At 76.7% G+C, this 54,466-nt stretch carries 61 protein-coding genes (1 of these 61 cut by a window edge); 26 read left to right on the top strand and 35 right to left on the bottom strand.

Translation table 11 applies throughout. The annotated features are described in order from the left end of the window. A protein-coding gene (locus Q0848_RS12075; RefSeq protein ID WP_299037863.1) for an HNH endonuclease signature motif containing protein crosses the window boundary here: on the bottom strand, positions 1-45 show its 5' end (the start). Its footprint begins 2,106 nt before the window's first position; the window shows 45 of its 2,151 coding nt (coding positions 1-45); the start codon lies at positions 43-45; the stop codon falls past the left edge of the window. Positions 46-524: 479 nt separating this feature from the next. Here Q0848_RS12075 and Q0848_RS12070 point away from each other — a divergent pair, with 479 nt between their 5' ends. The 5 genes from Q0848_RS12070 (at position 525) to Q0848_RS12050 (ending at position 4,521) form a co-directional block, all read left to right on the top strand. Next, complete coding sequence (locus tag Q0848_RS12070) at positions 525-1,118, top strand: DoxX family protein (RefSeq protein ID WP_299037861.1); 594 nt, start codon at positions 525-527, stop codon at positions 1,116-1,118. A gap of 196 nt (positions 1,119-1,314) precedes the next feature. After that, the gene (locus tag Q0848_RS12065; RefSeq protein WP_299037859.1) at positions 1,315-1,722 is read left to right on the top strand and encodes a molybdopterin-binding protein; all 408 of its coding nucleotides are present in this window, start codon (positions 1,315-1,317) and stop codon (positions 1,720-1,722) included. Positions 1,723-1,760: 38 nt separating this feature from the next. Then, complete coding sequence (gene modA / locus Q0848_RS12060; protein ID WP_299037857.1) at positions 1,761-2,609, top strand: molybdate ABC transporter substrate-binding protein; 849 nt, start codon at positions 1,761-1,763, stop codon at positions 2,607-2,609. Continuing rightward, positions 2,606-3,412 carry an ABC transporter permease gene (locus tag Q0848_RS12055; protein ID WP_299037855.1) on the top strand — a complete coding sequence of 269 codons (807 nt, stop codon included), beginning with the start codon at positions 2,606-2,608 and terminating at the stop codon, positions 3,410-3,412. Before modA ends, Q0848_RS12055 begins: the two co-directional genes overlap by 4 nt. Then, positions 3,409-4,521 (top strand): sulfate/molybdate ABC transporter ATP-binding protein, encoded by a 1,113-nt coding sequence (locus tag Q0848_RS12050; RefSeq protein ID WP_299037853.1) that lies wholly within the window; start codon positions 3,409-3,411, stop codon positions 4,519-4,521. The genes Q0848_RS12055 and Q0848_RS12050 overlap by 4 nt, the downstream gene beginning before the upstream one ends. Positions 4,522-4,593: 72 nt before the next feature. On the opposite strand, the gene Q0848_RS12045 is transcribed toward Q0848_RS12050, so the two are convergent. Then, positions 4,594-5,607, bottom strand: a complete 1,014-nt coding sequence (locus tag Q0848_RS12045; RefSeq protein ID WP_299037851.1) for a mechanosensitive ion channel family protein — start codon at positions 5,605-5,607, stop codon at positions 4,594-4,596. Between the two features lie 133 nt (positions 5,608-5,740). Beyond that, positions 5,741-6,595, bottom strand: a complete 855-nt coding sequence (locus Q0848_RS12040) for an alpha/beta fold hydrolase (protein ID WP_299037849.1) — start codon at positions 6,593-6,595, stop codon at positions 5,741-5,743. A gap of 170 nt (positions 6,596-6,765) precedes the next feature. Between Q0848_RS12040 and Q0848_RS12035 the strand changes: the two genes are divergently transcribed. Beyond that, the gene (locus tag Q0848_RS12035; protein ID WP_299037848.1) at positions 6,766-7,629 is read left to right on the top strand and encodes a TrmH family RNA methyltransferase; all 864 of its coding nucleotides are present in this window, start codon (positions 6,766-6,768) and stop codon (positions 7,627-7,629) included. Continuing rightward, on the top strand, positions 7,626-9,086 hold the full coding sequence (locus Q0848_RS12030; protein ID WP_299037846.1) for a phospholipase D-like domain-containing protein: 1,461 nt from the start codon (positions 7,626-7,628) through the stop codon (positions 9,084-9,086). The genes Q0848_RS12035 and Q0848_RS12030 overlap by 4 nt, the downstream gene beginning before the upstream one ends. 33 nt (positions 9,087-9,119) lie before the next feature. On the opposite strand, the gene Q0848_RS12025 is transcribed toward Q0848_RS12030, so the two are convergent. Beyond that, positions 9,120-10,049, bottom strand: coding sequence for an AEC family transporter (locus Q0848_RS12025; RefSeq protein ID WP_299037844.1), 930 nt, complete (start codon positions 10,047-10,049; stop codon positions 9,120-9,122). A gap of 151 nt (positions 10,050-10,200) precedes the next feature. Between Q0848_RS12025 and Q0848_RS12020 the strand changes: the two genes are divergently transcribed. Then, positions 10,201-11,109 (top strand): sugar phosphate isomerase/epimerase family protein, encoded by a 909-nt coding sequence (locus tag Q0848_RS12020; protein ID WP_366146578.1) that lies wholly within the window; start codon positions 10,201-10,203, stop codon positions 11,107-11,109. On the opposite strand, the gene Q0848_RS12015 is transcribed toward Q0848_RS12020, so the two are convergent. The 3 genes from Q0848_RS12015 to Q0848_RS12005 all read right to left on the bottom strand — a co-directional run bounded on the left by Q0848_RS12015 (position 11,036) and on the right by Q0848_RS12005 (position 16,950). Continuing rightward, positions 11,036-12,583, bottom strand: a complete 1,548-nt coding sequence (locus tag Q0848_RS12015; protein ID WP_299037840.1) for a GGDEF domain-containing protein — start codon at positions 12,581-12,583, stop codon at positions 11,036-11,038. The genes Q0848_RS12020 and Q0848_RS12015 overlap by 74 nt on opposite strands. Then, entirely contained in the window at positions 12,580-15,093 is a 2,514-nt protein-coding gene (locus tag Q0848_RS12010) for a bifunctional diguanylate cyclase/phosphodiesterase (RefSeq protein ID WP_299038048.1), read from the bottom strand. The genes Q0848_RS12015 and Q0848_RS12010 overlap by 4 nt, the downstream gene beginning before the upstream one ends. Positions 15,094-15,204: 111 nt before the next feature. After that, positions 15,205-16,950, bottom strand: coding sequence for a S8 family serine peptidase (locus Q0848_RS12005; protein ID WP_299037838.1), 1,746 nt, complete (start codon positions 16,948-16,950; stop codon positions 15,205-15,207). 274 nt (positions 16,951-17,224) lie between these two features. Here Q0848_RS12005 and Q0848_RS12000 point away from each other — a divergent pair, with 274 nt between their 5' ends. Further along, positions 17,225-17,668 (top strand): OsmC family protein, encoded by a 444-nt coding sequence (locus tag Q0848_RS12000; protein ID WP_299037836.1) that lies wholly within the window; start codon positions 17,225-17,227, stop codon positions 17,666-17,668. An 86-nt stretch (positions 17,669-17,754) separates the two neighbouring features. On the opposite strand, the gene Q0848_RS11995 is transcribed toward Q0848_RS12000, so the two are convergent. The 8 genes from Q0848_RS11995 to Q0848_RS11960 all read right to left on the bottom strand — a co-directional run bounded on the left by Q0848_RS11995 (position 17,755) and on the right by Q0848_RS11960 (position 22,836). Further along, a complete protein-coding gene (locus tag Q0848_RS11995; protein ID WP_366146577.1) occupies positions 17,755-19,143 on the bottom strand; it encodes a GntP family permease in 1,389 nt (462 codons plus the stop codon). Positions 19,144-19,297: 154 nt separating this feature from the next. Then, complete coding sequence (locus Q0848_RS11990) at positions 19,298-19,882, bottom strand: hypothetical protein (protein ID WP_299037835.1); 585 nt, start codon at positions 19,880-19,882, stop codon at positions 19,298-19,300. After that, positions 19,879-20,463 carry a DUF6286 domain-containing protein gene (locus Q0848_RS11985; RefSeq protein ID WP_299037834.1) on the bottom strand — a complete coding sequence of 195 codons (585 nt, stop codon included), beginning with the start codon at positions 20,461-20,463 and terminating at the stop codon, positions 19,879-19,881. Before Q0848_RS11985 ends, Q0848_RS11990 begins: the two co-directional genes overlap by 4 nt. Next, on the bottom strand, positions 20,460-20,861 hold the full coding sequence (locus Q0848_RS11980; RefSeq protein ID WP_299037833.1) for an Asp23/Gls24 family envelope stress response protein: 402 nt from the start codon (positions 20,859-20,861) through the stop codon (positions 20,460-20,462). The genes Q0848_RS11985 and Q0848_RS11980 overlap by 4 nt, the downstream gene beginning before the upstream one ends. Continuing rightward, positions 20,854-21,033 carry a DUF2273 domain-containing protein gene (locus Q0848_RS11975; RefSeq protein ID WP_299037832.1) on the bottom strand — a complete coding sequence of 60 codons (180 nt, stop codon included), beginning with the start codon at positions 21,031-21,033 and terminating at the stop codon, positions 20,854-20,856. The genes Q0848_RS11980 and Q0848_RS11975 overlap by 8 nt, the downstream gene beginning before the upstream one ends. Positions 21,034-21,138: 105 nt before the next feature. Then, positions 21,139-21,558, bottom strand: a complete 420-nt coding sequence (locus Q0848_RS11970; RefSeq protein WP_299037831.1) for a hypothetical protein — start codon at positions 21,556-21,558, stop codon at positions 21,139-21,141. Continuing rightward, entirely contained in the window at positions 21,555-22,028 is a 474-nt protein-coding gene (locus tag Q0848_RS11965) for an Asp23/Gls24 family envelope stress response protein (protein ID WP_299037830.1), read from the bottom strand. Before Q0848_RS11965 ends, Q0848_RS11970 begins: the two co-directional genes overlap by 4 nt. Before the next feature lie 73 nt (positions 22,029-22,101). Next, a complete protein-coding gene (locus Q0848_RS11960; protein ID WP_299037828.1) occupies positions 22,102-22,836 on the bottom strand; it encodes a TetR/AcrR family transcriptional regulator in 735 nt (244 codons plus the stop codon). Positions 22,837-23,060: 224 nt separating this feature from the next. Between Q0848_RS11960 and Q0848_RS11955 the strand changes: the two genes are divergently transcribed. After that, the gene (locus Q0848_RS11955; RefSeq protein ID WP_299037827.1) at positions 23,061-23,399 is read left to right on the top strand and encodes a hypothetical protein; all 339 of its coding nucleotides are present in this window, start codon (positions 23,061-23,063) and stop codon (positions 23,397-23,399) included. A gap of 101 nt (positions 23,400-23,500) precedes the next feature. Here the strand turns inward: Q0848_RS11955 and Q0848_RS11950 are convergent, their stop codons facing one another. The 3 genes from Q0848_RS11950 to Q0848_RS11940 form a co-directional block, all read right to left on the bottom strand. Beyond that, complete coding sequence (locus Q0848_RS11950) at positions 23,501-23,941, bottom strand: DUF2256 and DUF3253 domain-containing protein (protein ID WP_299037826.1); 441 nt, start codon at positions 23,939-23,941, stop codon at positions 23,501-23,503. A gap of 10 nt (positions 23,942-23,951) precedes the next feature. Next, entirely contained in the window at positions 23,952-25,175 is a 1,224-nt protein-coding gene (locus tag Q0848_RS11945; protein ID WP_299037825.1) for an FAD-binding domain-containing protein, read from the bottom strand. A 120-nt stretch (positions 25,176-25,295) separates the two neighbouring features. Next, entirely contained in the window at positions 25,296-26,249 is a 954-nt protein-coding gene (locus Q0848_RS11940; protein ID WP_299037824.1) for a hypothetical protein, read from the bottom strand. Between the two features lie 200 nt (positions 26,250-26,449). Here Q0848_RS11940 and Q0848_RS11935 point away from each other — a divergent pair, with 200 nt between their 5' ends. Further along, on the top strand, positions 26,450-28,126 hold the full coding sequence (locus Q0848_RS11935) for an alpha-amylase family glycosyl hydrolase (RefSeq protein ID WP_366146576.1): 1,677 nt from the start codon (positions 26,450-26,452) through the stop codon (positions 28,124-28,126). Here Q0848_RS11935 and Q0848_RS11930 read toward each other — a convergent pair. Then, positions 28,061-29,263 carry a diguanylate cyclase domain-containing protein gene (locus Q0848_RS11930; RefSeq protein WP_299037822.1) on the bottom strand — a complete coding sequence of 401 codons (1,203 nt, stop codon included), beginning with the start codon at positions 29,261-29,263 and terminating at the stop codon, positions 28,061-28,063. The genes Q0848_RS11935 and Q0848_RS11930 overlap by 66 nt on opposite strands. A gap of 203 nt (positions 29,264-29,466) precedes the next feature. Between Q0848_RS11930 and Q0848_RS11925 the strand changes: the two genes are divergently transcribed. The 4 genes from Q0848_RS11925 (at position 29,467) to Q0848_RS11910 (ending at position 34,521) form a co-directional block, all read left to right on the top strand. Then, positions 29,467-30,567 (top strand): acyl-CoA desaturase, encoded by a 1,101-nt coding sequence (locus tag Q0848_RS11925; protein ID WP_299037821.1) that lies wholly within the window; start codon positions 29,467-29,469, stop codon positions 30,565-30,567. Between the two features lie 67 nt (positions 30,568-30,634). Continuing rightward, positions 30,635-32,080, top strand: coding sequence for an NAD(P)/FAD-dependent oxidoreductase (locus Q0848_RS11920; RefSeq protein ID WP_299037819.1), 1,446 nt, complete (start codon positions 30,635-30,637; stop codon positions 32,078-32,080). Positions 32,081-32,147: 67 nt separating this feature from the next. Further along, positions 32,148-33,515 (top strand): alpha-amylase family glycosyl hydrolase, encoded by a 1,368-nt coding sequence (locus Q0848_RS11915; protein ID WP_299037817.1) that lies wholly within the window; start codon positions 32,148-32,150, stop codon positions 33,513-33,515. Positions 33,516-33,783: 268 nt separating this feature from the next. Continuing rightward, a complete protein-coding gene (locus tag Q0848_RS11910) occupies positions 33,784-34,521 on the top strand; it encodes a phosphatase PAP2 family protein (RefSeq protein ID WP_299037815.1) in 738 nt (245 codons plus the stop codon). Here the strand turns inward: Q0848_RS11910 and Q0848_RS11905 are convergent. The 4 genes from Q0848_RS11905 to arsB all read right to left on the bottom strand — a co-directional run bounded on the left by Q0848_RS11905 (position 34,518) and on the right by arsB (position 37,849). After that, positions 34,518-35,603, bottom strand: a complete 1,086-nt coding sequence (locus Q0848_RS11905; RefSeq protein WP_299037813.1) for an alpha/beta fold hydrolase — start codon at positions 35,601-35,603, stop codon at positions 34,518-34,520. The genes Q0848_RS11910 and Q0848_RS11905 overlap by 4 nt on opposite strands. Before the next feature lie 55 nt (positions 35,604-35,658). Further along, positions 35,659-36,132, bottom strand: coding sequence for a hypothetical protein (locus Q0848_RS11900; protein ID WP_299037811.1), 474 nt, complete (start codon positions 36,130-36,132; stop codon positions 35,659-35,661). 179 nt (positions 36,133-36,311) lie between these two features. Next, entirely contained in the window at positions 36,312-36,722 is a 411-nt protein-coding gene (locus tag Q0848_RS11895) for an arsenate reductase ArsC (RefSeq protein ID WP_299037810.1), read from the bottom strand. After that, positions 36,719-37,849 (bottom strand): ACR3 family arsenite efflux transporter, encoded by a 1,131-nt coding sequence (gene arsB, locus Q0848_RS11890; protein ID WP_299037808.1) that lies wholly within the window; start codon positions 37,847-37,849, stop codon positions 36,719-36,721. Before arsB ends, Q0848_RS11895 begins: the two co-directional genes overlap by 4 nt. 115 nt (positions 37,850-37,964) lie before the next feature. Between arsB and Q0848_RS11885 the strand changes: the two genes are divergently transcribed. Next, positions 37,965-38,342, top strand: coding sequence for a helix-turn-helix transcriptional regulator (locus Q0848_RS11885; RefSeq protein WP_299037806.1), 378 nt, complete (start codon positions 37,965-37,967; stop codon positions 38,340-38,342). A 54-nt stretch (positions 38,343-38,396) separates the two neighbouring features. Here Q0848_RS11885 and Q0848_RS11880 read toward each other — a convergent pair whose 3' ends face one another. Together Q0848_RS11880 and Q0848_RS11875 are read right to left on the bottom strand one after the other, a co-directional pair. Then, positions 38,397-38,927 carry a GNAT family N-acetyltransferase gene (locus tag Q0848_RS11880; protein WP_299037804.1) on the bottom strand — a complete coding sequence of 177 codons (531 nt, stop codon included), beginning with the start codon at positions 38,925-38,927 and terminating at the stop codon, positions 38,397-38,399. Between the two features lie 162 nt (positions 38,928-39,089). After that, positions 39,090-39,962, bottom strand: coding sequence for a GGDEF domain-containing protein (locus tag Q0848_RS11875; RefSeq protein WP_299037802.1), 873 nt, complete (start codon positions 39,960-39,962; stop codon positions 39,090-39,092). Positions 39,963-40,164: 202 nt separating this feature from the next. Here Q0848_RS11875 and Q0848_RS11870 point away from each other — a divergent pair, with 202 nt between their 5' ends. Then, positions 40,165-41,970: a GAF domain-containing SpoIIE family protein phosphatase gene (locus tag Q0848_RS11870; RefSeq protein WP_299037801.1), complete on the top strand. Its 1,806-nt coding sequence runs from the start codon at positions 40,165-40,167 to the stop codon at positions 41,968-41,970. Between the two features lie 52 nt (positions 41,971-42,022). On the opposite strand, the gene Q0848_RS11865 is transcribed toward Q0848_RS11870, so the two are convergent. Next, positions 42,023-43,330 carry an arabinan endo-1,5-alpha-L-arabinosidase gene (locus Q0848_RS11865; protein ID WP_299037799.1) on the bottom strand — a complete coding sequence of 436 codons (1,308 nt, stop codon included), beginning with the start codon at positions 43,328-43,330 and terminating at the stop codon, positions 42,023-42,025. Between the two features lie 207 nt (positions 43,331-43,537). Here Q0848_RS11865 and Q0848_RS11860 point away from each other — a divergent pair, with 207 nt between their 5' ends. The 4 genes from Q0848_RS11860 (at position 43,538) to Q0848_RS11845 (ending at position 47,236) form a co-directional block, all read left to right on the top strand. Further along, positions 43,538-44,725, top strand: coding sequence for a Gfo/Idh/MocA family protein (locus Q0848_RS11860; RefSeq protein ID WP_299037797.1), 1,188 nt, complete (start codon positions 43,538-43,540; stop codon positions 44,723-44,725). Then, a complete protein-coding gene (locus Q0848_RS11855; RefSeq protein ID WP_299037795.1) occupies positions 44,718-45,416 on the top strand; it encodes a ThuA domain-containing protein in 699 nt (232 codons plus the stop codon). The genes Q0848_RS11860 and Q0848_RS11855 overlap by 8 nt, the downstream gene beginning before the upstream one ends. Before the next feature lie 438 nt (positions 45,417-45,854). Then, on the top strand, positions 45,855-46,415 hold the full coding sequence (locus Q0848_RS11850; protein ID WP_299037793.1) for an RNA polymerase sigma factor: 561 nt from the start codon (positions 45,855-45,857) through the stop codon (positions 46,413-46,415). Beyond that, positions 46,412-47,236, top strand: coding sequence for a hypothetical protein (locus tag Q0848_RS11845; RefSeq protein WP_299037791.1), 825 nt, complete (start codon positions 46,412-46,414; stop codon positions 47,234-47,236). The genes Q0848_RS11850 and Q0848_RS11845 overlap by 4 nt, the downstream gene beginning before the upstream one ends. Before the next feature lie 149 nt (positions 47,237-47,385). Here Q0848_RS11845 and Q0848_RS11840 read toward each other — a convergent pair whose 3' ends face one another. After that, positions 47,386-47,979: a TetR/AcrR family transcriptional regulator gene (locus tag Q0848_RS11840; RefSeq protein WP_299037789.1), complete on the bottom strand. Its 594-nt coding sequence runs from the start codon at positions 47,977-47,979 to the stop codon at positions 47,386-47,388. Positions 47,980-48,079: 100 nt separating this feature from the next. On the opposite strand from Q0848_RS11840, the gene Q0848_RS11835 reads away from it, so the two are divergent. Continuing rightward, positions 48,080-48,829 carry an SDR family oxidoreductase gene (locus Q0848_RS11835; RefSeq protein WP_366146574.1) on the top strand — a complete coding sequence of 250 codons (750 nt, stop codon included), beginning with the start codon at positions 48,080-48,082 and terminating at the stop codon, positions 48,827-48,829. Positions 48,830-49,181: 352 nt separating this feature from the next. Here the strand turns inward: Q0848_RS11835 and Q0848_RS11830 are convergent, their stop codons facing one another. The 5 genes from Q0848_RS11830 to Q0848_RS11810 form a co-directional block, all read right to left on the bottom strand. Then, positions 49,182-49,493 carry a type II toxin-antitoxin system PemK/MazF family toxin gene (locus tag Q0848_RS11830; protein WP_299037785.1) on the bottom strand — a complete coding sequence of 104 codons (312 nt, stop codon included), beginning with the start codon at positions 49,491-49,493 and terminating at the stop codon, positions 49,182-49,184. Beyond that, positions 49,483-49,716, bottom strand: a complete 234-nt coding sequence (locus Q0848_RS11825) for a hypothetical protein (protein ID WP_299037783.1) — start codon at positions 49,714-49,716, stop codon at positions 49,483-49,485. Before Q0848_RS11825 ends, Q0848_RS11830 begins: the two co-directional genes overlap by 11 nt. A gap of 81 nt (positions 49,717-49,797) precedes the next feature. Next, positions 49,798-49,962 (bottom strand): hypothetical protein, encoded by a 165-nt coding sequence (locus Q0848_RS11820; protein WP_299037781.1) that lies wholly within the window; start codon positions 49,960-49,962, stop codon positions 49,798-49,800. Between the two features lie 69 nt (positions 49,963-50,031). Then, positions 50,032-50,643, bottom strand: coding sequence for a Clp protease N-terminal domain-containing protein (locus Q0848_RS11815; RefSeq protein WP_299037779.1), 612 nt, complete (start codon positions 50,641-50,643; stop codon positions 50,032-50,034). Beyond that, positions 50,630-50,872, bottom strand: coding sequence for a helix-turn-helix domain-containing protein (locus Q0848_RS11810; protein ID WP_299037777.1), 243 nt, complete (start codon positions 50,870-50,872; stop codon positions 50,630-50,632). The genes Q0848_RS11815 and Q0848_RS11810 overlap by 14 nt, the downstream gene beginning before the upstream one ends. A gap of 215 nt (positions 50,873-51,087) precedes the next feature. On the opposite strand from Q0848_RS11810, the gene Q0848_RS11805 reads away from it, so the two are divergent. Both Q0848_RS11805 and Q0848_RS11800 read left to right on the top strand, forming a co-directional pair. Beyond that, positions 51,088-51,318: a DUF433 domain-containing protein gene (locus Q0848_RS11805; protein WP_299037776.1), complete on the top strand. Its 231-nt coding sequence runs from the start codon at positions 51,088-51,090 to the stop codon at positions 51,316-51,318. Further along, positions 51,315-51,674 (top strand): DUF5615 family PIN-like protein, encoded by a 360-nt coding sequence (locus Q0848_RS11800; protein ID WP_299037774.1) that lies wholly within the window; start codon positions 51,315-51,317, stop codon positions 51,672-51,674. Before Q0848_RS11805 ends, Q0848_RS11800 begins: the two co-directional genes overlap by 4 nt. Before the next feature lie 137 nt (positions 51,675-51,811). Here Q0848_RS11800 and Q0848_RS11795 read toward each other — a convergent pair whose 3' ends face one another. Then, on the bottom strand, positions 51,812-52,222 hold the full coding sequence (locus Q0848_RS11795) for a RidA family protein (RefSeq protein WP_299037771.1): 411 nt from the start codon (positions 52,220-52,222) through the stop codon (positions 51,812-51,814). Positions 52,223-52,317: 95 nt separating this feature from the next. Between Q0848_RS11795 and Q0848_RS11790 the strand changes: the two genes are divergently transcribed. Further along, positions 52,318-52,698 carry a helix-turn-helix domain-containing protein gene (locus Q0848_RS11790; protein WP_299037769.1) on the top strand — a complete coding sequence of 127 codons (381 nt, stop codon included), beginning with the start codon at positions 52,318-52,320 and terminating at the stop codon, positions 52,696-52,698. Positions 52,699-52,911: 213 nt separating this feature from the next. Beyond that, a complete protein-coding gene (locus tag Q0848_RS11785; protein ID WP_299037768.1) occupies positions 52,912-53,376 on the top strand; it encodes an SRPBCC domain-containing protein in 465 nt (154 codons plus the stop codon). Between the two features lie 136 nt (positions 53,377-53,512). Here Q0848_RS11785 and Q0848_RS11780 read toward each other — a convergent pair whose 3' ends face one another. Further along, positions 53,513-53,785 (bottom strand): ribbon-helix-helix domain-containing protein, encoded by a 273-nt coding sequence (locus tag Q0848_RS11780; RefSeq protein ID WP_299037766.1) that lies wholly within the window; start codon positions 53,783-53,785, stop codon positions 53,513-53,515. Then, positions 53,782-54,084, bottom strand: a complete 303-nt coding sequence (locus Q0848_RS11775) for a hypothetical protein (RefSeq protein ID WP_299037764.1) — start codon at positions 54,082-54,084, stop codon at positions 53,782-53,784. The genes Q0848_RS11780 and Q0848_RS11775 overlap by 4 nt, the downstream gene beginning before the upstream one ends. Positions 54,085-54,466: the final 382 nt, after the last annotated feature.

Below are 54,466 nucleotides of genomic sequence, written 5' to 3'. Positions count from 1 at the left end.
GGAGCCGGGAGCCAGGGCGCCGGGAGGACCACCGGGGCGGCCCATCTCCTCGACGAGGTCGGCGACCCGGCGCAGCGTGCGCGCCCACGCCCGCGACCGCTCCGCCTCCTCGGCCCTGATCTCCTCGGCCAGGACCCGGGCTCGCCGGCGCGCCAGAGGCAGCTGCGCGACGCGACGTCGTCAGCCCTGCCACCTCCCGCCACCGTGTCGAACACGTGTTCGAACGAGTCTTAGGCTACCCCTCGAGATGAGCTGCGACCAGTGCTCCTCGTCGACCTGTGGACGACCGCCGCGCCCCGGAGGCGCCGCGGGTCCGCCCGACCGCGCGCCCGCCACCCCGGGCGCGCATCGTGGGGGCGCCCCCGTGACGGCATGTCCGGCGCCCGCTACTTGCGCACTCAACTAACCGTGCGTACCCTCGGTCACGGCGCCATGGACGTCGCCCCACCCACCTCGCGAAGCCGCACGCTCGCGAGCCAGCACATCAGCAGGCCGGCGACGCGCCGGACCGGCGAGGAGAACCCATGACGCACCTCCGCACGAGCACGAAGCGCACCGACCTCGGCCTCCTGGCGCTGCGCGCGGGTGTCGGCGGCACGCTGTTCGCCCACGGCGCCCAGAAGCTCTTCGGCTGGTTCGGCGGCTACGGCCTCGAGGCCACCGGTGGCGCGATGGAGTCCATGGGCTTCACGCCCGGCCGCCGCAGCGCGCTGCTCGCGGGCCTCGGCGAGGCCGGCGGCGGCGTCGCCCTCGCGCTGGGCCTCGGCACGCCCGTCGCCGGCGCCGCGACGGCCGCCACGATGGCGACCGCGGGCACCGTCCACGGCCCCGCCGGCTTCTGGGCGACGGACGGCGGCTTCGAGTACAACGCCGTCCTCGCGACCGTGGGCTCCGCCCTGGCCGTCGGCGGCCCCGGCCGCTACTCCCTCGACGCCCTCCTGGGCGACCGCCTCAACCGCCCCTGGATGGCGGCGGCGGTGCTCCCCGTCTTCGGCCTCGCCGCCGCGCACGTCATCACCCAGCGCCGCAAGGTCGTCGCCGCCGCGGCGGCGAAGCAGGAGACCAGCGAGCCCGAGCAGGTCCAGGCCGCCGAGCAGGCGCAGTCCACCGGCGCCTGACAGACCCACCCCGAGGACCGGTCCGCGGCGCGCGAGCGCTGCCGACCGGTCCTCGTGCGTCCTCCCCCGCACCGCCGCGGCGCGCGGACCGGCGCCGCGGCGCAGCTCGCCCTCCCCGGGCGGCCCCGGCGTGACGGCCGCACGTCGCCCCTCGCGGACCTCGTGAGTCCGCACCTGCGGCGATAGGCTCCTCTTCGTGCCGCACTTCCGGATCCGCGAGGCCGCCGACCTGCTCGGCGTCAGCGACGACACGGTGCGCCGCTGGGTGGACGCCGGCGCCCTGGAGGCCTCCAAGGACGACGCCGGCCGCCTCGTCGTGGACGGCGCCGCGCTCGCGGCCCACGCCCGGGAGCACGCGGCGGCGCCGGCGAGCGACCCCACCGGTGTGGCCCGGTCGGCGCGCAACCGCTTCGTCGGGCTCGTGACGCGCGTCGTCGTCGACGGCGTGATGGCGCAGGTGGAGGTCCAGTGCGGCCCGCACTCCGTCGTCTCGCTGATGAGCGCCGACGCCGCCCGGGAGCTGCAGCTCGAGCCCGGGCGGGTGGCCGTCGCCGTCGTGAAGGCGACGACGGTCGTCGTCGAGACGCCCCGCGGCGCCTCGTGAGAGCGCCGAAGCAGGGACGCCGCACGGCGGGCTGCCTCGTGCGGCCGCGCACCGCCGGCCTCCGGGCCGTCGCCCTCAGCTCGTCCCTCCTCGTGCTCACCGCCTGCGCCGGCGCCGGTGACGACGACGGCACGGGCGACGCCGCGCCCGGCCTGCCCGCCGCGGAGGCCACCGCGCCCGGCACCCCGGTGCCGGACGAGCTGTCGGGCACGCTCACGGTCTTCGCGGCGGCGTCGCTGACCGAGGTCGTCGACGACCTGGCCGCGGCGCTGGAGCAGCAGCACCCGGGGCTGACCGTGCGGACCAGCCACGCCGGCTCCTCCGAGCTGGCCGCCCAGGTCGAGCAGGGCGCCCCCGCCGACGTCCTCGTCACCGCCGACGAGGCGACGATGCAGCGGGTGGTCGACGCCGGGCTCGTGGCGGGCGCCCCCGAGGTCGTCGCCACGAACACGCTCACCGTCGTGACCCCGCCCGACGACCCGGCGGGCGTCGGCTCCTTCGCCGACCTCGCGCGCCCGGGCACCGACGTCGTCGTCTGCGCGCCGCAGGTGCCGTGCGGCGCCGCCACCGAGCAGCTCGAGGAGGCCACCGGCGTCGCGCTGCACCCCGTGAGCGAGGAGGGCTCGGTCACCGACGTGCTCGGCAAGGTCACGAGCGGGCAGGCCGACGCGGGCGTCGTCTACGCCACCGACGCCCGGCGCGCGGGGGACGCCGTGCGCGAGGTCGAGGTCCCGGAGGCGGGCGCCGCCGTCAACGCCTACCCGGTCGCCGTCCTGGCGGACGCGACCGAGCCGGACGCCGCCGCGGCCCTCGTCGCGCTGCTGACGGGCGCCGAGGGGCAGCGGGTGCTCGCCGACGCGGGCTTCGGCCCGCCCGGCGGCCCGTGAGGGGCGCCCGGCCAGCGCGCCCCGCGAGCACCGGCGCCGAGCTGCCGCGCTGGGTCCTGGTGCCGGCGGCGGTCGGCGCGCTGCTCGTGCTGCTGCCGCTGGTCGCGCTCGTCGCGCGCGTGCCGTGGGCCGAGCTGCCCGCCCTCCTGACCAGCGAGTCCTCGCGCGCGGCGCTGGCGCTCAGCCTGCGCACCGCGTCGGCGGCCACCGCGCTGTGCGTCCTGCTCGGCGTGCCGATGGCGCTGGTGCTCGCGCGGACGGCGCTGCCCGGCCTGCACGTGCTGCGCTCGCTCGTCCTGCTGCCGCTCGTGCTGCCGCCGGTCGTCGGCGGCCTCGCGCTGCTCTACGCGTTCGGGCGGCGCGGGCTGCTGGGAGGGCAGCTCGAGGCGCTCGGCGTCTCGGTCGCGTTCACCACCGCGGCGGTCGTGCTCGCGCAGACCTTCGTGGCGCTGCCGTTCCTCGTCGTCAGCCTCGAGGGCGCCCTGCGGACGGCGGGGCGGCGCCACGAGGAGGTCGCCGCCGTCCTCGGCGCGGGCCCGTGGACGGTGCTGCGCCGGGTCACCCTCCCGGTCGTGCTGCCGGGGCTCGTCTCCGGCGCCGTCCTGTCCTTCGCCCGCGCCCTCGGCGAGTTCGGCGCCACGCTGACGTTCGCGGGCAGCCTGCAGGGCACCACCCGCACCCTGCCGCTGGAGGTCTACCTGCAGCGCGAGACCGACCCCGACGCCGCGGTCGCGCTGGCGCTGCTGCTCGTCGTCGTCGCGGCCGCCGTCGTCGTGGCCGTGCGCGGCCGGCCGGCCCTGTGACGAGCGGGGCGGGCACCACCCCCGCGCCGCGCTCAGGAGGCCTGCACCTGGCCGCCGCCGTCGACGCGCGCGGCCTCGAGGTGGACCTCGCCGTGCGCCCCGGCGAGGTGGTCGCCCTCCTCGGACCCAACGGCGCGGGCAAGTCCACCGCGCTCGGCCTGGTCGCCGGCCTGCTGCGCCCCGACCGCGGCCGCGTCGTCCTGGACGACGACGTGCTGGCCGACGCCGGGGACGACGGGCGCACGCGCACGTGGGTCGCACCCCACCGTCGCCGGACGGCGCTGCTGGCGCAGGACCCGCTGCTGTTCGGCCACCTGACGGCGCTGGACAACGCCGCCTTCGCCCCGCGGGCCCGGGGCGCGGGCCGCACGGCCGCACGCGCGGGCGCCGCCCGGTGGCTCGAGCGCGTCGGCGCCGGCTCCCTCGCCGACCGGCGCCCGGCGCAGCTGTCCGGCGGCCAGGCGCAGCGGGTCGCGCTCGCCCGGGCGCTGGCCGCCGAGCCGCGCCTGCTCCTGCTGGACGAGCCGCTCGCCGCCCTCGACGTCGCCGCCGCGCCGGCGCTGCGCCAGCTGCTGCGCGAGGTCCTGCGCGCCGACGGGCGCTCGGCGCTGCTCGTCACCCACGACCCGCTGGACGTCCTGGCCCTCGCCGACCGCGCCGTCGTCGTCGACGGCGGGCGCGTCGTCGAGGAGGGGCCGGCCGCCGAGGTGCTCGCGGCGCCCCGGACGCCCTTCCCCGCCCGCCTGGCCGGGCTGGGGCGCCTGCGCGGCACCGCGGCCCGCGGCGGGCTGGTGCTGCCCTCGGGCCGCGTGCTGCCCGGGGCCCTCGCGCCCGGGTGCCGCCAGGGCGAGCCGGCCGCCGCCGCGGTGCCCCCCTCCGCGCTCGCCCTCGCCCCGCCGGGGAGCCCCGGCGACCTCGCGCTGGACGTCGTCGCCGTCGAGCCCCGCGGCGAGGTGGTGCGCCTGCGCGGCGCGGACGACGGCGCCTGGCCCGGCCCGGCCGTCGACGTCCCCCTCGCGCAGGCCGCGGCGCGCGGCGTCGTGCCCGGGCGCCGGGAGGCCGTCGTCGTCACCGGGGCCGCCGGGGTGCTCGTCCGCCCGGCCCGCTGAGTCGCCGGCCCCCTGAGACGCCGGCCCCCTGAGACGCCGGCCCCCTGAGACGCCGGCCCCTGAGGCGGGGCCTCAGCCCTCCGGCGCCGGCTCGGCCCGCCGCAGCGGGGGCACGCCGACGACGTCCACGGAGGTCGGCGCCCCGACGGCGATGCCCGCCGCGTCGAAGCCGGCCAGCACCTGGCGCGCCATGGCGTCCTTGACCTCGCGCACCCCGCGGTGCGGCACGAGGAAGCGCACGGACAGCTCCAGCCACGACTCGGTGATCCGCCAGTAGACGGCCGGGTCCAGCGAGGCGTCGGCCATGGCGTAGCGCGCGCGCATGCGGGCCAGGGCCCACTCGGCCTCCTGGTCCCCCACGACGGCGTGGTCGTGCGCGGCCGCCAGCAGGATCTCCTCCGCCCGCCCCCGGTCCGCCGTGTAGGGCACCGCCAGCACGACCTCCTCCCACAGGTAGGGGAAGTCGCGGGTGTAGTTGGAGACGGGCTCCTGGAAGATCACGCCGTTGCTGACGGTGACCAGGCGCCCGGTGTACTGGCGGGCGTGCACCCACGAGGCGCCGTCCGAGCCGGCCACGGCGGGCGGGCGCCCCATCTCCATGATCGTCGTGCGCAGGAAGCCCAGGCGGACCACGTCGCCGCGCACGCCGCCGAGCTCGATGCGGTCGCCGACGCCGAAGGTGTCGCCGCGCAGGATGACGACGTAGGCGGCCAGCGACACGATCACCTGCTGCAGCGCGAACGCGAGGCCGGCGCTGATCAGCCCGATGCCGGTGGAGACGTCGGTCTCGGGGGTGACCCAGATGGAGACCGCCCCGAGCACCAGGACGACGGCGGTGACGACCGCCACGCCCTGCCGCGCCCAGAAGCGCCGCGGATCGGCCACCTCGCCGCCGAGGACGCGCCGCAGGGCGAGCATGACGCCGGCGCGCAGGAGGAGCACCGCGACGACGAGCAGCCCGGAGAAGAGGAGCTTGACGGCCGTCGTGACGCTGACGCCGACGAGCGTCACGCCGAGCACCTGGACGGCGCCCGACTCGGTGGCCACGAGGTCGGGGGTGGTGGCGAGGACCGCGAGGAGGCTCATCGCGCGGCACCGCCGGAGGTCGTCGGCCCGCTCACGGCACCGAGCGTAGGCGCGGCCCGCCCCCTCCGCGGGGGCGAGGGCCGGCGCCCGGCCGCCGCAGCGGGCGCCGGGCCCTCCCGCCCCGCGCCGCCCGTCAGTCGCGCGCCGCGGTGGTCCGCCCGCCCAGGAAGTCGAGCAGCGCCGCGTTGAACTGCCGGGCGTGCGAGACGTTGACGCCGTGCGGCCCGCCCTCGACGACGACGAGCTCGCAGCCCTCGACCATCTCGGCCGAGCGCCTCCCGCTGACCTCGAACGGCACGACCGCGTCGGAGTCCCCGTGGATGACGAGCGTCGGCACGGTGACCGCCCGGACGTCGTCGCGGAGGTCCGTGAGGCCGAACGTCGCGATGCAGTCGTAGGTCGCCTTCGGGGAGGCCCTCACCGCCTCGTCCCAGGTGGCGCGGCGCTGGGCCTCGCTCACCACGACCCGGCCGTCGGCGGTGAAGAACCGCTCGGTGAAGGTCTCGAGGAAGTCCGGGCGGTCGGAGGCGACGCCCTGCTGGAACTGATCGATCGTCGCGTCGTCCAGCCCGCCGTCGGGGTTGTCGTCGGTGGCGTGGAGGTACGGCGGGACGGCGGAGGCCAGCACCTCCCGGCTGGCCCGCTCGGTGCCGTGCCGCGCCAGGTAGCGCACGACCTCGCCGCCGCCCATCGAGAAGCCGACGAGCGCGGCGTCGCGCACGTCCAGGTGCTCCAGCAGGGCGTGCAGGTCGGCGGCGAGGGTGTCGTAGTCGTACCCGTGCCACGGGCGGGAGGAGTCGCCGAAGCCGCGGCGGTCGTAGGTGATGACGCGGTAGCCGGCGCCGACGAGCGCCGGCACCTGGGCCTCCCACGAGCGGCCCGACAGCGGCCACCCGTGGACGAGCACGACCGGGCGCCCGGTGCCCAGGTCCTCGTAGCTGATCTCGACGTCGGTGCGGTCGTCGCGGGAGACGAGGAGCTTCGGCATGGCGGGCGTCCTTCCGGTGGGGGCGTCCCGGGGTCGTCCTCGGCCCCCGGGGCGTGGTGCGCTCCCCGACCCCAGCACCGCGCCGCGTCCCGCGCACCCGCAGCCGCGCTCCCGGCGGGGCCGCGGTGCGCGGGGCGGCTCGGCGGCCCCGCGTCTGGGAGCCTTCGCCCATGCCCACCGACGTCCTGCGCATCACGACCCGCAACGCGCGCTTCCAGCAGTGGGAGGCCCTCCGGGGCAACCGCTCCAAGCGCCACCGCCAGGGCGAGATGCTCGTGCAGGGGGTGCGGCCGGTCAGCGCGGCGCTGGAGCGCGACTGGCCGCTGGCCGCCGTGCTCGCGCCGCTGGACCGGACGCTCAGCCCCTGGGCCCAGCGCGTGTGGGACGAGGCCGACCCCGACGCCGTCCGCGCGCGGATGGCGCCGGAGCTCCTCGCCGTCCTCGCCGAGAAGGAGCCCGAGGACGGCGAGGAGGGCGTCGAGCTCGTCCTCGTCGCGCGCACGCGCCCCGACGACCTGGACCGCATCCCCGTGGGCCCCGACGCGCTCGTGCTCGTCCTGGACCGCCCGGCCAGCCCCGGCAACCTCGGCTCGTCGGTGCGCTCGGCGGACGCCCTGGGCGCCGACGGCGTCGTCGTCTGCGGGCGCTCGGCCGACCCGACGGACTCGCGGGCCCTGCGGGCGTCGACCGGCTCGATGCTGGCCGTGCCCGTCGTCGCCGTCCCGGCGCCGTCGGAGGTGCTGGCCTGGGTGCAGCGCCACCGCGACCGCGGCGTCCCGCTGCGCGTGGTGGGCACGGACGAGGGGGGCGCGCAGGACCTGGACGCGCTCGACCTCACGGGTCCGGTGGTGCTCGTGGTCGGCACCGAGGCCACGGGCATGAGCGCGGCCTGGCGCCGCGCCTGCGACGACGTGGCGGGCATCCCGATCGGCGGGTCCGCCAGCTCCCTCAACGCCGCGGCGACCGCCGGGGTGGCCCTGTACGAGGTCGCGCGACAGCGGAGGTTCCCGCGCCGGCGGAGCGGCCCCGCGTGATCGCCGACCTCTTCCAGCTCCCCGCGCAGGTCGGCTCCGTCCTGCTGGTCGTCGACATGGCGATCCGCGTGCTCGCGCTGGTGTCGGTGCCCCGGGGCCGCCTCCCCAGCGCGGGGCTGGCGTGGCTGCTCGCGATCTTCTTCCTGCCGATCCTCGGCGGTCTCGCCTACCTGGTGATCGGGCGGCCCGACCTGCCCCGCGAGCGCCAGCGGGACCAGGCGCTCGCGAGCGAGCGCTTCGCGGAGAGGGCGCCGGAGGTGCCCGACCTCGTCGAGCACGACCCCGAGCCGACCTGGCTGGGCGGCCTCACCCGGCTGATGGGCGCGCTCGGCGCCGCGCCCCTGCTGCGCGGGGGGCGCGTGGAGGTGGTCCTCGGCATCGAGGACCAGGTCCGCCACCTCGTCGAGGTGGTCGACGGCGCGCGGGAGACCCTGCACGTCGAGTACTACACGCTGGCCCTCGACGGCACGACGAGGCCCGTCCTCGACGCGGTCGTGCGCGCCCACCGCCGCGGCGTGCAGGTGCGGGTCCTCGCCGACCACCTCGGCTGCCTGCCCTACCCGGGCTGGAAGCGGGCCCGGCGCGTCCTCGACGAGGCCGGCGTCGAGTGGCGGTACTCGCTCCCCGTCCAGCCGCTGAGGGGCCGCTACCAGCGCCCCGACCTGCGCAACCACCGCAAGATCGTCGTCGTCGACCACGAGGTGGCCCTCGTCGGCTCGCTCAACCTCATCGACCCGAGCTACGAGAAGCGCTCGAACCGGCGCAAGGGCCTGCGGTGGCAGGACGTGCTCGTGCACCTCGAGGGCCCGGCCGTCGCCGCGGTGGAGGCCGTCTTCGCCGCCGACTGGCGCAGCGAGGCGGGCGAGCCGCCGCCGCTCGCCGAGCACCCGCCCGCGCCGCGCGGGGACGACCTCGTGCAGGTCGTCCCGAGCGGCCCGGGCCTGGACCGGCAGAGCGCCCTGCGCATGACGACGGCGCTCGTCAGCGGCGCGCAGCGGCGCGTCGCCATCACGACGCCCTACTTCGTGCCGGACGAGTCGCTCCTGCACGCCGTCACGTCGGCGGCGCTGAGCGGGGTGGAGGTCGAGCTCTACACCGGCGAGATCGCCGACAAGGCCGTCACCACGCGCGCCCAGCGCTCCTACTACGACGCGCTGCTCGAGGCGGGCGTGCGCATCTGGCTCTACCCGGCCCCGACCGTGCTGCACGCCAAGCACATCACCGTCGACGACGACGTCGTCATGCTCGGATCGGCCAACATGGACATCCGCTCCTTCGAGCTGGACCTGGAGATCTCGCTCGTCGTGCGCGGCACGGGCCCCACGGCGGCCGTGCGCGCGTCCGAGGCGGGACGCCGCGAGGTCAGCCACCTGCTGAGCGCGCAGGAGTGGTCGGAGCGCCCGCGCCGCCAGCGCGTCCTCGAGGACCTCGCGCGGCTCACCTCCGCGCTGCAGTGAGGCCTCCGCGCTGCGGCGGGGACGGCGCGGGCGTCACAGGAGGAGGCCGGACAGCCCCACCATCACCGGGACGGACGCGAGCGTCGACAGCGCGATCGCGTCGCGGGCGGTGAGCAGCGCCCTCCCGGTGCTGTAGCGGGACGTCAGCACGAAGACGTTCTGCGCCGTGGGCAGCGCCGAGATGACCGTGGCGGCGAGCACGTCCTCGTCCGGCAGGCCGAGGAGCGGGCCGGCCACCGCCCACGCCACCGCGGGCTGCACGACCACCTTGAGCCCCGTGACGAGCGCCAGCTCGGGCACCGAGCTCCCGCGCCCCGGCAGCGGACCGAGCCGCAGGGAGACGCCGAAGGCGAGCAGCATGGTGGGCACCGCCATGTCGGCCACCAGGCCCAGCGGGGCGGCGACCGCCGTCGGCAGCTGCACGTCCGTGAGGCCCAGCGCCACGCCGGTCAGCGCCCCGACGGTGATGGGGTTGCGCACCGGCACCGTGAGCAGGCGCAGCGCCGACGAGCGACGGTCGTCCGCGCCCCGGTCCAGGGCCGCCAGCGCGAGCGGCTGCAGGACGAGCATCTGCAGCAGCAGCACCGGCGCCATGAGCGCCGCGTCGCCGAGCACGTAGGCGGCCACCGGCAGCCCCAGGTTGCCGGCGTTGAGGTAGCCCGTGCACAGCAGCCCGACCGTGGTCCCGGTGAGGTCGCGCCGCAGCAGGAGGCGCGCGACGAGGAGGTAGGTGGTCGCCGTCACGACCAGGCCGGCGGCGATCGCCCCGACGTAGCCGGTGAACAGGCGGGAGACGTCGGCGTCCGCGAGCACGACGACCATGAGGGCGGGGCTGGCCACCGTGAAGGCCACGCGCGACAGGACCGCCTGGCCGCCCTCGTCGACGACGCGCAGGTGCGCCACCAGGGCGCCCACCGCGATGACGAGCAGGATGGTCGCGAAGCCGTCGGTGACCCCCTGCACCCCGACCTCCCCGACGCCGCCCCTCGGCGCGACGATGGTAGAGGCTGTGCGGAGCCCGCCCACCCGAGCACCGACCCCAGGAGGCACCGTGGCTCCCACCCAGCCCGGCACGACCCCGACCGGACCGGACGACTGGCCCATCGCCGCGGCGATGATCCAGTACCCGGCCACCCTCGCGGACGGCACCTCGGTGCAGGACCAGAGCGCCGAGGGCTGGGCCCTGGCCCTCGGCGACGTCGCGGACGCGGGCTTCGACTGCGTCGACCCGACGGACTCCTGGCTGCGCCTGGGCGACCTCAGCCCGCAGCGCCTGCAGGAGTTCCGCGACGTCGTGGCCGACCTCGGCCTGCGCGTGCCCGCGGTCTCCACGGCCCGCGAGAGCCCCGTGGACCCCGAGCGCGGCGAGGAGAACATGGCCACGCTGCACCGGGGCATCGACGCCGCCGCGGCCGTGGGCGCGCAGGTCTTCAACATCGGCTTCTTCCGGGCGCTGGCGCCGGCCCAGCGGGAGGCCCAGTGGTTCTGGACCGCCCAGGGACCGGTGGACTCGGACGACCCCGACACCTACCGGCTCGCGGTGGAGCGCGTGCGCGAGCTGGGCCGGCACGCCGCCGGGACCGGGATGGTGCTCTCCCTGGAGATGTACGAGGACACCTACCTGGGCACGGCCGACGACGCGGTGCGCTTCGTCACCGACGTCGACCTGCCCGAGGTGGGCCTCAACCCCGACCTGGGCAACCTCCAGCGCCTGCACCGCCCCGTCGAGCGCTGGCAGGAGATGGCGGCCAAGGTGCTCCCGCACACCAACTTCTGGCACGCGAAGAACTACCTGCGCACCGAGGACGCGACGACCGGCGCCATCAGCACGGCGCCCGCGCCGCTGGAGACCGGCGTCATGAGCTACCGCACCATGCTCATGGACGCGCTCGAGCACGGCTTCCGCGGCCCCGTCACCTGCGAGCACTACGGCGGCGACGGCCTGTCCGTCAGCGCCCGCAACCGGGACTACCTGCGCGGCCTGCTGGGCACGCGGCGCGCCCAGCAGCTCCTGGCGCGCTGACACCCTCGGCCTCCCCCGGCTCGACCGAGCGGCGCGGTCGGGGGGGCCGGGCCGCCCGGGCGGCCTTGACGGCGTACATGGCCCGGTCCGCCTGGCGGAGCAGGGCGTCCAGGGCCTCCTCGGCGTCGTCGCGGGTGCGTCCGCCGAGCAGGCGCCGCGCGGTCCCGAGCGAGCCGTCCACCGCGAGCACGACCTCGCCGAGGGCCAGGGGCGCCGCCAGCGCGGTGCGGCACCGCCGCGCCAGGGCCTCGACGCCGGCCTCGGACGCCGCCGCCCCGCGGACGAGGACGGCGAACTCGTCGCCGCCGAGCCGCACGACGAGGTCGCCCGGCCCGGCCGCCGCCCGCAGCCGGTGGGCCGTGGCGACGAGGACGGCGTCGCCCGCCGCGTGCCCGTGCTCGTCGTTGACCTGCTTGAAGCCGTCGAGGTCCACCAGGACCAGTCCCAGCACGCCGCCGGCCCCGGGGCGGGCCACCTCCTCGCGCAGGGCTCGGCGGTTGGCCGCCCCGGTGAGCTCGTCGGTGCGCGCCAGCGCGTGGGCCGCGGAGGCGGAGCGGGCGCCCGCGAGCGCCAGCCCCAGGAGCGCCGTCGCGGCGAGGGAGGTCGTCAGCGCCGTGCCCGCCACGTACCCGCCGAAGGGGGCGGGCAGCGCGGGCCGGACCGCCAGCAGGCCGAGCGCCGTCGTGGAGGCGGCGACGACGGCGGGGACGCCCACCCCGCTCGTCCCCCACGAGGCGGGCGACGGCGGGCGGGACAGGGCGAGCGCGAGGAGCAGGAGACCCGACTCGGACACCGCGAGGCGCAGGAGCCCGGCGGCCTCGCCGAAGTCCCCGGCGGCGACGAAGAGGGCGGCGTCGGAGACGACCATGAGCGCCAGTCCTGCGAGGAGCGCCCCCGAGCGCGCGTCCCAGGGCCTCGTGCGGCGGGCGCACTGGACGACGACGAGCACGAGCAGCGTCGCCCAGACGCCGGCGTGGAGGAGGCCGAGCGCGACGACGGCGCCGACGGCGCCGAGCAGCAGCGCGGCGGCGATCACGCCGGCGGCCCCGCTGACGCCGCCGCCCACGAGCACCACCGTCTCGAGCGCCACGACCGCGCGGGGGCGCGTCGCGGCCCCGGCGTCCAGGTCCAGCAGCACCGCGGCGGCGAAGCCGAGGAAGGCGGCGACGAACAGGCCCTCGACCGCGGAGGGGAAGGACGGCTCCCCCGTCAGGAGCACCTCGAGGAGGACGCCGAGCATGCCGAGGGCCCACAGCACCAGGGCCCCCAGCAGGGGCACCAGGACGCGCCGGCGCGCCGGGGCGGCGCGCAGCCCCGCGACCACGACCACCGCGGCCGCCAGCTGCAGCAGCACCGACATCCCCGTGCCCGCCGCCAGCCGCGGGCCCTCGGGGACGACGAGCGAGCCCAGCCCCAGCACCGCGGCCCCGGCGACGAGCGGCACCACGGCCCGGCGTCCCGGCGCCGCGCTCACGCGGTGCCGCTCGCGCGGTCCGGCGCCGCGCCGACCGCCGTCGCGGCGCGCGGGGCGGGCAGCGCGGGGCAGCGGCGCCCCCGCGCCCACTCGTCGAAGTCGGCCGCGGGCATCGGGCGGGCGACGTGGTAGCCCTGCACCGCGTCCACGCCCAGGCGGGCGAGGGCCGCCAGCGTCTCCGCGTCCTCGACGCCCTCGGCGACCAGGTGCATGCCGAGGTCCTGCCCCAGCCGGACGGCGGCGCGCACGATGGCCGCGCTGCCGGCGTCCTCGAGCATGGTCGCGACGAAGCTGCGGTCGATCTTGACCTCCCCCACGGGCAGCACCTGCAGGTAGGACAGCGAGGAGTGCCCGGTGCCGAAGTCGTCCACCGACAGGCGCACGCCGAGGGCGCGCAGCTCCCCCAGCGCCAGCAGCGACTGCTCGAGGTCGACGAGCGCGGCCGTCTCGGTGATCTCGAGCACGAGGGCCGACGCCGGCAGGCCCGCCTCGGCGAGCGCCGCGGCGACGCCGGCGGCGCAGCCGGAGTGCTGCAGCACGCGCGTGGACAGGTTCACCGCGACGACGAAGCCCGGGTGCTGCCGGCGCCAGCGCGCGGCGTCCGCCAGCGCGCGGCGGAGCACCACCTCCGTCAGCGGCTGGACGAGGCCGGAGCGCTCGGCGAGGGGGATGAACTCGTCGGGCCCCACGCGCCCGTGCTCGCAGCTCGTCCAGCGCACGAGCGCCTCGGCGCCCAGCAGCGACCCGCTCACGGGCTCGACGACCGGCTGGTAGGCGACGTCGAGGTCGCCGGCGCTGATGGCGACCCGCAGGGCGCCCACGAGGGCGAGGCGGCGCGCCGTCCTGGCCTCGTCGCGCGCCGACCAGATCCGGAGGGGGTGGTGGTCCGCGCGGGCCCCCGCGAGGGCGGTCTCCGCGCGGTGGACCAGGGCCGCCGCGTCGTCCTCGGGCCCGCCGACGGCCAGGCCCCCCGTGGCCGACAGGTCCACCGGCGGGTCGCCCGCCTCGGCCTCGCCCACGCCCGCCAGCAGCGCCTCGGCGCAGCGGACGACCTCCTCGGTGCCCGTGAGACCGGGCAGGAGCACGCCGAACTCGTCGTCGCCGAGGCGGGCGACGACGGCGCCGGCCGGCCCCGGGCCCCGCTCCAGGCGGCGCACGACGGCGCGCAGGGCCTGGTCCCCCACGTCGTGCCCCAGCGCCTCGTTCACGTCGGAGAAGCCGTCGAGGTCGACCACGAGGACGGTGGCCGGGCCGTCCCGCAGCGCCTCGTCCAGGCGCCGGAGGAGACCGGTGCGGTTGGGCGTGCCGGTCAGGGCGTCGGTGGACGCCGCGCGCTCCTGCTCGGCGAGGTCGGTGCGCAGCAGCTCGGTCAGGCGCGCCCGCTGGAGGGCGACGCCGGCCTGGTCGGCGACCAGCCGCAGCTGCCGGACGTCCGCCGCGGTGTACGGGCCGAGGGCGCGGCTGCGGTCGTCGACCACGAGCACGCCCCACTGCTGGTCGTGGCTGCCCAGGGGCACGGCCAGGGAGGGGCCCCGGCCGTGCTCCGCCGCCCGGAGCACCGGCTGGCCCCCCGTCCGCACCGCTGACCACCACGGGTCGTCGGGGGGAGCGGCCTCGCAGACCACCCGGTCGCCGTCCAGCCGCATCCAGCCGCAGGACGAGCCGTCGGCGACCTCCCAGACCATCTCCGCCGTGGTCGCGCTCATGACGTCGCGCGCCTCGCGCAGGACGAGCTCGGCCAGCGCCCGCCGCCCGGTGGTGGAGGAGCTGAAGCGCGCGGCGAGCCGGTGCACGTCCTCCAGGCGCTCGTGGTCGCGCCGCAGCTTCGCGTGCCCGCGGTGGGCCGCCAGCAGCACGAGGACGACGACGGCGAGGGGCACGAGGGCCCCGGGCCGGTCCTGGGCGAGGGTCAGCACGAGCAGCGTGACGCTCGCGCTGGCCGCCGCCGAGACCGCGCCCACGGTCAGCGAGTCCCGCAGCACCCCGCGGTCGATGCGCCCCGAGACGACCCACACGACGGCGGTGACGGCGAGCGCGCTCACGAGGTCGACGGCCAGGACGGTCGCGAGCACGGCGAGAGCCGCGGTCCCGCTCCCCAGCGGCGCCCCCCCGAGCAGCGCCTGCAGGAGCCAGGCGGCCAGCGCCGTCTCCAGGGCGACCAGGCAGACGTTGAAGCCGGCCTTCAGCGCCCCCGGCCGCAGCAGCGCCATGGACGCCGCGGCGCCGAGCACCCCGGCCGCGACCAGCTCGGCCGGGGTGAGCAGGAAGAGGCCCGCGACGAGCGGCACCTCGCGCAGCGAGACGGTCAGGAGCTCCCGCCGCACCTGGACGTGGGCGACCAGCTGCTCGGCGAGGACGAACGCCGGGACGAGGGCCCACCACGGGAGGGGGGAGGCGACGAGCGGCGCCTCCGGCGCGGCGGACGCGGCGCAGACGGCGAGCGCGAGCAGCAGCGCGCACAGGACGGCGACGCCCCAGGGCCGCAGGGGCGCCGGGATGCCTGCGCGCATCGTCTCCACGCGTCGTGCATCGGCGCGCAGGCCGCCCGGCTTGAGCCCTTTCCGAGGGACGTGTCCCCCGGGGCGGTCGAGGGTCTCCCGACCGCCCCGCCCGGGGAGGGGCTACCAGGCCTGGTAGCCCCGCCACGACCGTCCCGACCAGGACTCGTCCCGCCACGAGCGCCCTGTCCAGGACTGGTCCCGCCAGGACCGGCCCTCCCACACCGCCGAGGTCCAGGAGGTGCTCCGCCACGAGCGGCCCGTCCAGCTGGCGCCCTGCCACTCCACCGACCCCCACGCGCCGGGGCCGGCCCACCCGTCGGCTGCCCAGACCGAGCCGCGCCAGGCGCCGCCGTCCCAGGCCGTGCCGGCGCTGGAGGCCGCCGCCCACGACGGGGCGTCCCACGCGACGCCGAAGACGTCCTGCTCACCGGTCAGCGCGGCACCGGTGCCGGGGTCGACGACGTGGACCCCGCCGCGGGAGGCCTCCAGGGAGCCGAGCCCCGTGGAGACGGCGTGCTGCTGGGCGTGCGCGGGCACCCCGCCCGCCGCGCGCTGCGCGTCGAGGAGCTGGACGGCGCCGAGCACGTCCAGCTCGCCCGCCCCCTGGACGGGCGAGCCGTCCCCGGCCAGGGGCTCGGCGCTGGCGACCAGCAGGCCCTTGACCTGGTCGGGCGTCAGCGAGGGGTCGCGCTGGAGCAGGAGGGCCGCCGCGCCGGACACGACCGCCGCGGACTGCGACGTGCCGGTGCCGCGGAAGAAGCGGCCCTCGGCGTCGCCCGTCACCCGGCCCTCGGGGTGCTCGACGTCGGCCAGCGAGCCGGGCACGCGCAGGCTCACGACGGACTTGCCGGGCGCCAGCAGGTCGGGGCGCCGCGCGTCCGTGCCGCTGCTCGTCCACGCCCCGACCGCGTCGTCCGCCCGGGACGGGGTCCCCCGGTGGTCGGAGGAGCCCACGGCGAGGACCCACGGGTCGGCGGCGGGCATGGTCAGCGGCGAGGGGCCGCCCTCGCCGTCGTTCCCGGCCGCCACGACGACGACGACCCCGGCGCGCCACGCGCTCTCGACCGCGTGGGCCAGCGGGTCGAGGTCCGCGGGCTGGGTCGAGCCGGTGCCGTAGGAGAGGTTGACGACGCGCACGCCCGTCTCCGCGCGGTGCTCGACCACCCAGTCGAGCGCGGCGACGACCTGGCTGACGTCGACGGCGCCGTCGGCCGTGCCGAGCTTGACGTCGACGAGCGTCGCGCCCGGGGCCATGCCGGAGAAGCGCTCGGGGCTCACCTCCTCGCCGAGCTCGAGCTCGGCGTCGCGCCCTCCGACGAGCCCCGCCATGTGGGTGCCGTGCCCGAAGCCGTCCAGGCCCCGCAGCGCGGGGGACTGCGACTCCAGCGACAGGTCCGGCCCCTCGACCACCGCGCCCGGCGCGTCGAGCCCCGCGACGGGGGCGATGCCGGTGTCGAGGATCGCGACGCCGACGCCCCGGCCTGTGGTCGGGCCGCCGTCGGCGGCGGGCATCGCCCACACCGCCTGGGCCCCCGTCTCCCGGGTGAGGACGAACGCCGAGCCCTGGTCGGCCGGGGCGGACCACGTCCCCGTGGCCCGGCTGGCGGCCTCGTCCTCCCGCGTCGTGTCGTCGCCCCAGGTGTCCTCGAGCGGCGCCAGGCGGCCCGGGGCCCGGACGTCGGCCCGGACGTCGGTGGAGGCGTCGGCGGAGGCGCCCGCGGCCGCGGCGGCGGGCGCAGCGGCCAGGGGGGCCAGCAGGCCCGCGGCGGTGACCAGCGCGAGGCCGGCGGCGGCGCGCGGTCGCGCGCCCGGGCGGGCTCGCAGCCGGGGGTCGGGGACGGCGGGGGGGCGTGCGGTGTCGGTCACGGTCTGCTCCTGCGAGGGCTGGGCGGGATCGCCGCCGGTGGTCGGCGCGGCGCCCACCGTGGCGGGGCCCACCGCCGCGGGTCACCACCCCCGCGGGGGTCCCACCCGGACGCCCCGCCCGCGCGGGGCCGCGCCGCCCGTCCGGCCCAGCGGGAAGCGGCGGCGCGCCGACGGGGTTCGAGTCCTCGGCCACCTCGCCGCCGCGGCGGGTGGTGCACGCCCCGGTGGACCCAGACAGGCGCCGGTCGCTCCGGCGCCGACCGCAGGAGGACCCATGCCCACGCGCACCGCTCGCACCGCCTGGAACGGCGGCCTGCAGGACGGCTCCGGCCAGGTCGAGCTCTCCAGCTCGAAGGTCGGCACCTACGACGTCTCGTTCCCGAAGCGGGCAGCGGACGACGCCGGGGGCACCACGAGCCCCGAGGAGCTGATCGCCGCGGCGCACTCCGCGTGCTTCGCGATGCAGCTCTCGAACGTCATCGCCGAGGCCGGCGGCACGCCGCACAGCCTCGAGGTGCGCGCGGACGTCTCGCTCGGCCCGGACGAGGCGAACGGCGGCTTCCGGCTCACCGGGATCGTGCTCGTGGTCCGCGGCGAGGTCGAGGGCCTGGACGCCGACGGCTTCGAGCGCGCCGCGCAGTCGGCCAAGACCGGCTGCCCCGTGAGCAAGGCGCTCACCGGCGTCGACATCACCCTGGACGCCGCGCTCGAGTCCTGAGCCCGCCCGGCACGACGACGGCCCCGACCCCGCTGGGGGTCGGGGCCGTCGCGGCTCGCAGGGTCGGGGGTCGGGGGGGTCGGGGGCTACCCGAGGGCGAAGACCACCGCGGCCAGGGCGAAGGCGATGAGCCCGAGCAGCGTCTCGAGCACCGTCCAGGTCTTCAGCGTCGTCTTGACGTCCATCTCGAGGAAGCGGCCGACGAGCCAGAAGCCCGAGTCGTTGACGTGGCTCAGCATCACCGAGCCGGCGGCCAGGGCCAGGACGATGGCGACGACCTGCAGCTCGGTGTAGCCACCGGCGGCGACGGCGGGCTGGACCAGGGCGGCCGCCGTGGTGAGGGCCACCGTCGCGGAGCCCTGGGCTACGCGCAGGAGGGTCGAGATGACGAAGGCCGCCACGACGATCGGCAGCCCGATGTCGCCCAGGGCGTCGGCGAGGGCGTCGCCGATGCCGCTGGCGCGCAGGACGCCGCCGAACATCCCGCCGGCGCCGGTGATGAGGATGATCGCGCACACGGGCCCGAGGGCGCTGTCCAGCAGGCCCTGGACGACCTCGCCGCCGCGGCCGCGGCGGGTGCCGAGCACGTACGAGGCGACGAGCACCGTGATGAGCAGGGCGACCGGCGTGGCCCCGAAGACGCGCAGCAGGTTGACCCAGCCCGCGGAGCCGTCGAGGACGCCCGCCGAGGTCAGCGTGTTGAGCCCGGTCTCGAGGAAGATGAGCACCAGGGGCAGCAGGAGCAGGCCGATGACGAGCCCGGGGCTCGGCGGGTTCGCGTCGGGCTCGCGCTCCTCGCCGCCCGAGAGGATGTTCGGCACGCCGAGCACGATGCGCCTGCCCGCCCACAGGCCGAACAGGTAGCTGGACAGGTACCAGGTCGGCAGGGCGATGACGAGGCCGACGAGCAGGACCAGGCCGACGTTCGCGTCGAGCAGCCCGGATGCGGCCACGGGGCCGGGGTGGGGCGGCACGAGGATGTGCATCACGGAGAAGGCGCCGGCCGTCGGCAGCGCGTAGCGCAGGACGCCGCCGCCGAGGCGACGCGCCACGGTGAAGACGATCGGCAGCAGGACCACGAGGCCCGCGTCGAAGAAGATCGGGAAGCCGAAGATGAGCGACGTGATGCCGAGCGCCAGCGGCGCCCGCTGCTCCCCGAAGCGGTTGATGAGCGAGTCGGCGAGCGCCTGCGCGCCACCGCTCACCTCGACGAGGCGGCCGAGCATCGCCCCGAGGCCCACGAGGAGCGCGACGCTCGCGAGGGTGGAGCCGAAGCCCGTCGTGAGCGTGGGGATGACGAACTGCGACGGGATGCCCGTCGCGAAGGCCGTCAGGAGGCTGACGAGCACGAGCGCGATGAACGCGTGCACCTTGAAGCGGATGATGAGCAGCAGCAGGACGGCGATGGCGACCGCCGCGATGCCGAGCAGCGCTCCGGCCCCGAGCGTCTGCGTCCAGTCGTCGATGGTCTCCAGGGCTCTCCCCCGTCGTCGGCCGTGACGGGCTGACCCGCACCGGCGCCGGTGCCCCGAGGACGGCTGCCCCGGGAGGTGCTCACCGTAACCGCGCGCGGGTGCCCTCAGCGCCGCCCGTCGCGCGCGCCCGGCCGAGCCCTCCCGGGGCCGCCGGTCACTGGACGCGCGCCTCCCGGCGGACGTCGCGGGCGACGGCGAGGCGCACGCGCCCCCGGATGTCGGGGCGCCCCAGCACGACGGCGAGGTCGGTGAGGACCTCCTCGGCCGCGGAGGCGACGCGCTCCAGGTCGGCCGTGGGCTCCACCACGGCGGAGACCTCGGCGACGAGCTCGCCGCGGTCGCGCACCAGCCGGCCGCGGGCCGAGCGGACGCCGTGGGCGTCCTCCAGCACGTCCGCCGCCGTCGAGACGGCGGCGGACCCCTCGAGCAGCAGCCCGCCGGAGCCGTCCGAGCCCTGCAGGCGCACGGGGCCGGTGCTGCGGTGGGGGCGGTGGGCGAGGAGCCACCACAGCGCCAGCAGGCCGAGCACGACGCCCGCCACCAGGCTGGCGCCCGCCCACCACGGCGCCGCGAAGGCGTCCGTGGCCGTCCGCAGGGTCAGCTCGTCCGGCGCCTGGGGCCACAGGCGCACGAGCCAGCCGCCCCACCACAGGACCAGGGCCGTGCCGAGGGCGAGCAGGAGCAGGCCCGCCACGAAGGCGGCCAGCCGGTCCACGCCCAGCACGCTGCGCTTGATCACGGCTGCCCCCCCTCGACCCGCACGCGCACGGACGGACGGCGCTCCAGCGGCGCGAGGCGGTCGGTGACCGCCTGCTGCACGGCGGCGCCCACCGACTCCCCGCCGGTCGTCGTGACGGCGACCGAGACCGCCCGGCGGGTGGCCGACGTGCGGGCGCGCAGGACCCCGTCGACGTCCCGGGCCGCCGCCGACGACAGCCGGGCGACGTCGCGGGGCCGGGTGGTGACGGCCGTGCGCGAGCGCAGGCGCAGCTCGTCGCGGCTCCGCCGCGCGAAGGCCCGGCTCAGCAGCCACAGCCCGAGCAGCGCCAGGGCCGCTCCCGCGGGGGCCGTCCAGGTCGCCGGGGCCGTGCCGCGGACCGCCTCGACCGCCGTCTGCAGCCAGGGCGCGCCCCCGAGCACGCCCAGCAGCACGAGCGCGTCGCGGACGAGGGCGACGGCGAGGCCCAGCAGGAGCAGGGACATCAGCACGCCGAGGACGGGCACGACCCCGGAGCCGGTCCGCTCCTTGGCCCCGCGCAGGGGCGCGCGCTCGTCCTCGGTGCGCGGAGCCATCGCTCCGGCGTCCACCGGGCTGCTCATCGGACCCTCGGCCCCCTGCCGCGCGCGGTCGGGCGCACGACGTCGCGGACGGTGACGGCGACCGAGTCGGCGTGCACGGCCGCGAGCTCGTCGAGGCGCCGGGCGACCGCCGAGCGGACGTCCGCCGCGACGCGCGCCGCGGGGTGCGGCCACAGGGTCGCGACGTCCACCTGGACGCGCACCCGGGAGCCCGCGGACTCGAGCTCGACGCTCGGGTAGCCCGAGCCGAGGAGGCCGCCGAGGGCCTGCGACCCGCTGGGGGCGACGCCGTCCACCTCGCGCGCCGCCGCGGTGACGATCTTCGACAGCGCGCGGTCGGCGATCTGCAGCGAGCCCCGCTCAGCGGGTCCGCCGACGTCCGCGACGGGGGTGGGGAGCGCCGTGGCGGTCTCAGCCACGGCCGCGGCCGCCCGTGAGGGCGGCCAGGTCGAGCTTGCCCTCCAGGAGCGCCCCGACGCCCAGGCCGATCGCCCCGAGCACGACCGCCAGGAGGAAGTAGCCGAAGCCGCCGATGGCGGCCACGAGGGCGAGCAGCAGGCCGGCGAGGAGGCCGACGGAGGAGGTGGGCATGGCGTGCTCCGGTCTCGAGGCGGGAGCCCGGTGGTCCGGTGCTCCACGAGGGGGTCGGGCGGGCGGCCGTCGGGGTGCGCCGGACGCCGTGCGGTGCGGTGCGGGCTAGGCCGCGGGAGGGGCGGGCCGACCCGATGCGGCCGGGTCGAGGACGTCGTCGACGACGACGTGGGCCCGCCGGCCGCTCACCGGGGCCAGGCCCGCCAGGACCCGGTGGACGCGGGCGGAGGTGAGGTGGACGGGCGTGCCGAGCTCGGCGACGACGTGGACCTCGACCTCGTCCTCGGTGAGCCGGACGCCGGCCACGCGCCGGCCCGGCAGGTGCGTGCCCACCTCGCCGAGCGCGCCGGCGGAGAGGGACACCACCCCGGGCACCGCGAGGACGGCGTCCCGCACGACCTCGGCCGCGTCGGGCTGCTGGTCGCGCAGCGCCGGGGCAGCGGGCTCGGGGGCAGCGGAGGCGCCGCCCGAACCCGCCGCCCGGGCGGGCCCGGGCGACGACGTCGCGCCGGGCGCGCGCGTCACTGGACGCGCGCGGGGAGCGGCTCGGCGCTCTCGTCCGGCTCGTCGTCCTCGGGGAGGTGGACGTCGTTGACGTCGATGTTGACCTCCGTGACGGACAGGCCGGTCATGCGCTCCACCGAGGTGATGACGTTGCGCCGGACGCCGGAGGCGAGGTCGGCGATGGACACGCCGTACTCGGCGATGAGGGCGATGTCGACGGCGGCCTCGCGCTCGCCCACCTCGACCGCGATGCCCTGGCTGTGGTTCGTGCGGCCGCCGGGGATGCGCTCGCGCAGGGTGCCGATGGCGCGGGCCGCGCCGCCGCCGAGGGCGTGCACGCCGTTGACCTCGCGAGCCGCGAGGCCGGCGATCTTGGCCACGACGCCGTCCGCGATGGACGTGCGGCCCTCGTCGGTGACGAGGACGCTCGGGGTCGCGGCCCGCGCGGCGGTGCCCGCGGCCGACGAGCCGGTGCTGGGGGACTCGCTCATGCTCTTCGTCCTGTTCTCCGCGGCGCACCGCGGCAGTCAGCGATTTACACCGTAAGGACGGCGCCTCGTGACGCTAACCCCGCGCCGCGGGACGCGCGAGCCGGGAGTTCTCGCCGATGCGGTCGAGCAGGTTCCCCAGCGAGTGGGCGAACTCCTCGTCGAGGTCCTCGACCGCCAGCCTCGGCGCTAGGCGGCTCAGGACGGGGTAGGCGGTGAGGTCGACCTCGGGCGCCGGCTCGTCGCTCGCGGCGGCGGGCACCGGGTCGACGCCGCGGGCGGACACCTCGAGCAGGAGGTGTCCGACGAGGAAGGTGGCGAACGCCCGGTAGGCGTAGATCGCGCCGTCCTCGGTGAAGCCGCGCTCCTGCAGGCCCGAGAGGAAGCCCTCGACCCAGCGCAGGCTGCGCAGCGGCGGGCGGATCCACGGAGCCGCCGGCGGCCTCGTGGCCACCAGCGGGAACAGCTGGGGGTGCTGCTGGGCGATGCGGCGCACCCCCGCCGCGACCCGCTGCAGGAAGTCGCGCCAGTCGTCCTCCGGGCGCAGCAGCGTCGACGGGTCGGCGTACAGGTCGTCCATGACGCGGTCCACGAGGCCGTCCAGCAGCGCCTCCCGGCTCTGGACGTACCGGTACAGCGCCATGGCCTCCACGTGCAGGGCGGCGCCGAGCTTGCGCATCGACAGGTCGCCGATCCCGCGGCGGTCGACGATGTCCAGGGCGGCGTCCAGCACGGCGGCGCGAGAGAGCCCCGGAGGGCGGCGCGTCGCGCCGCTCTGCCCGGCGGCCTTCCGGCCGGCCTCGTCCCCCACGCGACCTCCTCCTGCTGCGAGCCCCCCACAGTGCCCCGGACGACGGCCGGGCGCTGGGTGGGACGCTCGTGATCATGGTGCCCGCGACCCCCGCCCGTGCGGGCGGGGGGTGCGGCGCCGACCACGGCGCGCGCGCGGGCGGCGATGCCGCGAGGATCGACCCGGACCGCCGTCGGGGCCGAGCCCAGCGACCACGACGACGACAGGACGTGCAGGAGGAGCTCGTGCCGATCACCGAGGAGGTGGGCGCAGGCCTGCCCGGGACGCCCGCCGTCGACGCCGACGGGGCCCCCCTGGGCCCGGTGACCGGCGTCTTCGACGACGACCACACCGGGCGCCCGGAGTGGGCGGTCGTGCGCGTCGCCGGCCTGGAGCGCCTCGCGCCGCTGGCGGACGCCGACGTCCGCGACGGGCGGCTGCACCTCGCCGTCACCGCGGACCGCCTGCTCAGCGCCCCCGCGGCCGAGGAGGTCGAGCACGTCTCGCACGCCGACTCCGTCGCGCTGTACCAGCACTACGGCACCTCGCCCGCGGGAGACACGGACGTCACGCCCGCGGGCTGAGCGGCGCAGGACGACGTCGTCGTCGACTCCCGGCACCCGGCAGCACGGAGCGGTCGACGAGGCGCCCCGCAGCGGCGACGGGTCGACGCCCGGGGCTCACCTCACCGGGGGACCCGCTCGGGCTCGGGCGGGCGCCGCACCCTGCGCACGCGGATCGGGCCCCGCGCCGTCGAGGGGTCGACGACGGCCCCGCCCTGGGTGATCTCCACGTCGCCGGCCACCACGAGGCGCCGGGCGGCGGCCCGCGCCGGCTCCATGAGCGGGCGCCAGTCCTCGCCCCCGACGGCGCGCGCGGCCTCGGACGGGCAGATGGTCCTCCCCTCGCCCCGCGCGTCCAGCAGGCGCAGGACGGCGGCCTCGAGGTCGGCGTCGACCGGGGAGACGCCGGTGCGCCGGCACGCGTCGGAGCAGTACCGGACGTCGTCCCAGTCGCGCTCCCACGCCCTGCGCCACGTGATGGTGCGCCCGCACACCGCGCACGGCTTGGTGGGCAGCGCGTCGCGCGCCGAGCCCCGACCCGTCCTGCTGCCTCCCCTGCTCACGGGAGCACCCTCAGCCGCGCCCGGGCGCGGTGCGCACCCAGGCGGAGAAGGAGCGGACCGAGCCCGAGCCCGGCCGGCGCAGCCACGGCCACGGGTGCAGGGCGACGACGTCGAGCCGGTCGGCCCGGCGGCGCCACCCCGGCGGGTAGGTCCACGTCGTCGCGAGCCGGCGGCCGGCCAGCTCGGTGACGGGGTCGCCGAGGTGGACCTGCGCGCCCAGCTCCGCGAGCGTCTCCGCGAGGAAGACCAGGCGCTTGCCCGACAGGCGCAGCCGGGCCAGCAGCGGCTCGTCGAAGCCGAAGACGGCCGGGACGTCGGGGTGCGCGACCAGGGCCGGGTCGGTGTCGCCGAGAGACTCCGCGGTCAGCCAGACGGCCTCCGGCTCGCCGGTGACCTCGGGCCGGCGCGGGCCGGCGTCCGTGGGGCCGCCGCCGAGCCCGGGCGGGCCCTCGAGCCGGGCGCCGGACTGCGCCTCCGGCCAGTCCTGGACGGGGCAGGCGTCGCGCAGCGGGCACGAGCGGCACAGCTGCGGCGCCCGCTTCTCCACCTGCCAGCGGCTGAAGCCGTAGACCTTGCCCGTCGCCGTCCCGGCCGACCACTGCCAGCCGAGGCCGTTGGCGGCGGGCGAGCCGTCCAGGAGGTGGCGGTACATCTCGTCGCGGCCCTCGCGCCAGTCCGCGCCCGCGCGCACCGACCACTGCGAGGCCAGCCACATGCGCGTCTGGTTGACCAGCCAGCCGTGCTCGTGGAGCTCGCCCGTCGTCGCGGCCATGCAGGCCATGCGCTCCGGCCAGGGCGCGTCGCGCCACGGGGGCGCGCCGGGCGAGGGCACGGGCGAGCCGGCGCGCAGGGGCTCGCGCAGGTCGCGGCCCACGCGGGCGTAGAGGTGGCGGGCGTACTCCTGCCACTGCAGCTCGTCGCGGAAGCGCTGGCGGTCGCGCGGCGGCGCGGCGGCCGCGGCGTCCCAGACGTCGGGCAGCGGCAGCAGGCCGTGGCGGATGTACGGGCTCAGCCGGCTGGCGCCGCGCTGCGCCTCGGGCAGCACGGTGCTGCGGCGGCGCGCGTACCCCGTGAGGTCGAGCGAGGCCAGCGCCGCGTCGGCCGCCGCCTGCCCGCCGCGGAAGCGCGACGTCCCGTACGCGGGCGGCTCGTCGCAGGTCAGGTGGGAGAGGTGCTCGGCGACCCACGCGACGGCGCCGTCGCGGTCGGTCGGAGGGCTGGGCAGGAGCGGCACCGCCCGATCGTCACCCGCGCCACCGACAGCCGCGCGCCCGACCCGTGCGCCCGACCCGTGCGCCGACCCGTGCGCCGACCCTGTGCGCCCGACCTGTGCGACGGAGGTGACCGTGCACGGTCACCTCCGTCGAGCAGGTCCGCTCGGGCAGGACGGGTCCGGTGCGAGGTGGGCCCGGAGCAGCGCCACCACGCGCGCCCCGTCGGTGCGCAGCGCCCGGGCCGGGAGCCGCAGCACCACCTCGCCGGGTCGGCTCACCTCGGCGGCGCGCAGCAGGTCGTCGTACCAGCGCGCGGGGTCGAGGTGCCCGACGCCGTCGACCTCGAGGAGGACGCGGCGCCCGTCCGCCAGCTCCCACTCGGCGTCGAGGTAGCGGCGGCGTCCCGCGGCGTCGTGGCGCACGCCCTGGCGCACCGGCACGGGCAGGCCGTTCCGGCGGCACAGCCGCACCAGGTCGACCTCCGACATCGCCTGCGACCCCCCGTCCAGGTCGTCGAGCACCGCCCGCAGCTCCGCGACGCCGCGCAGGCCACCGGCGGCGTCCAGCGCCGTCCGCAGCCGCGCCGGCGTGCTCAGGCGCTGCTGCACGACGGCCGCGAGGAGGCCGCCCGCCGCGCGGCCCGAGGGCGACCACGCCGCGGCGTCGACGGCGGCGCGCTCGACGCGGTGGACGCGCAGCCCGTCGCGCACGACGACGTCCTCGGCCCGGCAGCGCCGGGACACGTGGTGCACCGCCCCCTCGAGCGGTCCCCGGCTGCGCCCGGGCGGCAGCACGAGGTGCGCGTCCGCCCTCTCCCAGCCGCCGAGGCCGTGGACCGCGAGCGCCGTCCACGCCCCGAGCGCCGCGCTCGGGCCGGCGTGCAGCACCGCGGCGGCGCGGCGGGCGCCGACGTCGAGCGGGCCGGCGTGCAGGACCACGACGTGCGGGCCGAGCGCCCGCCACAGCCCCGCCCCGACCCGCCGGCGCACGACGTCGGGCCCCAGGCCGTGCGCGCGCAGCTGGGCCCGCGCGACGCAGCCGGCCTGCGCGCGGGCGAGCCGGGCCACCTCCTCGGGGACCTCGCGCCTGCGCACCCGCGCCAGCGTCCCGCACGCCGCGGCGTCGCGCCGGAGGCCTGTGGACGGCGGAGCTGTGCGACGGAGGTGACCGTGCGCGGTCACCTCCGTCGACCAGGTGGCGGGGTCTGCGTGACGATGGCCGCGTGCGCGAGCCGAACGCCTCCCCCACCCCCGAGCCGGTCCCCGACCCGTCGCTCGACGCCGCGGTCGCGCCGCTGGAGGTCGCGCCCGACGCCGGGCGCGAGTGGTGGCGGACGGCGGTCGTCTACCAGGTGGTGCTGCGCTCGTTCGCCGACGGCGACGGCGACGGCGTGGGCGACGTCGCCGGGCTGCGCGCGCGCCTGGGGCACCTGGCCGCCCTCGGCGTCGACGCCGTGTGGGTCAACCCCTGGTACGCCTCGCCGATGGTCGACGCCGGCTACGACGTCGCTGACTACCGGGCGCTGGACCCGCGCTACGGCGAGCTCGAGGACGCCGAGGCGCTGGTGCGCGAGGCCCACGCGCTGGGCCTGCGGGTGCTGCTCGACGTCGTCCCGAACCACACGAGCGACCAGCACGCGTGGTTCCGCGCGGCGCTGGCCGGGGACGGGGCCGCCCGCGCGCGGTACCTCTTCCGGCCCGGGCGCGGCGAGCACGGCGAGCTGCCGCCCAACGACTGGGAGAGCTGCTTCCGCGGGCCCGCCTGGACCCGCACGACGACGCCCGACGGCGAGCCCGGTGACTGGTACCTGCACCTGTTCGCGCCCGAGCAGCCCGACCTGGACTGGTCGAACCGCGAGGTGCACGAGGAGATGCTCGACGTCCTGCGCTTCTGGTTCGACCGGGGCGTCGACGGGTTCCGCGTCGACGTGGCGCACGGGCTCGTGAAGGCACCGGGCCTGCCCGACGCCGAGGGCCGCGACCGGCGGACCGAGGAGCACCCGGGCTGGGACCAGGACGAGGTGCACGACGTCTGGCGCGAGTGGCGGGCGCTCGCGGACTCCTACGACCCGCCGCGGGTCTTCGTCGCCGAGGCGTGGCCGGCGCGGCGGGCCGAGCGGCTGCCGCTGTACCTGCGCCCCGACGAGCTGCACACCGCCTTCGAGTTCGAGCCGCTGCACGTGGCCTGGCGGGCGCGGCCGTGGCGCGACGTCGTCGACCGGTCCCTGGCGATGGCGGGGCTGACGGGCGCGCCGTGCGCGTGGGTGCTCACCAACCACGACGTCGTCCGCCAGGCGACGCGCTACGCCCGCAGCCAGTGGGCGGAGAAGGGGACCAACGAGACCGAGCGGGCGCGCTGGCCCGACGAGGTGCCCGACCTCGCGCTGGGGCGGCGCCGCGCGCGGGCCGCGGTGGTGCTGACGGCGTCGCTGCCCGGCGTCCTGTACGTCTACCTCGGCGAGGAGCTGGGCCTGGAGGAGGTCGAGGACCTCCCCGCCGCGCTGAGGACCGACCCGATCTTCGCGCGCTCCGGCGGCACCGACCCGGGGCGCGAGGGCTCGCGGGTGCCGCTGCCGTGGTCCGGCGACGCCCCGCCGTTCGGCTTCTCCCCGCCGACGCGGCCCGACGGGAGCCCGAGCGCGCCACCGCACCTGCCCCAGCCGGCGGGCTGGGCGGCGCTGAGCGCGCAGGCCCAGGACGGCGACCCCTCCTCCACCCTGTCGCTGTACCGCCGACTGCTCGCCCTGCGCCGCGAGCACCTCGCGGGCGCGGGGCCGATGCGGTGGCTGCCGACGCCGTCGCCGGACGTGCTGGCCCTCGCCCGCGAGGGCACGGCGCTGCAGAGCTGGGTCAACCTCGGCGCCGACCCCGTCGCGCTGCCGGCGGGCGCGCGCGTGCTCGTCGCCTCAGCGCCCGTCGAGGACGGCGTGCTGCCGGGGGACGCCGGCGCCTGGGTCCTCGTCGGGGGCTGAGCAGGGGTCCTCGTCGGGGACTGAGGCGGGGGCTGGGGCGGAGGCAGGGGCGCGCCCGTGGCGGCCGCGCTTGACCGCGTACATCGCGGCGTCCGCCTCGAGGAGGAGCTGCTCGGCGCTCGGGCGCCCCGCCGTCCAGGTGGACCCGACGCTGACGCCGACGGAGACGACGAGGTCGCCCACGACGACGGGCGCGGCCAGGCACGCCTCCAAGCGCCGGGCGATGGCGTCGGCCTCCGCCGCGCTCCCGACGCCGGGCACGACGACCGCGAACTCGTCGCCCCCGGTGCGTGCGAGCAGCGCCTCTGCCGGGAGGGCGCGGCGGAAGCGCTCGACGACGGCGACGAGCACGGCGTCGCCGACGACGTGGCCGTGGCGGTCGTTGACCGGCTTGAAGCCGTCGAGGTCGAGGACGAGCGCGGCCGCGCCACCGGCGCCGCACCCGCGGGGGGACGCGGCCAGCCTGCGGCCGAGGCCCCGGCGCCCGAGCGCCCCGGTCAGCGCGTCGTGGTCGAGCGCGTGCTGGAGCTCGGCGTCGCGCCGGGCCCGCTCCTGCCCCAGGGCCGCGTCGGCCGCGCGCCGGTGGCGCGCCACCACCGCCAGGTTGGCGGAGGTCCCCGCGGCGAGCAGCAGCGCGGCCACGGCGAGGAGCGCGCCCGTGGCCGGCGGCACCACCGAGGGGGCCGCTCCCGTGAGGACCGCGGCCTGGGTGGCGGCCGTGAGCACCACCGAGGCGAGGACCCCGGTCCAGGCGGACGGGCGCTCGTCCCACTGGGCGTGGACGGCGGTCACGAGGCTGCACGCGGCGGGCACCAGGACCGCGAAGCCGCCGAGGGCGAGCGCCACGGTGATGCTGGCGCACCCGTTGAGCTGGCGCAGGACCGTGCGCCGGGTGAGGTCGGGGCCGCCGAGCAGGCGCTGGACGGCGTTGACGCGGACGCCCATGACGAACGACCAGGCCAGGACCTGCGGCAGGACCGGGACGTCGGGCCCGCCGGCCGCGCGCAGGGCCGCCGCCGTGAGCAGGACGGCGACGGTGCTGCCGAGGACCGCCAGCACCACCTGGCGCGCCACCTCCGCGGGCACGGACCGCGCCCCGCGCGCCGTCGCCGCCCCACCGCCCCCGCTGCTGCCCACGTCCTGCGGTCGGCACGGCGCGGCGCCCCCTTGACGCCCCGCGCCGCCGACCACCCGGTCGGCGCCCTCCCGCGCGCACCTCTCGACGCCCCGTGCCACTCTCGTGAGGTAGTCGTCTCGCCTCTCGGACCCGGACCCGCCCGGAGCCAGGCCGCTGCGGACCGGCGCCGCACGCGCACCGCACGCCCCCCGGGAGCACCCCCGTGACCGCGATCGACCAGCACTCCCCCCTGCCCGCCGGCCCGTCGCCGGCCCCCCTGGCCCCTCGCCACCGCGCGACCACCGCCTACGCCGAGCTCTCCCGGCAGATCCGCGCCGAGGGGCTGCTCGAGCGCCGTCGCGGCTACTACTGGTGGCGCATGAGCACCGCGGTGCTCGCCCTCGCCGCGATCGCCGCCGGCGTCGTCCTGCTCGGCGACAGCTGGCTCGTGCTGCTGCTCGCCGGCGCGCTCGCGCTGGTCGTCGCCCAGTGCGCCTTCCTCGGCCACGACGGCGCGCACCGGCAGATCTTCGCCTCCGCGCGCGCCAACGAGGTCGCCGGGCGGGGCATGGCCTGCCTCGCCTCGGGGCTCAGCTACGGCTGGTGGCTCGGCAAGCACAACCGCCACCACCAGGCGCCCAACACGATCGGCGTCGACGGCGACATCGACTCCAAGGTCTTCGCCTTCACCGAGCCCGCCGCGGACGCCCCGCGCGGCCGCGTCGGCACCTGGCTCACCGAGCACCAGGGCTGGTTCTTCTTCCCGCTCCTGCTGCTGGAGGGCGCCAACCTGCACGTGGAGAGCGCGCGCGCCCTGCTGTCCGGGGGGAAGGTCAAGCGCCGCGCCGTGGACCTCGCCCTCATCGGCGCGCACTGGGCCGCCTACCTCACGCTGCTGCTGGTCGTCCTGAGCCCCGGCAAGGCCGCCGCCTTCGTCGGCGTCCACCTCGCGCTGCTCGGCGTGGCCATGGGCGGCGCCTTCGCGCCCAACCACACGGGCATGCCGATCGTGCCGAAGAGCGCGAAGATCGACTTCCTCTCCCGCCAGGTGCTCATGTCGCGCAACGTCCGCGGCGGCCCGCTCGTGCACCTCGGCATGGGCGGGCTCGACCTGCAGATCGAGCACCACCTGTTCCCGAGCATGCCCCGGCCCCAGCTGCGCCGGGCGCAGCCGATCGTCAAGGCGTTCTGCGCCGAGCGCGGCCTCGCCTACGCGGAGACGACCTACGTGGGCGCCATGGCGGCCGTGGTGGCGCACCTCAACGTGATGGGCCTGCGCGCCCGCGACGCCTACACCTGCCCGCTGTCCGCGCAGCTGCGCTGAGCCGCGCCGAGCCCGCCGGTGGCCGCCCGTCGGGCGGCTCCCGGCCCGCCGGGTGATCCTGGCGGGCGTGAGCGAGACCAGCGCCCAGGAGCCCGAGAGCTACGACGTCCTCGTCATCGGGGGCGGGCCCGCCGGGACGGCGGCGGCCCTGCGCGCCGCCGGCCTCGGGGCCCGCACGGCCCTGGTCGAGGCCCGGCGCACCGGCGGCACGTGCGTCAACACCGGCTGCGTCCCGACGCGGGTCCTGGCCAGGACCGCGCGCCTGGTGCGCGAGGTGCGCCAGGCCGGGGAGTACGGCATCGCCGTCACCGAGCAGCCCGTCGACTGGACCCGGACGGTCGCCCGCGTCCGGGAGACGATCGAGCGGGTCCAGGCGGCCAAGGCCGAGCCGGAGAAGCTGGCCGACGCCGGCGTCGACCTCGTGCTCGAGGGGCGCGCCCGCCTCACCGGGCCCCACGAGGTCGAGCTGGAGGACACCGGGCGCCGCCTGCGCGGCCGCTCGGTGGTCCTCGCCGTCGGCGGCCACTCCCGCCGCCTGCCCGTGCCCGGCGCGGAGCTGGCCGTGCTGCCGGAGGAGGTGCTCGACCTGCCGGCGATCCCCCGGCGCCTGGCCGTCGTGGGCGCCGGCAACACCGGCGCGCAGCTCGTCACGGTCTTCGCCGCGCTCGGCAGCGAGGTCACCCTCCTGGAGGTGGCCCCGCGGATCCTCGCCCAGACCGACGCGGACGTCTCCGCCGCCGTCCAGGAGGCCTTCGTCGCCCAGGGCGTGCGCGTGCGCACCGGTGTGGCGGGCATCGCCTCGCTGGAGCGCGACGGCGAGGGCGTGCGCCTGACCTGGACGGACGGCGAGGCCGACGGCGGGCAGGAGCGCTCGGAGGTCTTCGACGTCGTCATCACCAGCACGGGCTGGCCGGCGTCCCTGGAGGGGCTCGGGCTGGACGCCGCCGGGATCGAGCACACCGCGCGCGGCATCGGCGTGGACGAGCACCTGCGGACCAACCTCGAGCACGTCTACGCCGTCGGCGACGCCAACCAGGAGGCGATGCTCGTCCAGGCCGCGCACCGCGAGGCCGAGGACGCCGCCGTCAACGCCGTCCTGGGGCCGCGCCGCAGCCGCCGCCACGAGCTGCTGCCCGCCGGCGGGTTCACCGACCCGGACTACGCCGACGTCGGGCTCACCGAGGAGCAGGCCCGCGAGCGCGACCCCGGCTGCGTCGTGGCCCTCGTGCCCTTCGCGAGCATGGAGCGCCCCGTCATCGACGACCGCACCCGCGGCTTCCTCAAGCTCGTCGCCGACGGCCGCCGCGAGCAGCTGCTGGGCGCGCACGCCGTCGGGGAGAGCGCCGTCGAGGTCGTGCAGGCGGTGACGACCGCGATGGCCGCGGGCGTCGACGTCGCCGTGCTGGCGCGCGTGGAGTACGCCTACCCCACCTACAGCGCCGTCATCGGCGTCGCCGCCCGCCAGCTGCTCGACTCCGCGCCGACCTCGTACGAGCACGCCGACCAGGACTGACGGCTCGCGCCCGGGGGCGCCCGGCGCCCGGGTCGAGGCGCTCCCGCGCGTGCGGGAGGGTGGGTCCATGAGCAGCACGAGGGTCGAGGGCCCGGACTGGGTGGCCGACGCCGTCTTCTGGCACGTCTACCCGCTGGGCTTCACGGGCGCCGAGAGGGCGGGGGACCCGCAGGCGCCGGTCACCCACCGCCTGCCGCACCTGACGGCCTGGCTCGACCACCTGCTGGCGCTGGGCGCCAACGGCCTGCTGCTCGGGCCGGTGTTCGCCTCCTCGACGCACGGGTACGACACGGTCGACCACCTGCGCGTCGACCCCCGCCTCGGCGACGACGACGACCTCGCGGCCCTGCTGGACGCGGCCCGCGCCCGGGGCGTCCGGGTCCTGCTCGACGGCGTCTTCAACCACGTCGGGCGCGACCACTGGGCCTTCCGCGCGGTGCTCGAGCAGGGGCCGACCGCGCCGACGGCCTCCTGGTTCCGGCTGCGCTGGCCGCAGGGGGAGTGGCAGCCCGGCGTCGAGCCCGACCACGACGACTTCGAGGGCCACCACCACCTCGTGGCGCTCGACCACTCCTCGCCGGAGGTCGTCGACCACGTCGCCGAGGTGATGACGCACTGGCTCGACCGGGGCGTCGACGGCTGGCGCCTGGACGCCGCCTACGCCGTCCCGTCGGCCTTCTGGGCGCAGGTGGCCGACCGCGTGCGCGAGCGCCATCCCGACGCCTACCTGCTGGGCGAGGTCATCCACGGCGACTACGCCGGGCTCGTGCGCGAGGGGCACCTCGACGCCGTCACGCAGTACGAGCTGTGGAAGGCGGTCTGGTCGAGCCTCGAGGAGGGCAACCTCTGGGAGCTCAGCCACGCCCTCGGCCGGCACGCCGAGTTCCTCGGGTCCTTCACGCCGCAGACCTTCGTCGGCAACCACGACGTGACCCGCATCGCCAGCCGCCTCACCGACTCCCGGCACCTCGTCCACGCCCTCGCGGTGCTGCTCGCCGTGGGCGGGACGCCGTCGGTCTACTACGGCGACGAGCACGGCTACCGCGGCGTCAAGGAGGACCGCGAGGGCGGCGACGACGACGTCCGGCCGGCCTTCCCCGCCGCGCCCGGCGACCTCTCCCCCGTCGGGCTGCCGCTCTTCCACCGCCACCAGGAGCTGCTCGCGCTGCGCCGCCGCCACCGCTGGCTGCACACGGCGCGCCCGTCGGTGCTGTCGGTGGAGAACCGCCGCCTCGTCGTCGCGTCCGAGGACCCGGCGGGCCGAGGGGGCGAGGACGGCGGCACCGAGCGGCTGCTGCTCGCCCTCTCCCTCGAGGACGAGGCCGTGGGCCTCGAGGCGCCCGGCGCCCGCGAGGTGCTCGCCGGCGACGGCGCGCGGCTCGAGGGCTCCACCGTGCACCTGCCGCCCCACGGCTGGGCCGTCCTGCGGGGCTGACCGCGCGCGCAGCGGCCCGAGGTCGACCTGCGGAGCGCTCGCTCCCGACGTACGGTCCTCGGGCCGGTGGACGACCGCGCGCCGCTCGGGCGCCGCTCACGGCCGGTGGACCGCCTGGAGGAGGACCTTGACGCTGCGTGAGGTCTCGCCGACCGGCGGATCCCCCACGGGGCGTCGAGGACCGCGCCCGGCGGAGCCGTCGGCGGGGCGCCCGCAGCAGGTGCCCGCCGCTGAGGGACCCGCGGACCGCGAGCGCCGCGACGCGCCCGTGCCCGCAGCGCGGGAGCCGCGCCGGCCCCTGGCGGCCTCGGCCCGCCCCCTGCGCCTGCACGCGACGGTCGTGGTCGTCGGCCTCGCCGTGCTGCTGGCCGTCGTCGCGGACCTGTGGTCCGGGGGCCCCCTCAGCCGCCTCGACGACGCGGTCCAGGCCCTCGACCTGCGCGGGCGCTGGCCGGGAGGGGTGGCCGCGGCCACGGTCCTGGACCACATGGGCGCCCGCTGGTTCGTCCTGCCCCCGCTGTCGCTGCTCGCCGTGGTCCTGGCGCGGCGGCGCCGGACGCTGCGCCCCGTCCTCGAGGTCGTCGTCCTGGCACTGCTGACCACGGCCGTGGTGGGCGCGCTCAAGACGACGACGGGGCGCGCGCGCCCCGTCACCGGCGACGGCGACCTGTTCGCCCACGACTGGCCCGTGGGGCTGATCTTCCCCTCCGGCCACACGGCCAACGTCGCCATGGGGGTGCTCGGCGCCCTGCTCCTGCTCTCCGGCTACTCCCGGGTCGTCGTGCGCATCCGGTGGGCCGTGCCCGCGGCCGTCGCGCCCGTCGCCCTGATGTCCTCGGTGTCCCTCTACCTGGGCTACCACTGGGTCAGCGACCTGGTGGCGGGCGCGGTCGTCGGCGCCGTCGCCGTGAGCGCGGTGGCGCTCGTGTCGAGGCCCCGGCGCCGCGCCCCCCGGGAGCGGGCGGACGGCCCGGCCGAGGACGCCGTCCGGCGCGAGGGCTCCTAGCCCGCCGCCGCCGCGCGCACCTCGTCGAGCACCAGGCGCACGAGCTCGGGCGGCGCGTCGAAGGCGACCCCGTGGGCACCCGCCACGACGGCGGACCGACCGTCGTCCACCGAGGCCGCCAGCTGGTCGCACCACTCCTGGCGGCACACCGGGTCGCGATCGCCGCGGACGACGAGCAGCGGGACGGCGAGCCGGCCGTCGAGCTCCTGCCGCGCGCGCTGCAGGGCCCGGCGCATGAGCGCGACCATCTGCCCCGGGCCGGCGCGCACGTAGTCCAGCCCCGCGACGAGCCACAGCGAGGGCCTCTCCTCCAGCGCGTCCTGCGCCAGGCGGCCCGCCAGGTCTCGCACGCTGGGGCGGGCCGGGTCGCCGGTGGGGGCGACGACGACGAGGCGCAGCACCAGGTCGGGCGCCCGCAGGGCCACCTCCCCGGCGACCTGGGCGCCCAGGGAGTGCCCGACGAGGACGGCGGGCCCCACGCCGCGCAGGCGCATCCAGGCGACGACGGCGTCGGCGAGCTGGGCGACGTCGAGCATGCCGGTCCGCGGCTGCGGGCTGCGGCCGTACCCGGGCAGGTCCGGCGCCAGGGCCCGCGTCGAGCCGCCGAGGGCGCGCACGAGCGGACCCATCGACGTGCTCGACATCCCCAGGCCGTGCACCAGGACGACGGGCGGCAGGTCGACGGGAGGCAGGTCGACGGGCGGCCGGTCGACGGGCGGGAGGGCCCCGCCCTCCGCCGCGGACGCCTCCCTCCGCCGGGGCGTGCCCGGGGTCGCCGGGTCGGACTCGCGGTGGGTCATGCGCGCGACCACGTCCCCGCCCGCGGGCCGGCGGACGACGACGAGGTAGCTCGCCCCGAGCGCGGCGCCCGGGAGCGCGAGCGCAGCCGCCCGCCGCAGCAGGGAGCGCCGGCGCTCGTGGCGCGTGAACGGCAGCCGCGCAGTGCGGTGCCCCGGTCCCGGCAGCTCCACCGTCCCGGGCAGGCGCAGTGCGGCGGGCACGGGGACGGCGGCGAGCACCCGCCCCAGGAGGTCGAGCGCGCCGTCCTCCGCCCGGCGGAGTCGGCGCGCGTCGGGGATCACCCGTCAAGGATCGCGGGTCGCGGGGGGTGCTCCCGCCGCCGGGGACCTGGTCGGGTCAGACCCGCTCGACCGCGCGGGCCGTCACGGCGGTGACCAGGCCGTAGGCGAGGTGGGGGACGACGTCGCTGGCCCAGCTGCTCGCGGGCCACGTGCGCGGGTCGGTGACCCCCAGGGCGGTCATGGGCACGTTGCCGCCGAGCATCGCGAGCAGGCCGCTGACGGCCGTGCCGCCGAGGAGGCCGGGGCGGTGGCCGAGGCCGCGCAGGGCGCCGTAGACCGCGCCGGCGGCCAGCCCCGCACCGATGCCCGTCAGGGCGCCCAGGCCGCTGGTGCGGGCGCTGCGAGCGTCGTCGTCCCCGGGGATCGCGACGCCGGTGCGCTCGCTGATCGCCTCGACGGTCTGCTCGGGGGTGCTGCTGGCGCCGCGCCCCTGGACCACCATGTCGAGGTACGTCACGGTGTTGAGCGCGGTGGTGCCGGCGGCGCCGGCGAGCAGGCCGCCGACCAGATGTCGTCCGAAGTGCCCCATGGTGTCCTCCAACGATCGGTGTCGCGCGGGCGTGAGCCCGGCGCGAGGTCGATCTAGCGTCTCCCCCACGGGGACTCGTCGCACCCGGGCTCCGGGACGCCACCCGTCCGTGGCCCCGACCGCCGTCCCGCCCGTCGTCAGGGGCGGCCGTCAGGGGCGGCCGGCGTCCCCGTCCGTCGTCAGGACCGGTCGGGCAGCAGGTCGGCGAGCAGCGCCTCGACGCGGCGGCGGATCTCGTCGCGGATCGGCCGGACGGCCTCCAGGCCCTGGCCGGCCGGGTCCTCGAGCGCCCAGTCCTCGTAGCGCTTGCCCGGGAAGATCGGGCAGGCGTCGCCGCAGCCCATGGTGATGACGGCGTCGGAGGCCCGCACGGCCTCGGTCGTGAGCACCTTCGGCTGCTCGGCGGTGAGGTCGATGCCGACCTCGGCCATGGCCTCGACGGCGGTCGGGTTGATCTGCTCGGCCGGCATCGACCCCGCCGAGCGCACCTCGACGGCGCCGCCGGACAGGGCGGCGGTGAAGCCGGCGGCCATCTGGCTGCGGCCGGCGTTGTGGACGCAGACGTACAGGACGCTGGGGCGCTCGCTCATCGGGTGGCTCCTCGGGGGTCGGTGGGGGCGGGGGCCGTCGGGTCGCCGGGGAAGAAGCGCCGCCCGGCCCAGAGGGCGACGTACACGAGGCCGACGAGCACGGGCACCTCGATCAGCGGGCCCACGACGCCGGCGAGCGCCTGGCCCGAGGTGACGCCGAACGTGCCGATGGCCACGGCGATGGCGAGCTCGAAGTTGTTGCCGCTGGCCGTGAACGCGAGCGTCGACGTCTTCGCGTAGCCGAGGCCCAGGCGCATGCCGAGCAGGAACGAGCCGCCGAACATCAGCACGAAGTAGGCCAGCAGCGGCAGCGCGATGCGCGCGACGTCGAGGGGGGAGGACGTGATGGCCTCGCCCTGCAGCGCGAAGAGCATGACGATCGTGAACAGCAGGCCGTAGAGGGCCACCGGCCCGATGCGCGGCAGGAAGCGCGACTCGTACCACTCGCGGCCGCGGGCCCGCTCGCCCAGCGTGCGGGTCAGGAACCCCGCCACCAGCGGGATGCCGAGGAAGACCAGCACCGAGACGAGGATCGCGCCGACGGAGAAGTCCGCGGACGCCGTCGGAAGGCCCAGCCAGCCGGGCAGGACCTCGAGGTAGAACCAGCCGAGGCCGGCGAAGGCGACCACCTGGAAGACCGAGTTGATCGCCACGAGCACCGCGGCGGCCTCGCGGTCGCCGCAGGACAGGTCGTTCCAGATCAGCACCATCGCGATGCAGCGGGCGAGCCCGACGATGACCAGGCCGGTCCGGAACTCCGGGGAGTCCGGAAGCATCACCCAGGCGAGGGCGAACATCAGCGCCGGGCCGACGACCCAGTTGAGGACCAGCGAGGCGACGACCAGCCGGCGGTCGCCGGTGACGCGGCCGGTCTCGGAGTACCGGACCTTCGCAAGCACCGGGTACATCATCAGCAGCAGCCCGATCGCGATCGGCAGGCTGACGTCGCCGACCGTGATCGCCTCGAGGGCGTCGTCGAGGCCGGGCACGAACCGGCCGAGCAGCAGGCCGGCGGCCATGGCCAGCACGATCCACACGGGCAGGAAGCGGTCGAGCACCGACAGGCGCTGCAGGACCGGCGCGTCCGGGGGCGCGGGTCGGGCGGTCTCGGAGACGGCGTCGCTCACGGGGTCCTCCGCGGTCGGGGCAGCCGTCGGGTGATCGACCACCGTCGATGCTGCCCGGCGCCTCGGGGGTCCGTCAACATCGACAGTCGTCGATGTCGCGACGTAGCCTCCGGCGATGAGCACGACGACGGCCCCCGCGCCGGCCCGCGACGTCGCGGGCTGCTGCCGCACGCCCGTCACCGCCGCACCCCTGCCCGCCGCGGCGGCGGGGGAGCTCGCGCGGACCCTCAAGGCCCTCGCGGACCCCGCCCGGCTGCGGCTGCTCTCCCTCATCGCCTCGACCGACGAGGCGGAGGCGTGCGTCTGCGACCTCACCGAGCCGGTGGGGCTGAGCCAGCCGACGGTCAGCCACCACCTCAAGACGCTCGTCGACGCCGGGCTGCTCACGCGCGAGCGCCGCGGCTCCTGGGCGTTCTACGCCCTCGTGCCGGGCGCCCTCGACGCCGTCGCCGACGCCCTGCGCAGCAGCGGCGGGTCGGGCCCGCGGCGCTGATCCGGGGTCCGCAGGACCCCGACCTGCGGCCGCCTCGGCCCTGACCGCGAGCCCTCACCCCCGGGGCCGGCCCGGCTCACCCCGGTCGAGCGGGAGCTCGAAGCCGACGTGCGAGCGCTCGAAGCCGAGCCGCTCGTAGAAGCGGTGGGCGTCCACGCGCCGCGCGTCGGTCGTCAGCTGCAGGAGGGCGCAGCCGCGGCGGCGGGCCTCGTCGGCGGCCCAGGTGACCAGCGCGCTGCCCAGCCCGGACGAGCGGTGCGCCGCGGCGACCCGCACGCCCTCGACCTGCGCCCGCAGAGCCCCCCGGCGCGACAGGCCCGGCAGGACGGTCAGCTGCAGCGTGCCCGCCACCTCGCCGTCGACCTCGGCGACGACGAGCAGGTGCGCCGGGTCGGCGTCGACCGCTGCGAACGCCCGCTCGTACGGGGCCAGGTCGTGAGGGGCCGGGTCGCCGGACTCCCTGGTCGCCCCGAGCACGTCGTCGGCCAGCAGGGCCACCAGCGCGGGGACGTCGTCGCTCACGGCGCGGCGCACGCGCCCCGGGCCGCGGCGCGTCCCGAGCTCCGCCGGCAGGTCGCTGTCCACCCCGCCAGCATGCCGCGCTCCCCCGGCGCGGCCGGGGTGCTCGGCGCGGCGGGGTGGTAGCGGCGCGGCCGGGGTGCTCGGCGCGGCCGGGGTGCTCGGCGCGGCGGGGTGCTCGGCGCGGCGGGGTGCTCGGCGCGGCGGGGTGCTCGGCGCGGGGGGTCCTCAGCGCGGCTCGGGCACCCGGCGCGCCCGCCGCCGCTGGCTCTTGATGCCGTACATGTGCCGGTCCGCGGCGGCCAGCAGGCGCTCGCCGTCCGCGCCGGGGTGCCCCAGGGCGGCGCCGACGCTCGCGCCGAGCAGCACGGACCCGTGCGGGGTCACGTAGGGCAGCCCCAGCGCGTCGTCGACGGCGCACCTCGTCGTGGAGAGGCGCGCGGCGTCCGCCCCCGGGAGCACGACGACGAACTCGTCCCCGCCGAGCCGGCCGACGACGTCGTCGGGGCCGACCAGGGCGAGCAGCCGCTCGGCGACCTGGCGCAGCAGGTGGTCGCCGACGTCGTGGCCGTGCGTGTCGTTGGCCGCCTTGAAGCGGTCGAGGTCGCAGAACAGCACGCCCGTCCCGCCGGGTGCCGGCGCGCCCGTCGAACCGGGCACCGGCGCGGCCAGCGCGACGGACAGCGCCGCCATGAGCGCCGTCCGGTTGCGCAGGCCCGTGAGGGGGTCGCTCGCCGCCGCCTCGCGCAGGCGCGCCTCCTCGCGGCGCCGCTCGGTCACGTCGACCCCGACGCAGGCGATGCCCAGGGCCCGGCCGTCCTCGCCCCGCAGGACGCTGTTGACCATCGAGACCTGGCGGACGCCGCCCCAGCGGTCCAGCCAGCCGCCCTCCTGGGGGTCGGCCGTGCCGGTGCGGACGGCGTCGTCGACGAACTCCCGCGCCAGCTCGAGCTCGTGCGGCACGACGAGCACGTCGAAGAAGCTGCGGCCCACGACCTCCTCGGCGCACCACCCCGTGGACCGCTCGAGCGCCGGGTTCCACAGCAGGATCCGCCCGTCGGCGCCGATGACGCACACGAGCGCGGGGGTGCTCGTGACCACGGCCCCCTCCAGACCCGTCCCCCCGGGCCCCGAGCGGGGGGCGGCCGCCGGATCGGTGGTGCGCGGCACCGGGGTCTCCACGTCCATGGGGTAGCCCTCGGCGCGGCCCGCGGCACGATCCACCACAGCCTGCACCGGTCACCGGTGCGGGTGCGGCCGGACGGGTGACGGCGCCCGGAGGCGGGCAGGGCATGATCCTCGGGTGAGCGACCGGGCAGGAGCGGGCCTGCCCGAGAGCACCCCCCTGCCGGCGACCGCCGACGCGGCCTTCGACCGCTACGCCCGGCTCGTGCGCGCGCAGCTCGGCGTGCCGACCGCACTGGTCTCCCTCGTCTCGCGCGCAGGTCAGGTGCTCCCCGGGGCGCTCGGCCTGCCGGAGCCCTGGCAGGAGCGGCGCTCGACCCCGCTGACGCACTCGGTGTGCCAGCACGTGGTGCGGACGCGGGCGCCGCTCGCCGTGCGCGACGTCCGGGAGGTGGCCGAGCTCGCCGGCTCGCTCGCCGTGGACGACCTCGGCGTCGTCGCGTACGCCGGCTACCCGCTGCGGGACGCGGACGGGACCGTCGTGGGCTCCCTGTGCGCCATCGACGACCGACCGCGGTCCTGGGACGAGCGCGACCTCCAGGTGCTCGCCGACCTGGCGGACTCGTGCTCCTCGGAGCTGGCGCTGCGCCAGCTGCGCGACCGCTCCGGGAGCGCGCTGGAGGTCTCCGAGGTCGGGCGGCGCCGGGCCGACGCGGCCGACCTGCACTCGCGCCTCCTGCTCGGCCTCTCCGAGGGCCTGGCGCGCACCTCCTCGCCCGGTGACGTCGTCCGCGCCGTCGCCCCGCTCGCGCGCGCCGGGCTCGGCACGACCACCGCGGACCTGCACCTGCTCGACGCCGGACGGAGCCGGATCGTCGCCGTCTGCCCCGACGTCCCGGGGGAGACCGCGACGACCGAGCGTCGCCTGGACCTCCAGGACGCCGTCGCCTGGGCCGTCAGGCGCCGCGCCGCCGTCGTGGCGGACGACCGCGAGGCCCTCTTCGCGAGCTACCCGACCACCGAGATGTGCGCGGCGGCCGCGACGGGCGCCGTCCTCGTGCTGCCGCTGGAGGTCGGGGACCGGGTGCTGGGTGCGCTGGTGCTCACCTGGTCCGAGGCCGGCGGGCTCGACGACGCGACGCGCGACGTCGTGGCGGCCATGACGAGCTACACGGCCCAGGCCGTCGCCCGGGCGCAGCTGCTCGCGGAGCAGCGCTCGACGGCTCGGGTGCTGCAGGAGGCGATGCTCACCGAGCTGCCGCAGCCCGAGCGGCTCCACCTCGTCGCCCGCTACGTGCCCGCGGCCGACGGCGCGGAGGTCGGCGGCGACTGGTACGACGCCGTCGTCATGCCCGACGGGGCCACGAACCTCGTCATCGGCGACGTCGTGGGGCACGACATGCGCGCGGCGGCGTCCATGGGGCAGCTGCGCTCGCTGCTGCGGAGCATGGCGTGGGCCCACAGCCAGCCGCCGAGCCACGTCCTCGAGCGCGTCGACGAGGCCATGCCGGGGCTGCACGTCACCTGCCTCGCGACCTGCGTCCTCGCGCGCGTCGAGCAGTCCTCCGAGGACGCCGCGGCGGGGCTGCGGCGGCTGCGGTGGTCCAGCGCGGGCCACCCGCCGCCGGTCCTGCTCGAGCCCGACGGCTCCGCCCGCCTGCTCGAGGGCGCCAGCGACCTGATGCTGGGCGTGCGCGCCGGCACCGCCCGCCGCGACCACGAGGCGCTCCTGCACGAGGGCTCGACCCTGCTCCTGTACACCGACGGCCTCGTCGAGCGCCGCGACCGCCCCGTGCGCACGGGGATGGAGGACCTGCGGCGGGCGGTGGAGCGCCACGGCCACCTGCCGCTGCAGGCGCTGACCGACGCGCTGCTGGCCGACATGGTCGGCGGCCACGGGGGCGACGACGTCGCGCTGCTCGCCGTGCGCGCCCACCCGCAGGGCCGGCCCCGCCCGCCCGAGGCCGGCCCGGGCCACCGCTGACCGGCGCCCGCCCGGTCCCGCACCTGGGCGCGGGACCGGGCGGGTGAGTGCGTCAGCCCTCGTCGGGGCCGAGCGGGAAGACGGGCCAGCCGTCCTCCCACTCGACCTCGCGGACCTGCATGCGGATCGTCCCGCCGGTCGAGGCGTCGTAGTAGTGGTGCACGCCGTACAGCAGCCCGCGGTCCTCGAGGACGTCGAGCGCCCCGGTGCCGACCTGGTCCCCGCGGCTCTCGATCAGGACCGTGCCGCCGCCCTCCAGCATCGGGACGCCGTCGCGGTCGACGAAGGGCCCGGTCGGGGAGTCGGAGCGCCCCACGACCGTCTTGTACGTGCTGCTCACGCCCTGGCAGCAGAAGTCCCACGCCGCCGTCAGGTACCAGTACCGGCCGTGCTGGAAGACCTGCGGGTTCTCGATGGGGTTGGGCGGGTCCTCCGGGTGGCGGGCGATGTTCTCGACCGGCCCGACGGGCTCCGTCATGTCCTCGAGGTCGGTCACCTGCAGGCCGGTCCAGAACGAGCCGAAGGCCAGCTGCCACTGCCCGTCGTCGCCCTCGTAGACCATCGGGTCGATGGCGTTGTACGGGTCGCCGGGGGCGCTGGTGAAGATCGGGCCGCTGTCGACCCAGCTGTCGAGGTCGCCCGGCGTCCGCGTGCTGGCGTGGCCGATGCCCGAGCGGTTCGACCCGAAGGACGAGGCGCTGTAGTAGAGGTGGAAGACGCCGTCGCGCTCGACGACGTGCGGCGCCCACAGGTGGCCGACGCCGTAGTCGAGGGTCCACGCCGGCAGCTCGATCTCGCCGAGCGACTCCCAGGGGCCGGCCAGCGAGCCGACGGACCGGCGGGCGAACACGCCGCCCGGGTCGTCGGCGTTCGCGATGCCCGTGGAGAAGACGTAGTAGGTGCCGTCGTCCTCGAAGAGCGTCGGGTCGTGCACCGGGTCGTCGACCACCCCGGCGACGTAGTCGCCCGCGGCGCCGGTCATCTCGAGCTTCCCGCGGGGCGGCTGCTCGCCCGCCGCGGTGCCGATGTCGGAGCGCGCGGCGGCGGAGCGGATCGCCCCGATCTCGCGCGGGGAGATGACGCCGTCGCGGCGCAGGTCGGAGAGCTCGGCGGTGACGTGCCGCTGGAAGGACGGGCGGTCGGCCCAGCCCCCCTCGACCTGCAGCGCGTCGGAGATCCGGGCGCCGCTCTCGAGCACGCGGTCGGGGACGCCGGTGTCGACGCCGTCGACCACGACGGTCGGGTCCTCGGACGGCGCCGGGGGCGCCGCGCCGACGGCTGCGCCCGCTGGCGCGAGCAGGGCGGTGGCGGCCAGCGCGACGGCGAAGGACCGGCGGACGGTGCGGCGGGGATGGCTCACGAGCGCTCCTCAGGTCGTCTACATCGTTGTAAACCGGTCCTAGGGTGCAACTCGCGCGGGTGCCGGGTCAAGCCGTCGCGCGGGGCGCGAGCGGCGCGGGCCCCGGGGCGGGGCACGATGGCCCCGAGAGCGAGACCTACGTCCGGGCCACCTCGGTGGTCGCCACCGGAGCGCTGCACCGCAGCAGCGCACCCTCGGGAGGCTGCGATGGCGGAGCACCACGGGCGCGGCAGGCGCCTCGGCGACGGCGACGGCGCCGCGCCGCTGCGCGTCGGGGTCGTCGGCGCCGGCTTCATCAGCGCCCAGTACTCGGCGACCCTCCACCGGCTGCCGCAGCTGCGGGTCACGGCCGTCGCGGACGCCGTGCCCGAGCGCGCCGACGCCCTCGCCGCCGAGCACGAGGGGGCGCGCGCGCTCCCGCTCGCGGGCCTGCTCGCCGCGGACGACGTCGACGTCGTGCTCAACCTGACGCTGCCCGCCGGGCACGCCGACGTCACGGCGCGGGCCCTGGGCGCCGGGAAGCACGTCCACAGCGAGAAGCCGCTCGCGACGACGCTCTCGGACGGCGAGGAGGTGCTGCGCGCCGCGGCGGACGCCGGCCTGCGCGTCGGCTGCGCGCCGGACACGGTGCTGGGGACGGGCGTCCAGACCGCCAGGGCGGTGCTCGACGCCGGCGAGATCGGCGTGCCGTTCGCCACCACGGCCGTCATGGCGACGCCGGGCCACGAGCGCTGGCACCCGCAGCCCGACTTCTACTACCAGCCGGGAGGAGGCCCGCTCCAGGACATGGGGCCCTACCACCTCAGCGCGCTGGTGCACCTGCTCGGCCCCGTGGCGCGCGTGACGGGCGCTTCGACGCGCCCGCGCCCGCGCCGGGTCATCGGCTCCGGGCCGCGGGAGGGCGAGCGCGTCGAGGTCGGCGTCGACACGCACGTCACCGGGGTGCTCGAGCACAGCTCGGGCGCGGTGAGCACGCTCGTCATGAGCTTCGACACCTGGGCCTCCCGCGTGCCGCCCGTGGAGGTGCACGGGACGCAGGGCTCGCTCTCGGTCCCGGACCCGAACTACTTCGAGGGCGCCGTCGAGGTCGCCCGGGCGGCCGAGCAGCCGCTGCGGGGCGCGCGCTGGGAGGACGTCGGCGTCCGCGCCGGGTACCTCGGCGCGGGCCGCGGCACGGGTCTGGCCGACCTGGCGCTCGCGCTGCGGGCGGGCGCGCCCCACCGCGCCTCCCTCGACCTGGCGCTGCACGTCGTCGACGTCATGGCCTCGCTCGAGCGGGCCGCGGCCAGCGGCAGCGGCGTGGCCACCACGACGACGTGCGAGCGGCCGCCCGCGGTCGACGGCCTGGTCGACCTGGCGTCCCCCGGCGCCCGGGAGGGAGGCGGCCGTGGCTGACCGGAGCGCGCTCGTCGTCCGCGGCGGCTGGGAGGGCCACCACCCCGTCGAGGCGACCGACCTGTTCATCCCCCACCTGGAGGCGAACGGCTTCTCGGTGCGGGTCGTGGAGGACTCCACGGCGGTCTACGCCGAGGCCGACTACATGGCCGGCGTCGACCTCGTCCTGCAGTGCATGACGATGACCAGCATCGAGAGCCGCGAGCTCGAGGGCCTGCGCTCCGCCGTCGCCGCCGGGACGGGCCTGGCGGGCTGGCACGGCGGCATCGCCGACTCCTACCGCGCGTCCTCGGACTACCTGCACCTCGTCGGCGGCCAGTTCGCCTGCCACCCCGGCAAGCCGGAGGCCGAGCGCGAGGGAGGGCCGGCGGACGACTACGTGCCCTACCGCGTCGAGATGCTCCCCGCCGCGGCGGACCACCCCGTCACCGCCGGCCTCGGCGGCTTCGACCTCGTCACGGAGCAGTACTGGGTGCTCACCGACGACTACGTCGACGTGCTGGCCACGACGACGCAGGCGGTCCGCCCGGGGGATCCCTGGCACCGACCCGTGACGTCGCCCGCGGTCTGGACCCGCCGGTGGGGCGAGGGCCGCGTCCTCGTCTGCACCCCCGGCCACGACCCGGACGTGCTGCGCACGCCGCAGGTGCGCACGATCGTCGAGCGCGGGCTCCTCTGGGCGGCCCGGTGACGCCGCAGCCGATGTCGAGTCTCATCCGACGTGCCGTCTTCTCACGATCGTGTCGGCGACGTGTCGACTTCTCATCCGACCTGTCGGCAGACCGCCGCTCTGGCGGTGCTGGCGCACCCACCGCCGGCCGGTGAGGTGCGGCGCGCCTGCGTGTCGACTCGCGGGCGCACGGCGTGCGCTGATCGCGGTCGTGGAGCACCTCGAGTACGCCGTCCGCCGCGCGCGGCCGCGGTCAGGAGCGGGGCACGGCGCTCTCGTCGACGAGCTGCTCGCGCAGGGTCGCGGTGCGCTCGACGACGTGGAAGGTCACCGAGCGGTCGCCCAGGCGGAACCACCCGAGCTCGTGGTGGACCTCTGCCCTGGTGTCCCAGCGCCCGTACCCGCGACGACCTCAGGTGGCCGCGACACACTCGAGGCTGATCCGGACATGAGCCCGGCATGAGCCCGCTACCGACCCGAGAGCAGCGCTTCGAGCTGCTCTACGACGAGCTGCGTCCGCAGCTGCTGCGATTCGCGCGCCGCAGAGCCGGCTCCGAGGCCGCCGAGGACGTCGTCGCCGACACCTTCCTGGTGGTCTGGCGGCGCCTGGAGGAGGTCCCCTCAGGGCTGGACGATGCCCGCGCCTGGGTCTACGGCATCACCCGCCACGCCCTGCTGAACCAGCGACGCGGCCTCGGGCGCCGCCGCGCCCTGGGACTGCGCCTGATGACCGAGGACGAGGTCGCCGCCCAAGGGGGGCACGACGACATCGAGGACGTCCTCGACCGGGTCGACCTCGCCAGGGCCTGGCGTCGACTGTCCGAAGGGCACCAGGAGGTGCTCGGGCTCGCCGTCATCGAGGGGCTCGACGCGCCCGGCGCCGCGCGTGTCCTGGACATCTCACCGGTGGCCTTCCGCCTGCGCCTGTCCCGTGCCCGCCGGGCGCTGAGGCTGCACCTGCACCACCAGCCGTCCGCAGCACCTGCCGCGACCAGGACCACCGCGAGGAGCACCCCATGACCGGCACACGTGACCTCGACGCCACCCTCAAGAGCCTGGATCGCACGACCGCCGACGCCGCCGACGACGGCACCCGCGCCGCCGCCGACCTCAAGCGCATCCTCGCCACGGACCCGACCACGACGCCGCAGCAGACAGGCCTCCCCCAGCGCCCTCGTGCCCGCACCGCACGGCGAGTCGGCGTCGCCGGCGGTCTCGTGGCGGCCGCGACGACCGGCCTGCTGGTACTGCCCCCACTCCTCGGCGAGAGCTCTGCCTTCGCGAGCTGGACCGCCTACCCGACGGGCCTCTCGCCGGAGCAGACCGCAACGGCCGAAGGCGACTGCCGCGACCTCCTGGCGGAGAACGCCCCCTCCATCGGCGGCCTGCGGGGCGCCGACGTCGCCATCGCCGAACGCCGGGGCGACTGGACACAGGTGGTCCTGACCGGCGCGGACGGCTTCCTCGCCAGCTGCCTGTCGACCGCGCCGGCGGCGGACAGCTTCTCCGCGGGCACTGGTGAGGGACGCCCTCTCCCCAGCCCCGACGAGCTCACCATCCGAAGCGCCGGCACCGCCACCCTCGACGCCGGGGACGTCTCCGAGCTCACGGGGCTCGCCGGTGACGACGTGGCCGGCGTCACCTACCCGAGCGAGGACCACGGCGACGTCGTCGCGACCGTCAGCTCAGGCGCGTGGGCACTCTGGTTCCCCGGCGACGAGCTCGAGGACGCCGCAGACCCAGACGGCATCGAGGTCGAGGTCACCTACCGCGATGGGTCGACCGCGACCATCACGCTCCTCGGCGAGTGCAATCGGGGAATGACGGACCAGCTCTGCTGATCGGCTCGGCCTCCAGCCGGCAGCCCTCTCGGGCGTCCTGCGCACGATCGTCAGCTGGGACGGACGGTCAGGCCGTCCAGCAGCAGCTCGATGGACGCCGTGAAGCCATCGGGCGTCTGGTGGGCCACCCGACGAGGCAGCCGTTCGCGCTATCGAGACGAACGCGGCAGGCCGGCCAGAGCCGTCTCCGCGATACCCCGCAGGGTGCTCTCCTCAGCCCCTGCCTTGCCCAGAGCCTCCAGGCCGCGGTGCACGGTCAGCAGCAGCCCGGCGAGCTGCTGCGCATCGGCGGCCGGGTCGATGTCGCCGTTGCGCTGGCACGCCTCCAGGTCAGCGGCGATGGCCCGCTGGATCCCTTCGAGAGCCTCCAGAGAGCGAGCCGCGACCACCTCGTCGTGCCCAGCCAGCTCGGCCGTGCCCTTGGCCAGCAGGCAGCCGCGGTGGCTGGGCTCGGCGCAAGCAGTCGCGTGGGCCAGCAGGTAGGCGGCGAGCCGCTCGAACGCCTGCTCGTCGTCCCCACCCAGCTGGCGGCTCACCGAGCAGATCGCCGCGCTGCAGTGGTCGTCGAACACCCGGTGGAAGAGCTCGCGCTTGCCGCCGAACGCCCCGTACAGGCTGCCCTTGCCCAGGCCGGTGGCCGAGGCGATCGCGTCCATGCTGGTGCCGGCGAAGCCGGTCGTCCAGAACTGATCACGCGCTGCGGTCAGCACGTCCACCTCGTCGAACTCCCTCGGCCGCGCCACCCCGGCAGCGTAGGCGTTCTTGACCGCACCGTCCAGATGACCCTAGGTTGTGGACGCTTCATTCCAGAACGGGACTTCGGCGAGAGCGAGTGACCAGGCGATGAGTGGGCTTCTGGACGACAAGGTGGCAGTGGTCACCGGCGGGACGAGCGGGATCGGGTTGGCCATCGCCCGGCGCTTCGTCGCCGAGGGTGCGCAGGTCTTCGTGACCGGCCGACGGCAGGCTCAGATCGACGCGGCGGTCGCCGAGCTCGGGCCGCGGGCCGTCGGGGTGCGCTGCGACGTGGGGAAGCTGGCCGATCTCGACGCCCTCTACGAAGTCGTCGCCCGGCAGTCGGGCCGCATCGACGTCCTGGTGGCCAACGCGGGCGGCGCGGTGCCGGCCGTGCTCGGGGACATCACCGAGGAGCAGTTCGACGCCATGTTCGCCACGAACGTGAAGGGCGCGGTGTTCGGGGTGCAGAAGGCGATGCCCCTCCTCTCGCAGGGGGCTTGGGTGATCCTCGTCGGGTCGAGCACCTCCACGCGTCCCGACCGCGGCCTGGAGGTCTACGGCGCGACGAAGGCGGCTCTGCGCAACTTCGCCCGCAGCTGGACGCTGAACGCGCGAGAGAACGGTTTCCGGGTCAACGTGCTGAGCCCGGGGCCGATCCGGACCCCCGGCCTGCTCGGCGTCGTCCCCGAGGACCAGCAGGACGACTTCGTGGAGATGTTCGAGACGGTGCTGCCGGCGGGGCGGCTCGGCGACCCCGACGAGGTCGCGTCGGCGGCCCTGCTCCTGGCCTCGGACACCGCCACGTACGTCAACGGCGCCGAGTGGTTCATCGACGGCGGCTACACGAGCATCTGATCAGCACGACCGAGCCCGACGGCGCGGGCGAGGTCTGCCTCACTCGCCCGCGCCGTCCTCGTCGACCACCACGTTCGGCGGTCCCGTTCCCTGACGGGCGTTCTCGCGGGCTCGAGGTCAGGCCCCCCGTCTCGAAGGCGCCCCTGCACTCGAACAAGATCACCCGCCGGCAGGCCGACGGTCACACAGGAGACGGCTACGGCCACAGGGTGATAGCCATGGCGCTTCCTCGAGCGGATACGCCCGCGAAGGCGCGGAGGCGCGTGCGACCCCGCTTCAGCGGCGACTGCTCACCTGCCTCGGCGCGGCTCACCCGACCGTCCAGCAGCCGATCGCCTGCCGGGCCGGTGGCCTACAGGCTGAGGACGATTCGCAGGGCAGCGTCGACTCGCCGCATCTCCTCGAGGGACAGTGCGCCGGCCGCGGCTCCGAGTCGCTCCGGGTCGATGGCCGCGGTCTGCTCGGCGAGGACGAGGGTGGTACGGCCGTCCACCTCGACCTCTGGCCGGAAGGACGCGGAGCGGGCTGATGTCGAGGTCGGCGCGACCAGCCACGTCGACAGGGGCAGCTCGTCGGACTGGACGACGACGGCGAAGCGCGCGCCCGACTGCTCGTGGCTCCGGGTGCCGCGGGGTGACCTGAGGCGGTAGACGTCACCACGCACGCAGGGTCTCCATGTCGCGCAGCACCTGCGCGGCCTCGGCGCGGTCGTGCTCGTCGGCAGCCAGGGCTGTCGCCTCGGCGCGCAGTCGTTGCGCCGCGGCGTTGCGTGCGGCGTCGATCAGCGCCGAGCGCACGGCGGAAGAGACCGCGGTGCCGTCAGCGGTGAGAGCGGCGAGGGCGCGGCGGGCGTCCTCGTCGGGACGGAAGGTGATCGTCTCGGCCATGGCTCCAGCGTCCCACAGGACGTAAGACAACGCGTACCGGTCGGGGGTCGTTGACTGGCGCACCGATCCGGGCGGTACGCCTCAGCCCCAGGTGCGGTGGTCCAGGACGAGGCGGTACCCGTCGGGGTCGGCGACGGTGGTGCCCCACTGCTCCCGGCAGGGGTTGCGCGCGATGACGCGGGTGCCGCCTGCTGCGACCAGGCGCTCGAGCAGCTGCTCGTCGGCGGGAGCGCCGAGATGGAGCACGAGCGGGTCCTCCTCGGCCCGGTCGGCGTCCTGCAGTCGATCCGTCAGCGGTGGCGCGGCTGCGACGACTCAGCTGGCGACGTCGAGTCGGCGGAAGAGTCGTTGGAACCCCCGGTTGACGACGCCGGGACGCGCCCGTTCCGGCCAGGGCGGCGTCGGGGCGCCGTCGACGACCAGGGCGCCGAGCAGTGCGTCGCGCAGGTGGTCGGCGTCGACGTCCATCGCGGCGAGCAGTCGGCTGACCCGCGTGGTCGGTTCCAGGACCGTCATCCACGCGACCGCCGAGGTCACCTTCCGCTCCCGTGGGAGCGCGCCGGACTTCCGCAGCTGGTGCAGCTTCAGCGACGCCGCCTCCAGCGCGGCCTGCAGGTCGTTGGTGTGGCTCCCCGACATCAGCAGGTGGCTGGCCGAGGGCGCACCTGCGGAGGCGAGCACACGGTCGGGGTCGATCCCGAGCTGGTGCAGGTAGGGCAGGTCGTCGAGGCCGCGCTCGATCGCCTGGCGCACCGAGTGCTCGCTCAGCGCCGGCGCCGCTCGGACAGCCGGGTCCACGAGGGGGCCGCGTGCGATGAGCAGCCCGAGGAGCAGGTGCTCGGTGCCCATGGCTCGACGGCCCGCCAGCTCGGCTTCGCGCCCGCCGGCGGTCATGGCTTCGGAGAAGGTCTCGTCATAGAAGAGCATCGCTGTCCCCTCGTCGCGGCCGCTCCGCGCGGCCGTGCTTCTTGTGGACGGTCTGGCGAGTGACCTGCAGCTCGGCCGCGATGTCGGCCCAGGACAGTCCCTGGTCGCGGGCAGCCCGGACATGCAGGGCCTCGAGTCGTTCAGCCAGCCTCCGCAGGGCCAGCGCCGTTCGCAGTCCCTCACGAGGCTCGGCCTGGGTGGCCGTCGCCGTGACGTCGCCCAGGTCCATACCGTCAGCCTGGACTGACAAGTCCTCGAGCGTCAACCTGATCTGACAACTCAGTACCCGCCCAGCCGACGAAGTGACCGATAGCCGACCGACTGCTGGTAGTCCCGGAGCGTCCTCGCACCGAGGTCGGCAGCAGCACGAAGCTGCTTGACGACGACGGTGACGCCCCTTCGCGGTAGCGCCTCGCGGAGTCGCCCAGCGGTACCGTCGTCGTCGTGTCCAGGCTGCAGCGGATCACCACCGACCCCCACGTGTGCCACGGCCAGCCGACCGTGCGCGGCCTGCGCTACCCCGTGCAGACGCTGCTGGAGCTGCTGGGCTCGGGGATGACCTTCGAGGAGGTCCTCCAGGACCACCCCGACCTGGAGCGAGAAGACCTGCTCGCGGTGCTCGAGTTCGCCGCGCTGGCCGTCGGGGGCCAGCGCGTGAGTCTCGGCGCGGCGTGAGGCTGCTGCTCGACGCGCAGCTGCCGATACGTCTGGCGCGAGCACTCAGCACCGCCGGGCATGACGTGGTGCACACCAGCGACCTGCCCCGCGGCAACGCCAGCACCGACCGCGAGGTCCGTGAGGCTGCCGACCAGCAGAACCGGGTCGCGGTCACCAAGGACCGCGACTTCCGCGACAGCCACCTGCTCCAAGGCTCGCCGCGGCGGCTGCTGCTCGTGGTCACCGGCAACACCACGGATGCCGCCCTGCTCGCGCTGTTCGAGACCTACGGCACAGCCATGGCAGCAGCGCTGCAGGAGTCAGACTTCGTCGAGGTCGGCCCTGACGCACTGGTGCAGCACCCGCGACTCTGAGCCGGCCGCTGTCACCACCGTCCGACAGCCCCTGCCCCGCGTCATGGTCCTCGGCGGCGGCACCGCGGCACCCTCCCGTGAAGAACCGTTGACCGGTCAGCGTCCCGCAGCCGATCATCAGCTGGGACGCGGGCTGGTCAGTCGAGGACTGCCGTGGCCTCGAGCTCGACGAGGACGTCGGGTTCGAACAGGATCGTGACGCCGATCAGGGACGCGGGCGGCATCGGCGTCGGCAGTCCCACCTCCTCGGCCACGGCCTCGACCCCGGCCATGAAGGCACCCATCTGCTCGGGCTCCCACCCTGCGACGTAGAAGGTGAGCCTGACGACGTCGTCGTACGTGGCCCCGCCCGCAGCCAGGCCTCGGGCGGTAGCGAGCAGGACGTGGGCCACCTGCCCGGCGAGGTCGCCAGCGGCGACGGGCTGACCGTCGGGCGTCCGGGCCACCTGCCCGGCGACGTGGACCTGCCGGGTGCCGGTGGCCACGGCGACGTGGGCGTACGGGACGGGCTGCATCATGCCTTCGGGGGTCAGGCGCTGGACGGCCACGGAGATCTCCTCTGGTCGGGACGGACGCCCCCTTCGTAGTCACCACCGGCAGAGCACTTCAACGAGACCAGGCCACCTCGAGGAGACCAGGTGTCATGACCGATACCGCACCAGCGCACCCCGGTGCCCTCCACGTCGACCTCCCCCACCGCGAGCTGCTCGACCAGGTCCTGGACACCTGGTCCCTCGGCGTCCTCGCCGAACTGTGCGAGCGGCCGTGCCGCTTCGACGAGCTGCGCCGCGCTATCCCCGCGGTCACGCAGAAGTCGCTCACCGCGACGCTGCGCCGGCTCGAGCGCAACGGCGTCGTCCAGCGGGAGGTGATCAGCACCCGTCCGGTCGCCGTGCAGTACCGCATCACCCCGCTCGGCAAGACGCTGCGCGAGCCCGTCGACGCGCTGCTGGCATGGGCGCAGGTGCAGATGCCCCGCATCCAGGAGGCGCGGCGCGCCTATGACGACGCCCACGAGGACTGAGGTCACGACCGCTGCACGAGGACCCGCCAACCGCCCCGTGGCGCTGAGGGCACCGTCCCGCCAACCGCCCCCCTGCCGGCGAAACTGCGCCCCTCGGCGGCGGCGCCGCCGCTCCCCCGCCGCCGTCCACTCGGGATCGGCATCCGGCACGCTCCTCGAGCCCATCGCTGGCCGGACGCGGCACGGGCGACGGGCCCGCCCTACCGTGCCGTGATGGCCGACGTCCCAGCGCTGACCGCTTCCGTCACCGTCCCGAGCCCGCCGCACGAGACCTTCTCGAGGTTCACCGACGGGTTCGGCTCCTGGTGGCCGGCCGAGTTCACCTGGTCCCAGCCCGCTCTCCTGGAGTCCATCGGCATGGACTGCCGCCCCGGCGGACTGCTCACCGAGACCGGCCCCCACGGCTTCCGCATCGACTGGGGCCGCATCCAGCGCTGGGACCCGCCGACGTCGCTGTCCTTCACGTGGCAGATCTCCGCCGACCGGAGCCCGGTCCCCGATCCCGCCCAGGCCAGCACCGTCACCGTCTGCTTCACCGCCGAGGACGGCGGCACGACCATCGCGGTCACCCACGACGACTGGGAGCGCCACGGCGAGGGCGCCGCTGCCTACCGAGACCAGTTCGCCGAGGCCTGGCCGATGGCGCTGGAGCGCTTCCGGCAGCAGCACGAAGGGTGACCGAAGCCCGACGTTCCCCCACCCGACTTGGTCTAGAGGCTCTCCCCGTCCCGGCGGCGAGGACAGCGTCGCGACTTGACGCCGCCGCGTGTGAGGAGCGCTCTGCGTCCGCCGGGGATCGCCAGTCGGCAGGCTTTCAGGCGCCGGGTCGGGTGAGTTCGTGCTCCACGGCCCGGCGGATCCAGTTCGACAAGGACCTGTCGTCCGCCGCGGCGCGTTGGCGCACCTGCTCCAGCAGGTCCTCGGGGAAGCGCACAGGCACCGGGTCGCTCAGCTTGGCGGTGCCGCCTCGTCGGCGGCGGACCGGCGGTCCCTGGGGGGTCTGGTTGTGCGGGTCGGCGTAGAAGGCGTTCTCCTGCTCGGGCGTCATCGGGGCCGTCGCCGCGGGCTCCTGGTCGTGGGTGCTCATCGGTCCTCCCGGTAGCGGCGTGCGAGGTGGGCGGCTGCCTCGTAGCAGCCGATGGGTCGGCAGCGGCGATGGTCGCCGGAGCGCGATGGCGCGAGCGGCACGGTGAGCACTCGCCCGGCGACCTCGGCCACCATCAGCCAGTGCGCCGGTGGGGTGGCCGGGTAGAACAACGGGTCGCTCGCCCACGCCTCTTCGACGTCCTCGAGGCCCAGGCCCGGGTGCTTGAAGAGGTGGGCGACCTGGCCGTCGACCTCGAAGGGCTCGTCGTCGTCGAGAACGTCGACGTCGAACCGCTCCACGCGGTGAGCGTATTACGACCGACTACGGCTGGCTAGGGTGTCGACGACCGGGACCCGTTCCGTATGCCGACCGCGTGGCGGCACGGTCGCGGCCGCCGGAGGGCGGCGCTGCCTCTCCCCCAGTGGTTGTGCCACATCGGATCGCTGGCCGGACAGCGTCCCGCTGTCGATCCCCAACCGGAGAGGGGCACCCCCTGAGGGAGCTGCCAACCCGACCGCTCCACCGGTGCCGCGGACACCGTGACCATCAACGCGCGCCCTCCCGTAGTAGATGATCGAAGCCGGCGATGAGGGGGCACCCATGACTGGACTGACCCCCAAAAGTTGGACACCGCAAGGCAGCGTCCAACCTCCCAGGAGTTCAGCCATGTACCGGAACAGC

It is taken from the genome of uncultured Pseudokineococcus sp., assembly GCF_947495735.1.
In the GTDB taxonomy this organism is placed as follows: domain Bacteria; phylum Actinomycetota; class Actinomycetes; order Actinomycetales; family Quadrisphaeraceae; genus Pseudokineococcus.
This window is presented reverse-complemented; position numbering and strand designations above follow the sequence as displayed.

Excerpts from the sequence above, each read along its gene's own strand:
- Q0848_RS12070 (WP_299037861.1), top strand. The coding sequence starts at position 525 with ATGACGCACCTCCGCACGAGCACGAAGCGCACCGACCTCGGCCTCCTG.
- Q0848_RS12045 (WP_299037851.1), bottom strand. The coding sequence starts at position 5,607 with ATGAGCCTCCTCGCGGTCCTCGCCACCACCCCCGACCTCGTGGCCACC.
- Q0848_RS12040 (WP_299037849.1), bottom strand. The coding sequence starts at position 6,595 with ATGCCGAAGCTCCTCGTCTCCCGCGACGACCGCACCGACGTCGAGATC.
- Q0848_RS12035 (WP_299037848.1), top strand. The coding sequence starts at position 6,766 with ATGCCCACCGACGTCCTGCGCATCACGACCCGCAACGCGCGCTTCCAG.
- Q0848_RS12020 (WP_366146578.1), top strand. The coding sequence starts at position 10,201 with ATGATCCAGTACCCGGCCACCCTCGCGGACGGCACCTCGGTGCAGGAC.
- Q0848_RS12010 (WP_299038048.1), bottom strand. The coding sequence starts at position 15,093 with ATGCGCGCAGGCATCCCGGCGCCCCTGCGGCCCTGGGGCGTCGCCGTC.
- Q0848_RS12000 (WP_299037836.1), top strand. The coding sequence starts at position 17,225 with ATGCCCACGCGCACCGCTCGCACCGCCTGGAACGGCGGCCTGCAGGAC.
- Q0848_RS11985 (WP_299037834.1), bottom strand. The coding sequence starts at position 20,463 with ATGAGCAGCCCGGTGGACGCCGGAGCGATGGCTCCGCGCACCGAGGAC.
- Q0848_RS11975 (WP_299037832.1), bottom strand. The coding sequence starts at position 21,033 with ATGCCCACCTCCTCCGTCGGCCTCCTCGCCGGCCTGCTGCTCGCCCTC.
- Q0848_RS11965 (WP_299037830.1), bottom strand. The coding sequence starts at position 22,028 with ATGAGCGAGTCCCCCAGCACCGGCTCGTCGGCCGCGGGCACCGCCGCG.
- Q0848_RS11915 (WP_299037817.1), top strand. The coding sequence starts at position 32,148 with ATGAGCAGCACGAGGGTCGAGGGCCCGGACTGGGTGGCCGACGCCGTC.
- Q0848_RS11900 (WP_299037811.1), bottom strand. The coding sequence starts at position 36,132 with ATGGGGCACTTCGGACGACATCTGGTCGGCGGCCTGCTCGCCGGCGCC.
- Q0848_RS11895 (WP_299037810.1), bottom strand. The coding sequence starts at position 36,722 with ATGAGCGAGCGCCCCAGCGTCCTGTACGTCTGCGTCCACAACGCCGGC.
- Q0848_RS11885 (WP_299037806.1), top strand. The coding sequence starts at position 37,965 with ATGAGCACGACGACGGCCCCCGCGCCGGCCCGCGACGTCGCGGGCTGC.
- Q0848_RS11860 (WP_299037797.1), top strand. The coding sequence starts at position 43,538 with ATGGCGGAGCACCACGGGCGCGGCAGGCGCCTCGGCGACGGCGACGGC.
- Q0848_RS11850 (WP_299037793.1), top strand. The coding sequence starts at position 45,855 with ATGAGCCCGCTACCGACCCGAGAGCAGCGCTTCGAGCTGCTCTACGAC.
- Q0848_RS11845 (WP_299037791.1), top strand. The coding sequence starts at position 46,412 with ATGACCGGCACACGTGACCTCGACGCCACCCTCAAGAGCCTGGATCGC.
- Q0848_RS11835 (WP_366146574.1), top strand. The coding sequence starts at position 48,080 with ATGAGTGGGCTTCTGGACGACAAGGTGGCAGTGGTCACCGGCGGGACG.
- Q0848_RS11825 (WP_299037783.1), bottom strand. The coding sequence starts at position 49,716 with ATGGCCGAGACGATCACCTTCCGTCCCGACGAGGACGCCCGCCGCGCC.
- Q0848_RS11815 (WP_299037779.1), bottom strand. The coding sequence starts at position 50,643 with ATGCTCTTCTATGACGAGACCTTCTCCGAAGCCATGACCGCCGGCGGG.
- Q0848_RS11810 (WP_299037777.1), bottom strand. The coding sequence starts at position 50,872 with ATGGACCTGGGCGACGTCACGGCGACGGCCACCCAGGCCGAGCCTCGT.
- Q0848_RS11790 (WP_299037769.1), top strand. The coding sequence starts at position 52,318 with ATGACCGATACCGCACCAGCGCACCCCGGTGCCCTCCACGTCGACCTC.
- Q0848_RS11785 (WP_299037768.1), top strand. The coding sequence starts at position 52,912 with ATGGCCGACGTCCCAGCGCTGACCGCTTCCGTCACCGTCCCGAGCCCG.
- Q0848_RS11780 (WP_299037766.1), bottom strand. The coding sequence starts at position 53,785 with ATGAGCACCCACGACCAGGAGCCCGCGGCGACGGCCCCGATGACGCCC.